Origin of the sequence: Rubripirellula tenax, assembly GCF_007860125.1 — a bacterium.
Classification (GTDB): Bacteria; Planctomycetota; Planctomycetia; order Pirellulales; family Pirellulaceae; genus Rubripirellula; species Rubripirellula tenax.
Genome location: NZ_SJPW01000001.1, coordinates 749,729 through 807,399 on the forward strand (window position 1 = coordinate 749,729; position 57,671 = coordinate 807,399).

Genomic DNA, 57,671 nt, shown 5'->3' on the forward strand with positions numbered 1-57,671 from the left:
GTTGGGATCGTCGGACCGGATGATCGTTCGCGTGAAGGCGAACGAAAACTCCGCGAAGTTGCCGAACGCGTTCGTGACGAGATATTGACGTTGCCGTCGGTGTCGTCGGCTTCGGTCATGGGGGCGCGGCCCTACCAAATTGACGTCGAAATCCCCGAAGCGACGCTGCGAAGTTACGGGCTCTCGCTGGAACGAGTCGCTGCGATTCTGCGCGCCCGGAATGTTGAACTTCCCGGCGGCAATCTGAAATCCGAAGGCCAAGAAATTCTGTTGCGGGCCAAAAACAAAGGCCGCATCGGCGAAGAAATTGGGCGTCTGCCCGTCGTGACCCAAGCCGGCGGCGTCGTGCTGACCGTGAACGATCTGGGCACCGTCAGCGACGATTTCCAAGACATCACCTCGGTCGGCGAAATCAACGGCGAACCTGCGATGGTGGTCAATGTCGAACGGACAAAGCAAGAGGACCTATTGAAAATGGTCGACGCCGTTCGCGCCTACGTGGCGACCGCCGGCTCGACGTTACCCGAAGGATATCGGTTCGAAGTTTGGGGCGACAGCAGTTCAGAAGTCCGCGGTCGATTGGATCTGTTGCTGCGAAACGGTGCACAGGGTTTGCTGCTGGTTTTCTTGGTGCTGACGTTGTTCTTGGAAATGCGGTTGGCGTTCTGGGTCGCGTTGGGGATTCCGATATCGATTCTCGGTGCCGGTGTCGTGTTGGCCTACGGCGATCAAACGCTGAACATGTTGTCGTTGTTTTCGTTCTTGGTCGCACTGGGGATCGTCGTCGATGACGCGATCGTGATTGGCGAGAACATTTACGCGCACATGCAGATGGGCAAGCCGTTGAAGGAGGCCGCAATCGATGGCACGATCGAAGTGATGGGAAGTGTCGCGGCATCGGTCACAACGACCGTGATCGCATTCTCGCCGATGTTTTTCGTATCGGGCGTGATGGGCAAATTCATGGCCGTGATCCCGTTCGCCGTGATCGCGATGTTGGTGATATCGCTTTGGGAAAGTGTTTTCGTTCTGCCGACTCACCTGGCCCACAAACACACGGGTTTCTTTCGATTGCTGTCCATCCTGACGTACCCGCTTCGTCCGTTGGGCATCGTCTTGAACTGGTTGTCGCTACGAGCGGGTTGGGGGATGGATTGGGCCGCGACTCGGGTTTACTTACCGACGCTCAAATTTTCGCTTCGTCATCCGTTGATTCCGGTCGCAGTTGCGATTTCGATGTTCATCTTTACCTTCGGATTGATCCGCGGAGGCGTGGTGCCGTCGATCTTGTTCCCCAAGACGGACAACAACAATCTGCAGGCGACGATCTCTTTCCCCGATGGCACGCCAGCCTCGGAAACCGACAAAGCAACAAGGCTGATGGAGGAATCGTTACGGCGAGTCAGCCAGCGAGTCGGGAAAGCGAGGGCCGATCGGCTGGGAGTCGAACCGTCTGAGATCTACAAATCCGACGAGAGCATCGGCACCGGCCCGGTTCGATTGACATACCGCGATGTCGGCACGATCACCAACACTCAAAACGCGGCCGGCGGTGGCGGCAGCGGTTCGCACGTCGGTCAAATCTTTGCCGAATTGTTTGACACCGAGATTCGCGAAGAGCACAGCGATGACCTGATCGCGATGTGGCGTGCCGAAGCCGGTGAGTTCCCCGGATCGGAACGGATCACGTTCGGCACGGTTGGCGTCGGTCCCGGTGGCAAAGCAATCGAGTTCAAGCTGCTGGCGCCCGGAAAGAGCGTTGATCAGCTATTGGCCGCTACCGAAGCGATCAAGAAACGATTGAGCGACTTTGCCGGCGTCTATGACATCGCCGATGACAATACGCCGGGCAAATGGGAATTCCAGTTCCGCGTCAAAGATCGGGCTCTAGCGACCGGCGTGACGCCGACGGACTTGGGCGAGACAGTGCGGAATGTTTACTTTGGCGCCGAAGTCATGCGACTGCAGCGCGGTCGTCACGAAGTCAAGTTGATGGTTCGCTATCCGGAAGACGAACGTCGTAGCTTGGTCGATTTTCGCGAGATACGAATTCAGACGCCCGATGGCAGCCAGCGCCCGATCACGGAACTGGCCGAAGTGAACTTGAACCGCGGTTTCTCGGAAATCAATCGCGTCGACCAAATGCGAAGTGTCACCATTTCCGCGGACTTGGATGAAACCAAGGCAAACGCCAATCTGATCATCGGCGAATTGCAGCAATCCTTTGTGCCGCAACTGCGTGCCCAATACCCCGACATCGCGATTCGTTGGGAAGGCCAACGTGAACAGAGTAACGAATCGGTATCCAGTTTGATGGTCGGTTTCGGCATCGCGATCGTTTCGATGTTCGTGTTGTTGGTTTTGCAGTTCCGCAGCTACATCCAGCCGCTGTTGATCCTGGCGATCGTGCCCTTTGGGATGATCGGCGCGGTGTGGGGCCACGCGCTGCTGGGACTCCCGTTGACGCTGTTCAGCATGTTCGGATTGGTGGCGCTCGCCGGCGTGGTGGTGAACGACTCGATCGTGCTGATCGACTTCATCAACGCGCGAGTTCGTGACGGCGTTCCGATTCGCGAAGCTCTTTTGGAAGCCGGGCAGCGTCGATTTCGTCCAATTATGTTGACCAGCATGACGACGATTGCAGGATTAGCGCCGTTGTTGACCGAGAAATCGTTCCAGGCCCAGTTGCTGATCCCGATGGCGGCCAGTTTGGCGTTCGGATTGCTGCTGGCGACGGCCCTGGTGTTGATCCTGGTCCCGGTGTTCTACTTGATGTACTTGAACACCATCGAATTCCTCGGATTTTCGCTCGTCGAAACCGACGAGTGATGGTGCGTCTCCCGCGAAGTCGCTTGCGGGAGTGATTGCTGTATGACGAATCCCCGCTAGCGGCGTTGCGGGGGATGAAGGGTTGTTTGTTTTTGTATGATTGGTCCCGACTCGCCTCTGATCGATCGATTCGGACGTGTTCACGATAGCGTGCGCATCAGCGTGACGGACCGCTGCAACATTCGTTGCTTCTATTGCATGCCTGAGTTCGATGCTCAATTCGTCGCCAAGGATCGCTTGCTGACGTTCGAAGAAATCCATCGGCTTTCCAAGTTGCTGGTTTCGCGAGCGGGGATCCGCGACATTCGGATCACCGGGGGCGAGCCGCTGGTCCGGCGTGAGTTGTCGTCGCTGATAGCGATGCTGTCGGCGATTGACGGCCTGGAAGACTTGTCGATGACCACAAACGGCATCCTGCTGGCCGACCAGGCCGCCGACTTGCGCGCCGCGGGCCTTCGACGGCTGAATATTTCGCTGGATACGCTTGATGCTGAAACGTTTCGCAAAATCGCTCGCCGCGACGGGCTGGACAAGACAATCGAAGGGATCGATGCTGCGATCGCAGCGGGATTCGATTCGGTAAAGCTCAATGCGCTAGCGATCGCGGGGATCACGGAATCGGAAGTCGGTCGATTGGTTCGATTCGCCATAGATCGTGGTGTGACGATGCGGTTTATCGAGTTCATGCCGTTGGATTCCGATAAAGCGTGGACGCACGAACGTGTTCTTTCGGGCGACCGGTTGCTGGCGATCCTTGAAAAAGAATTCGGAAGCGTGACGGAGTCGCCGAGAGCCAACGCGTCTCAACCGGCCGAGGACTTTACGGTCGGTGGTGGTGGGCGAGTCGGCATCATCCGATCGGTTACCGCGCCGTTTTGCGGTGCCTGCAATCGAATCCGTATCACAGCGGACGGATCGGTCCGCAATTGTTTGTTTGCGAATGACGAAACGCCCCTGCGAGATCGAATGAGGTCCGGAGCGACCGACGACGAACTGCTGGCGCAGGTGCAAGCGTCTGTCATGTCCAAGAAGGCTGCTCACGGTATCGACGAAGACGGTTTCCAACCGCCCGACCGGCCGATGTACGCCATCGGAGGATGACGATCGGCGGCGTTTCCGAGCCGACGGGCTGCTTGTACGACGTTAACCGCCGAATCCGATGATCGCACCGGTCGCATCGGTAGCGTGCTGGGTCATCTCGGCGACGGCTTCTTCGAAGTGCTTGTCGGCCAGCGAGACTTCATTTGCGTCCATGTCGCACTGCTCGGCTGCGATTTGGACGGCTCGATAGACCAGTTCTTCCAAGAACGCTTGGCTTGCGCCTTCGGTCATCTTGGCGACGTGAGCGATCGACAATTGATCGCATATGCGGTCTCGCAAGAATCGCTCGAGATAGCGAACCCGTAATTCGCAATTCGGTGGTCCCAGATAAACGCACTGCGACACTCGACCGGGCCGGTCCTTGATTGCCTGCTCCAATCGCTCGATGGCATTCGTGGTCATCAAGAACATGACACAGTCGTCTCGTTTGAAGGCGTCCAGTTCGTCCAGCATCTCGCCGAGCGCCGAACTGTAAAGATTGATTTCGCGCGACGCAAAGATCAGGTCGACGTCTTCGAGCAACAAGATTGCCGGTTGCAGCATCCGCGCGATCGCGCAAACCGAACGGACTTCGCCGAGCCCCTTGCCGGTGACGGTGATCATCGTGATCGGTTGAAGCTGAGTGTAAAGAAATTGCGATGTGAACGACTTGCCCGTACCCGGTGGGCCGTACAATAAGACGCCACGCTGGAGTGGCAAGCCCAATTCGCCCAGCGTTTTATGATTCTTCAAGAACGAAACGACGTTACGTTCCAAGACTCGTCGGATCGCGGGATCGAAAATGATGTCTTCTTCGTTGACCGACGGAGGTCGCTTGAACATCACGGACAAACCGTTGCTATGGCCGCCATACTCGTAGTCATCGGGGATGTGTTCCTGACCACCGATTTGCAAGAAGCCGTTTCGGTAAACGCTCAACTCTGTCGCCAAATCCAAAATCTCAGCGACTGATGGCGCCAGCAAGTCATCGGAACTCATGGCGACTTCCAAATTCGGCCCGGCGTGATCGAGCGACAACCGGATGATGCCTGCAGTCGACCGATCCGCCGACAAGAACGACCAGTATCGGCTGGACGAAAAAGCTTCTTTTTGATCGTGAGAGATCGCGCACAGTTGTGACCCGCTCTTGTTGATCATCCTCGCTTGCAAATTGCGAGTGTTCCCGTGGATGATCGATTCCAGCGACTCGTGATTTCGCGAATCGAACATGTCCTTGCGAATCCGGCGTTCCACGAACGCTTCCACGCCCCGATGAAGGTCAGCGAATCGATAGTAAGCGAAACGCTCGCTAATCACGGACATCTTCTTGGATCGAAACGGCTTGACGCTGTGAGCCAAGCGTCGGTCGATCAAGAACGAAAAAATCAACATTCTAAGATACTCCCCAATTGGCATCGTGCATGAGTTATTCTAGTCCCACACTCAGTCAGCCCCCTCATTTTCCATCAATGTTATGTCAACCACGAAAGTCTTGCTCGCAGCACTGCTTTTCGCCTCGCTCGGCTTTTCCTCGACCGCACGTGCCGCCGACGAAAAGCAGCCGAACGTTATCTTTATCCTATGCGATGACTTGGGTTGGGGGGACTTTGGTGTCTTCTATCAAAATGATTCGCCGCACGCGAAACGCCATCGAACTCCGCTGATCGACCAGATGGCGGCGGAAGGCATGCAGCTTCGCACTCACTATTGCCCGGCCCCGGTTTGCGCACCCAGTCGCAGTTCGCTGTTGACCGGGACACACCAAGGGCATGCCGAAGTTCGCGACAATCAGTTCGACAAGATGCTTGAAGACAATCACACGCTGGCAACCGTGATGAAGTCCGCCGGATACCGAACCGCGCTGGTCGGAAAGTACGGACTGCAAGGCAAGGGAAAGTCCGCTGCGGATTGGCCGGCCTATCCGACACGCCGTGGTTTCGATGACTTTTTTGGTTACGTCCGACACGTCGACGGACACGTTCACTATCCGGCCGATCATTGGCCGATCGGAAAAGGCGAGAATCACCAAACGCCCAAAGAAGTGTGGTCCAACGACGTCGAAGTGTCGGCCGGTTTGTCAAAGTGTTACACGACCGACCTGTTCACGGCGAAAAGCAAACACTGGATCCAGGATCACACGGCGAAGAACGTGGACCAACCGTTCTTTTTGTATCTTGCCTACGACACGCCCCATGCGGCATTGCAGGTACCGACGATGGAGTACCCCGCCGGTCGTGGCATCGACGGCGGAATTCAATGGACCGGTCAACCGGGACACATGATCAATACCGCCAACGGCGAGATCGATTCGTACAGGCATCCTGAATATATCGGCCACGGTTGGACCGATGTCGAGGAACGCTTCGCGACAATGGTCCGTCGTATTGATGACGCCATTGGCGACTTGTTGGAAACCTTGAAAGACTTGAACATTGCGGACAATACGATCGTCGTGATCAGCAGCGACAACGGGCCTCACCAAGAATCGTATTTGCAAAGTTCGGACTACCACCCGACATCTTTCCATTCCTATGGACCTATGGACGGCATCAAACGCGATCTGTGGGAAGGCGGTATCCGCATGCCAACGCTTGCGTGGTGGCCCGGCCACATTCCGGCGGGGAAAATCGACCATACCCCCAGCCAATTCCATGATTGGATGGCCACGTTCGCCGATGTTGCCGGGAAACCGGCGCCGGCTCGCTGTGACGGAGAATCGCTATTGCCGTTGCTGAAAGGGAAATCGATGCAGCGACGGGCGCCGATCTATATCGAATATATCAACGGCAGCAAGACGCCCGACTATCCAGACTTCGCCGAATCACGTCGCGGCAAAAGGCGAGGCCAACAACAGGCGATCTTCATGGACGGATTCAAAGGCATTCGCGTCGACATCGAAAAACCGAACGCGCCGTTTGCCATCTACGACGTCTTGAAGGATGCCGGCGAACGGAACAACTTGGCCGGTACGTCGCCGAAGTTCAAGAAACTGCAATCGAAGATGCAGGACCGAGTGTTGCAGATTCGTCGTCCCAATCAATCGGCGCCACGTCCCTATGACAACGTAGCGGTTCCTTCCATCGGCAAACTAGAAGCGATGACGGACAAGCCGAGACCAGGACTCGCTTGGTCTTTCTATCCTGGTGATTTCGCTTACACGCCTCAGGTGCAATCGCTAGCTATTTCATCAAGCGGCACGTCAGTAGCTTTCGATGTTCCGACACCGTCGTCGTCGGGTGCGATTCAGTGGACGGGGCTGGTCAATGTCGACGCCAACGGCGTTTTCGAATTCACGATGAAGTCGGACCAACCCGCATTCCTTCGCATTCATGATGCGTCGGTGATCGATAGCGACTTTGGTCATCAAGCGGGCCAAGCAAAATCGGCTTCGATCAAACTGGCGGCCGGTCTGCATCCGATTCGCGTGACCGTGTTGGCCAAGGACGGGCAGGCGCCGAAGGTCAACTTCGGTTGGTCGGGTAAGCAACCGATCGAGACGGCTTTGTTTCAAACGAAATGATCGCGAATCAATTACGCTGCTTTTGACGACAAGCCATGGCTGGTTCGCTGACGACCAGTGGATACCGTCTCGCGACGGATGCTGAGGTTTCGGTTGAGGTCTTCTTCGTTGGCGTAACCGCGGCCGTGGTCGAGGTGAAGCACGACCGTTTGGAACCGCACGTGCTTGCCTCGCACGCCGGCGTTTTCCAAGCGTTCGCCAAGTTCACGGTCTTGGCCGCCATATCGCATGCGTTCGTCATAGCCGCCCGCAGCGATCACGTCGGCAGTCCAGCCGGACGAGTTGTTGCCGTTCCATGTTGGACGGGTCGGCGTGATGCGGTTGAGCAACGTGCTAGCTCGTCCGCTGACCAACCGCAGCCAGCGGTGTGACGGAGGCAGACCGTTTCGTCGCAACCAACCCAGCGAAAATGCTCGGCCGCTGCGAATGTCGTCGGCTGTGATTCGCTGGCTCAACTCCATCGGCAATTTGTAGTATCCGCCCGACAAGAATCGCTCTGGTTCTAGCGCCGCGTAGTGCTGGGCTACGAAGTCGGATCGGGGAATGCAGTCGCCATCGGAAAACAGGACGTAGGAACCCGCGACGGCTTCGAGGGCACGGTTCAGAATCGTGCTCTTGCGAAAACCATCGTCCGCGTGCCACACGTGCTTGATCGTCATGCCTGTTTGATCGCGAAGACGTTTAACCATTTCGGACGTCGTGACTCGCGAGCCGTCATCGGCCAATACGATCTCGAATCGCCGGTGTTGTTGAACAGAGTAGCCCCACAGCACTTTTTCCAACCAAGCGGGCTGGTTGTACGTCGACAGGACAACGCTGATCAAATCGGGTTTGATCGAATCGGGTTTGGCGGTTGGCATAGTGCGAAACTAAAAGGGTTAGGCCGCGCGAGCGACTGTTGTCGCTGCGTCGACGAAGTTCTTGTTGTGAAACGGCAGACTGATTTCGCGTACACGCGTTTCGCGTTGGTCATCACGAAGGTTGCGTAGGAATCGCGCGCCGCACAATTGGTCGTCATAAAACGTCGCGGCAGCCGATCGCATTGTCGCGATCACGTCATCGGTCAACGCGTCGATCCGGCCGATCGCGTCGGCAAGACCGCCGGCGCCCGAAAAGCAAATCGCGTTGATGCCGTCGGACAGTTCAGGAGTCACTCGATCGCCGTATTCCAAAATCGGGATCGTTCCCACGCTCATCGCTTCGACCAAGTGATGGCACGTCGGTTGGGCGGATCCCGGACAACACAAAAAGAAGTCAGCCGACGCCAGCGCGGGCAACCAGTTCGACGCGGAAACAGGATCCGTCCGCGAATCGGACAGCACCATGTTTCGGGTCGCGTCGGCCAGATCCATACGATCGACGATTCGATCGGCCGCAGCGGCGCGAACGGTTTCCAGCACTTCCAATCGGTTCAAGATGCCGAAGTCGCGGCGAATCTTATCGTCGCCGTAGCGGGGTTTTTGGTTCCCTGCGAACAAGATCGAAATCCAGCGTCGATGATGACGTAGGTCTCGCAGCGTTGTCGGGCCGATACGCTTGAGTGTTGACGGGTGCATCGGGTACGGCATGACGGCGGCATCGCGATCAACGTCGCGCCCGATCTTTAAGTAGACGCCTTTCGCGTTGGATCTCGCTTCATGGGGATCATCGCACAGCAACAAAGCATCGTGCGGTAGCGCGGTCGAATCGTTGGCGTATTCGACGCCCGGCATCGCCAACATCGCGCGGCCGTACGGTTTGTGGGCGATCGCTGCCAATAATGTCTTCGGACATACGAGAGTCACCGGTGACCCTGCATCCATGGCATGATGGGCGATCGTCGCTAGGTGCCGTCCCGCGTCGATCAGCAATCGATCGGTTCGAAGTACCAGAGCAATGCGGCGTTCGTTCAATCCTTGTGGCATCGCGGGTTTCTCGCGAAGCGTTTGACGCGCCCGGCGTATGTCGGCGGGAAAGCGAACGAGCGATTTCCATTTCATAGCAAATGTGCCGATGTCCAGCGGGGCGGGAAACTGCGAAACGTTGCTCGTCAATACAAAACGTTCGCGGTCGACGTCTAGCTCGAAACTCTACGGTCCCGCCGGGGTTTCACGGCCGACTCAACTTTTCACACATCGAGATTACGATGCAAAAAATGATCCGCCGAAGCTACCTAGTTGACCTGTCTTTCCTGGTCGTCGGTTTTCTTGTGTTCAATTTCGCGACGCCGATCGCATCGGCCCAGAATTTTTTCTCGAAGATTTTGGGCGGACAGACGACCGACCAATACCCATCCGTTGGGATTGTGGGAAGCGTCGAAGGGGGAGGGTTCTGCACCGGCACGTTAATTTCTCCGACGGACGTTCTGACGGCCGCACATTGCGCCGAGGTGATCGAGTCGTCGGATTCGGGCACGTTCGAAGTCGGTGGCCAGGTCTATTTGACGTCGGCCATTTTTATTCATCCAGATTTCAACTCGCGGACCCTTGATAACGACATCGCGATCCTGCGACTTTCCGAGCCGGTCATCGACATCGAACCTTCACCGATCTTCCGTGGCACGCCCCTGGTTGGCGATGTGTTGTTCATCGTCGGATTCGGCGGCGGCGGGACGGCGGAAGATGGGAACGATGGAACGTTCGGTATCCAGCGCGTTGGAATGACCACCATCGACAGCGTTTCGGATTCGATCATCGAGTGGTTGTTTGACGATCCGGACGAAGCGAACACCGCCTCGGGTGATTCGGGTGGTCCAGGCTTTCTGTTCGTCGATGAGGTCGAGTCGGTGGCGTCGATCACATCAGGAGGATCGGTATTCGATTCGACACTTGGCGACGTCGCATTCAATACACGCGTCGACGCGTTCGCCTCGTGGATCGATGAGACTTTGTTGGCGGTCGTGCCCAGCGGCCCGACGACGGATCCGGGGCCAACCACGGATCCCGATCCCACCACCGACCCAGATCCCACCACCGACCCAGATCCCACCACCGACCCAGATCCCACCACCGACCCAGATCCCGAAGCCGAACCGGATGAAACGCCCACTGACATGGTGGCTTCATGTGAGAACTATTTGTCGAAACCTTTCCCGTTGCTCAGCTTTCTGATTGATCTGTTGACGGCGTTGTTGGAGTCGTTGATGGGATCGGGCAGCCCCACCGCGGCGTGATTGACCGAGACGTGATCGACCGAGACGGGGACTGACGAGACTGTTCGGGCCGCTAACATATAGCGGTCTGACCATTCATCCCGTTTCAAGTCCAGTTGTCACCATGCACCTTTCACGTTTCGTCGCTTGCGTTTTGTTCGCGGGTTGGGTTGTGCCCCACGTTGTTGCCCAAGAATGGAACCAGTGGCGTGGTCCCAGCCGAGATGCCCAGTGGGCGGGTTCGTCGTTCCCGACCAAGTTGACCGGCAACTTAAAACAGGTGTGGGAACAGCCGCATGCGCAATCGTACAGCGGTCCCGTCATTCGCGGCGATTTGGTTTACACGACGGAAACGGTCGACAAGACCGACGAACGCGTCACGGCGCACCGATTGGACACCGGCGATGTTGCTTGGACCGCCACGTGGCCCGGTGCGATGGCCGTTCCTTTTTTTGCGGCTTCGAACGGAGATTGGATCCGTGCGACGCCGATCTGCGACGCCGAACACTTGATCGTCCTGGGGATGCGCGACGTGTTGGTATCGCTTGACCCCACGACCGGCGACGAACAGTGGCGTGTGGATTTCCCCGCCCAGTTGGGGACTCCGTTGCCGTCCTTCGGCGCGGTCTGTTCGCCGCTGATCGACGAAGGGTTCGTCTATGTGCAAACGGGTGGCGCGTTGGTGAAGTTGTCGGTAACGGACGGTGCCGTTGTTTGGAAAACACTCGAGAATGCCGAAGGCATGATGAGCAGCGGTGCCTTCAGCAGCCCGACCATTGCGACGCTGGGGGGCCAGAAGCAGTTGGTCGTACAAACGCGCGAAGAACTCTGCGGCGTCGATCTGGCAACGGGTCAACCCTTGTGGCGTGAAAAGATCGAAGCATTCCGGGGCATGAACATCCTGACGCCAACGGTCATCGGTGATCGCATTTTCACATCCGCACACAGCGGCCGAGCCCAATTATTTTCCGTCTCGAAGGCCGCCGGCGGGGACTGGGTCGTCGACGAAATTTGGTCACAGAAGACTCAGGCTTACATGTCGTCGCCGGTCGTGATCGATGACACGATTTATTTGCACGCGAAAAATCAGCGGCTGATCGCGTTGTCAATTGAAGACGGTTCGATTCGATGGACGAGCGAACCGTTTGGCAAGTACTGGAGCATGATAGCGGCGGGCGATCGCATGCTTGCACTTGATGAAACGGGTGAATTGTTGCTGATTTCTGCGAATACCGAGAAGTTGGAAATCATTGACCGCACCCAGGTGGCTGATAACGCATGGGCCCATCTAGCTATCCACGGCAATCGATTGATCGTTCGCGATTTGTCGGCATTGAAAGTGTACGAGTTTGATGAGTAGTGATTGTCCCTCATCAAATGGTTTGAATCTCAAAAAGCTCTCCCAACGCAATCGAAGGATGCCATATACTCTCGGCGTCTTATCGAAATATTCGTTCTAAATCTTATCACGACTGTAAAGGGCGACTCACGATGCGTTGGAATGCCATTTTTGCCGCACTGTTGTTGCTAACATTCGTTTCATCGTCGCACGCTGCGTTGGTGATTGACCCTGCATTGCCGATCACACGGCGTGTCAGCGTTCAACCGATCATCGTCAGCAACGACAACGGTACAAACACGTCGGCTTATTTCGGTTCGGCGTCACAGCAAGAATCGATCATCGGTTTGATTGATTCAATATGGGCCCAAGCTGGTATCGATATCGAGTTCTTCACGCCAAACTTTTGGAACAACACATTTGCGAACGTGGGAAACGGAACATCAACGACTTCGCGTCCGACAAATGATTTGGGGACGATCGTCAACAATGGCGACACGGCGGGCGTGGGCAACGCCGATCCGAATGTGATCGATATGTACTTCGTCGAGATCGCCGCGGGTTTTAGCGACACGTCCGAAAACACGGCGAATGGTTTGGCATTCGTCGGCGGCAATGGAATCACGCAGCATGTTGGCGATAATTTGCCCGGCTTTCTTGGCGGACGCGAGGTCGTCGCTAGCGTTGTGGCTCACGAAATTGGCCACAATCTGGGCTTGCCCCACATCACCTCGGTCGAGAACTTGATGCAATCGGGTGGTTCACCCAACCAGGGTGAGCGTTTGTTGGCATCACAAATTACAACGGCAAGAAATAGCAGGTTTGCGAGGACAGTCACCGCTGTGCCGGAAACCAGCAGTTTCGCGGCTCTATTCGCGATTGCGGGTGGGATTGTAGTGATTCGCCGGCGGCGGAACTCATCGGGACTGTGATCCTAGACGGATCAAATGGTCATCGAGCCTGGGGTCCCGGGTTGGTATACTTCTGAGCGGCAAAGGCGTTCGATTTCTACCGACCGATGGCAGCTTCATTTTGAAACGCAACTTCCAAACATTGATCGCGGCCCGTCGGTTGTTCGCTGCGGCCGTCGTGGTGACTTTGGTGACCGGGGTGCGCCCCGGTGCATTCGCAGACGAATCGGCAAAATCTCAGGCCGAACAAACCAAGGTCGGTGAGGGTTCGATCGCTTATTGGGTGACGCAACTCTCCAGTGATCATTACCTGCGCCGCGAGACGGCGGCACAAAAGTTGGCCGAGGCAGGGACGGACGCGGTTGCTGACTTGATCAATGTGATTCGAACAGGCGATTTAGAAACGGTCGAACGCGCCAGCGATGTTGTCACCAAGATTGCGATGTCGGGGTCGCCATCAGACGATGGCGGCGCATGGAAGCATCTGAACGAGCTCTCCAAGAAAACTGTTGGGCGTGCAGCATCGCGAGCCGAATCGGCGGTTCAAGAAATTCGGAAACATCGGTCGAACCAGGCTCGAACGGAGTTGGCAGCGGCGGGTGTTTACGTGGGCATGGATGAGTTCGTGATTCAAGCGATCAGCCAACGGCGTTTGATCGTACAAGTCGATGACAAGTGGAATCGAAACGTGGAATCGCTGCAGTGGCTCGAGTGGCTTGACGGCGTCGAAAATGCGCGGGTCCAGGGCGCCGCCATCAATGCCGACGTACTCAAACGAATCGCGTTGGTTCCCGAACTGAAGTCGCTGGCCATTGTGGACGGCCTGATCAGCGATGAAACGCTTCAACCGTTGATGGAAATGAAGCCACTGAGCGATCTTGAATTCCGTTACGTCCATTTGACTGACGAACAAGGCGATCTTCTTGCCCACATGCCGGTGCGTGTTTCATTGAATTTGATGGGCACGGGCATCAGTGCCGACAAGGTCGAATCGATGCGTGCGGCCGCGCCCGGTTTACGAATCGAACACCGGCAAGGGGGTTTTCTTGGCGTGACCTGTCAAGACTCGTTCGACGTATGCCAAATCAGTGGCGTTGTTTCCAAGAGTGCGGCCGAGGATGCCGGTTTGATCCGCGGTGACGTCATCACACGATTGGACGACACGGTGGTAAGAAAGTTCAAGGACTTGCAGGACGCCATCAACGAACACTTACCCGGCGACACCGTCAAGATTACCTTTCGTCGCGCCGAAGCGGAGAGTACGGTTGAGTTAAAACTGCGGCGGTTCGAAGAATAGTGTTCGACCAAGTTTGGAACGATTCCAAGTGGCGCAGCCGTGTTCGATCGCGTTTGATGAAGTGGTTCGACGAACATGCACGCGTCTTGCCATGGCGAAGTGAGCCAACGCCGTATCGGGTTTGGATCAGCGAGATCATGCTGCAGCAGACCCAGGTCGCGACGGTGCTGCCGTACTTTGATCGGTTTCTGAAAACGTTTCCTGACGTTGCGTCGTTGGCTGGCGCTGACGAGCAACTTTTGATGAAGCACTGGGAAGGTCTGGGCTATTACCGCCGGGCCCGATCCATGCACGCGGCGGCGGCGAAAATCGTTGCGGATCACGACGGTAAGTTTCCGGAATCATTCGACGACGTGCTTGCGCTGCCCGGTATTGGACGCTACACCGCAGGCGCGATCTTGTCGATTTCTCGCGACCAACGTCTTCCGATCCTAGAAGGCAACACCGTCCGGGTATTCAGTCGCTGGATCGCACTGCGATCGCCGGTGAACGAAACGGCGTCAACGAAAGTGTTGTGGGAAGTTGCCGAGGCCATGTTGCCGGCGAAGTCGTCCAAGGTCCCACCCGGTCACTTCAATCAAGCGGCTATGGAACTGGGCGCGTTGGTGTGTACGCCAAAGTCGCCAAGCTGTGACACGTGCCCGGTACGGACTTGTTGCCGCGCCCACGCACTGGGACTGGAAACCACGATCCCAGGCAAAGTGAATTCGGTCAAATACGAAAGCCGATCGGAGTTTGCTTTCGTGATCGCTGATGAAAACCGCAAGCGGCATCAGGATTCGGCGCCTCGCTATCTGGTCCGACCACTTCCCGCAGGCGGTCGCTGGGCCGGACTTTGGGATTTTCCGCGAACGACCGAAATGTCGTTCGCATCCGTCGAGGCGGCCGCCAACGACTTGGCCGTTCCGCTAGGTGGTGTGATCCGTCCGACCGAAAAGCTAACCACGATCAAGCATGCGGTCACGAAGTATCGGATTTCCTTGGACGTTCATACTGCGGTTTGGGCCGACGGCAAGACGAGTCCGCCGAAACCATGGCGTTACGTGACGACCGATGAAATGGACGAATTGCCGATGAGTGTCACCGGCCGAAAAATCGCCAAGCTGTTGAAGTAGTCGATGTTCGTCATCCGGCGGACGTTGAAATTTCGTCACGTTAATTACAATCATTGTCTTGTTCGGATGGCCAATCGGGTCGCCGATTAATTCCATGCCTCTTGTTTTTGGACGAGTCGATCCCCATGTTGCGATGTGAAGAGCGTTTTCGAAATAGATTCTTGGTCGGCGGTATCGCAGCACTGACGTTGACTATCAGCCTGAATAGACTTTCGGTTGCTGCGACAAACAGTCAAACGAAACCAGCAAAGAGCGACTCCGTCACCCTGGGTGATCCGGAATTGACGCAAGGGATCCCCGGAGTGGCTCTGTTGACCGAAGATCAGATCGCGCAGTGGCTTGGCGATCCAGCCAATCACGTGCCGTTGAAGGTATCGTTGCCATCCGGATTGGACGCCGCAGCGGCGAACATCTACATCCCCGAAGACAACCCGATGACGCGGGCCAAGATCGAACTGGGGCGCCAACTTTATTTCGACGAACGTCTTTCGTCTGACAACACGGTTTCGTGTGCTTCGTGTCACGATCCGGCGCAAGGTTACGGCGCCGAGATGCAATTCGGTGTCGGCGTGCGTGGGCAACAGGGCGGGCGCAACTCACCCGTGTCGTTCAACCGAATTCTAAGCAAAGCCCAGTTTTGGGATGGGCGGGCCGCATCCTTGGAGGACCAAGCCGTCGGGCCGATTGCCAATGCGATCGAAATGGGCAACACGCACGATGCCAGCGTTGCGACCGTGAAATCGATTCCCGGCTACCGGATGCAGTTCGAAAAAATCTTTGATGACGGGTTGAACATCGAAAATGTCGGCAAGGCATTGGCGACGTTCGAGCGCGCGATCGTGACCGGACCGATGCCCTATGACGCATACGACCAAGTCGTGAAGTTCGAAAAAACGTTCGCCGACGATTTGGAGTATTTGGACGAAGAGCCCGAGTTGAAGGCGAAGTACACGGCGCTGAAGTCCGCGGCCGATGCCATGCCAATGAGCGATTCGGCCAAACGCGGGATGGCATTGTTCAGCGGCAAAGCGAACTGCACCGCTTGTCATGCCGGCGCGAATTTTACGGACGAACAGTACCACAACCTGGGCGTCGGAATGGACGCCGAAAAACCAGATCTGGGTCGCTTTGATCAGACCGGTGATGTCAAAGATCGAGGCGCGTTCAAGACGCCGACCCTGCGCAACGTCGCCTTCACGGCGCCCTACATGCACGACGGAAGCCAAGCCACGTTGGAAGAAGTCGTCGACTGGTACAACAAGGGCGGTCACCCCAATCCCCAGCTTAGCGACAAGATGAAACCGTTGAACTTGACGGCACAAGAACAAGCCGATGTTGTTGCGTTCATGGCCGAAGGACTGCAAGGCGACTTCCCCATCGTCAGCCAAGCACGGTTGCCCCAGTAAGGATCGATTTCAATTCGATCACAATTCGGGAAAGTCGATTCGCTAAATCAGATCGCGAATCGACTTCATGGCCAACGGTTCTTTCGTCGCGAATGGTTCGCCATAGCGACGGTTGATGATGCGGCCCCAGTTGGCCGCTTCGTGATGCAGTTGGTCGATCATCGTCGGTGGGTCGGTTGGTCGGCCCACGATGAATTGGCTGTGGTAGGCTTGGATCGAAGCCAGCTTGGCCGGCCAGTGATCGCTGATGTCGACGATCCAATCTGGATCGATCGCCAATCGCAAGTGGATGCAGAAGTAGTAGTAAATCCGCTCGGGATGAAACCGTTCGCCGGGCATGTCGGTTTTGCTGAGTTTGGCCCAGAACCGAGCCGCTTCGACGATCTCGGTCGCGGCGACGTGATCGGGGTGCGCGTCGGTCCAATAGGGTGCGAAGATCCAACGAGGTCGAAGCATCCGAAAATAGCTGGCAACCAGCGCGCGAGCTTCCAACGTGTGAACCAACATGCGATTGGGCAAGCCGGCATTGCCGCGCCAGGTCAATGCAAGGGCGTCCGTCGCGACGCAAGTTTCTTGGCGGCGAATCGATTCGCTGCCGTGCGGAGTGGGTTCGCCGGTCGTCAGGTCCAAAACGCCGACCCGCATTCCTTCGCTGATCATTTTGGCGATCGTTCCACCCATGCCAAGTTCGGCATCATCGGGATGCGGTGCAACGACCAAAATATCAAGCGGTTCGCAAGCGGGAAGTTCGGCGGGCGGACAAGTGTGAATGGGAATCGACATGGAGTGAAGTCTATGAGTACAGATTTCGAAGTTCAAGATTCAAGGCGGACACCGTTTTCGCACCAGCCCCTAGGGATGGTAGCGCGACGTGATGTCGACCATGGCATCGTGCAGGCGAGTGTTGCTGGCGACGACGCTCGATTTACCGATGGTCCTCGATTTACCGATGGTCCTCGATTTACCGATGGTCAGGGGCGCCCCTTTTCCGTCGGTGATTTTTCCGCCGGCCTCGCGTACGACCAACGCACCGGCGGCGAAGTCCCATGGCGACAACTGGTACTCAAAGAAACCACCGAACTGGCCGCACGCGACTTGGCACAGGTCCAGCGACGCGGTGCCAAAGCGACGAATGCCGTGAATGTCGTGACCAAAAAAATCTTCGATCGCGCGCAAGGTCGATCGCATCATCTCGCCGCGGTCATAGTAAAAACCGCATCCGACAAGCGTTTGGGCCAGCTTCGCAGATTCGCATACGCGGATCGGCTGGTCGCCAAAGTAAGCGCCGCCGCCACGCACTGCGGTGTACTGTTCATCACGAACCGGATTCAGCACGGCGCCGACGACGGCTTCGCCCCGATGGTAATACGCGATCGAAACGGCAAAGTGAGGTACGTGGTGGGCGAAATTGTTTGTACCGTCAAGCGGATCGATGATCCAAAGATGTTCTGCGTTGACGTCACCAAGTTGGCCCTCTTCGCCCAAGATTTCGTGATCGGGGAATTCGGTTTTCAGGTAGCGCGTGATTTCATTCTCGGATTCCACGTCCGCGTCGCTGACCAAGTCATACGTTTTTCCGCCGACGGCCGACTTGTCTCGCATCTCGACGCCGTCACGCCAATACTTCATCAAAATGTCGCCGCCCAGCTTGGCGGCGGTCTTGGCGACCATCAAAATTTCGTTGTCTGTTTTCATCGTCTGTCTTCAATGTGGTGTGAGTTCGTGTTGCGGCAATGGTGTCCACCTATCGTTCTTCCGACGTGTTCGACACCCATGGTTTTGCGGAAAGCGTACCGTCATCAATCCTTGCCGCTGTACCAGACGCCACGGTGCCAATGGTGTCGACGCAACTGCAACAACATGTCTTCGGACAGATCACGCAGTCGGCTGGTTCGTGTGTTTTGTTCGACTTGGGCGACCGATCGCATGCCGGCGATCACGGTGCTGACTTCCGGGCGAGCCAAAGCGAACTTGAGCGCGACGTCGGCCAGCGAATACTCTTGGTCGATTCCGAATGTCTTTGCGTCTTCGCGAATCTTGTCGACGCGATCCACGGTTCGCCGCATGCGATCACCCGCGAAATAGCGGCTGCGAAAATCGTCCTCGGGGAAGACATGGTCGGCCGCATACTTACCCGCTAACGCGCCTTCATCGAGGGCGACGCGGACAATCACGCCGGTTCCCGTTTCGGCCGCAACGGGCAAGATTTGCGCCACGGGTTCCTGCTGGAACAGGTTGTAGATGATTTGAATCACGTCGACCAATCCGTCACGCATCAATTGGATGACACTGGATTGATCCTGCTCGGGCGTGCTGACGCCGATCAGTCCGATCTTGCCTTCCTCTCGCATTTGACGAAGAACCAACAGCGGTTGCGGATCATCGTTCCAGGCACGCGTCCATGTATGAAGTTGCAAAAGATCCAAACGATCCGTCCCTAGATTGGTCAGCCGTTGATGGATGTTGTCACGGAGATAAGCGGCCGAATAGCGATCTTGCCACCGACAATACGGGCTGGGCGGCCAAGGTCCCGGTGCCGGCGGCGTTTTGGTGGCGACCATCACGGACTCTTTTCGCGTCTTGATGACTTCGGCGATCAGTCGCTCGCTGTGTCCGTCACCGTAACCCGCCGCCGTATCAATGAAGTTGACGCCGCGATCGATCGCTGTGTTGAGAGCTCGGATCGACGTTGTGTCATCTTGATCGCCCCAACCCCCGCCGATGGCCCAAGCACCGAACCCAATTTCGGAAACTTGTGGCCCGTCGGTGCCAAGCGGACGTGTGTGCATGATCAGGCTCTTGAAATGGGAATCGATGGCTCAAAGGGTGCCGCCGACATGGTAGGTCAGGCGTCCTTGCGGCAATATGGCCTTGCCGAATTCCTTTGCGGCTGTTTTGAGGCGACCCGTGAAACTGTCTGAGCGTCAAATTGTGCCGATTAGCGAACGGATTCAAAGGGACCTGTCCAAACTTCGTACCTTTCCTATTCGCGGGCACCGAAGGGTTAAATTCCATACCCTGCCGAATCCGAAAACTAACCTCGACGTCGTATTGCTCGACGTAAAGCTCGGCGAAACAGACGAAGAAAACAGTTCAGCCTCTTCTTGTGGATGGTTTTGGTGACGAAATACCCTCCGATCCCGCGATTGTCGATTGTCGTTCCCGTTGGTTGCGACGCTGCGGCATTCGAAGCGACGCTGGTCAGCGTGCTAGAGAATCAGCCCGACGGCAGCGAAGTCATCGTTTGCCATGACGGCGACTATGACGACCCTTTCTCGTTGGCAGGTGAAGTCCGTTTCGTAACGGCAGCATCGAACGACTTGGTCGATGCCGTATCGGCCGGAGCAACGGCGGCGCACGGCAGATTCGTACACGTCTTGGCGGACGGATTACGTGCGACAGACGGTTGGGCGGACTCAGCGCTCGAAAAGTTTGAACATCACGACGCAGGCGTTGTCGCGCCCGTCATCCGCAGCGGCCTTGATCAAGTCATTTTGGGCGCCGGATGGCACGATTCCGCCGACCGACTTTGCAAAGCCAATGCGTCAGGCAAACGAAAGGTCTCGGCCGGGCGAAAGAACATCGGCGCCTATTTGACCGCGTCTTTTTGGCGCCGCGATCTGCTGCGTTCTTTGGGCAAGTCGTGTGACCTTCGCGATGAACTCGAAGCCTGCTACGCCTACGAATGGATGTCACGTGACGCCGGTTGGCGTTGTGTGCTGGCCGATGAAAGCAACGTCATCAGCGACCACGACTCAATCAACGGCGATGAATCGTCATGGTCGCGTGGGACCCGTTTGCGGGCGATCCGTAGCAGCTTCCAAACCGGCGGTTGGTCCAAGGCTTGCAAGGCATCGATGATTGCTACGATCGCCAACGGGTTTCGCCCGTCTATGTTTGCCGAATCGATCGGTCAAGTGTTTGCACCCCTGTCGGAAGCCAGCATCACGAAATCGCTGCGTCCGCAGGACGTGGTCGCGTCTGACGACGGCGGGGCCGCGATGATTCACCGGATGCCGGAGCGGTCGTTCGACGTTTCACGTCGTGCTGCCTAGAATGCAATAGAACGGCACGAAAGCAATTGCTCCCGACGTTCTTACGTCGGTCAAGCGCTCTTGCGGAACTCGGTTCCGCAGAGGCTTTGATAGAAGCGGTTTCGCTTCAGTACGTCGCCATGTTGTCCTTCATCGGCAACAAGGCCGCCATCGATAACCACGATCCGATCAGCCATCGCTAGGCTGGTCGGTCGGTGAGTGATCATGACGCCGGTTCGGTCGATCAAGAACTTCGCAAGCGCTTGGTGAATCAGTTGCTCGGATTCTAAATCGATCTGGCTAGTGGCTTCGTCCAGAATCAAAATGTCGGGGTCGCGCAAGAACGCTCGAGCCAGCGCGATCCGCTGCATCTGACCTCCCGAGAGCCGCATTCCGCCGGCACCCAATACGGTTTGGTATCCGTCCGGCATTTTGCGATGGATAAAGTCGTCTGCGAACGCCAACTTCGCGGCCCGAACCACCGCGTGCGCGTCGGCGCCGGGGCATCCGTACCGAATGTTGTTCTCGATCGTATCGTCGAACAACACCGTCCGCTGCGTCACCAACGCAATGCGTTTGCGAAGATCGCGAGTCCGCATTTGGTCCAGCGGAACGTCGTCCATGAATACGGTTCCCGATTGTGGGTCGTCGAAACGGCACAAAAGATTGACGATCGTGCTCTTTCCGCTGCCGTTGGGACCGACGACTGCAATTGTTTCGCCATGCCGAATCGTCAAGTCGATACCGCGCAGCACGATCGGGCCCGAGGGGTATTGGTAAGCGATGTTTTCGAACACGATCTTTCCGTGCGGTCGCATTGGCTCGCGAGCGGATGTGGGTTCTTTGACCCGAACTTCCTTGTCGATGACGGTGAACACTCGGTCGGTCGCCGCGATGCCGCGTTGCAGTCCGCTCCATACGTCGGAAAGCTTCTTCGCCGGGTCCGAAGCCCCGATCAACATCGCAAAGAACGTCAGCACTTCGCCAACGCTTAGCGGATTGGTCGTCATGCGAATGCCAAGCAGATGCGTTTGTTGATTCACGACCAGATAGCCGCCCGCCAAAATCGCTAGCGAGACCGTACAGATTCCTAGCATCTCGCTGCTGCTTCGGGCCAACGTGTTGTAGAACGCCATCTTCATCGATTTGCGATACAACGATTGCGTTGCTTTGTTGAACCGCGCCCGTTCAAAACCTTGGGTCGTAAACGCTTTGACCACGCGGATGCCTGAAAACGAATCGTTCAGCATGCCGTACAGCGTGCTCATTTCTTCCATCAACTTTCGACTTGCTCGCCGAATCGCTTTGCTCAGGTAGTTCATCACTAGCGCTACCACGGGTGTCACCACCATAACTAGCAGCAACAGACGCGGGCAAACATACATGGCGCCCGCGAAGCAGACGGCCATCTTCAACGGTTCGCGAATCAGTCGTCCCAGCAAGACGGTCAAACCGGCGGTCACGTTGGAGATATCATTGGTCAAACGCGACGTCAAATCGGCTGAACCGTTTTCGCCGAACGAATCGAGATCGAGATGGAGCGCCTTGCGGAAAAACACCGCGCGCAATTCAAGGGAAACTTTCTCGGCAACGAACTGAACCAACATCAGGTTCACCGACAAAGCGGTCAGCTTCACCAACGTCCCGATGATCAGAAACCCCATCACCAGCAAAAGTGTTTGATAGGGACCGCGCGGCGCGTAACGATCGATGGTGGGCTTGAATTTCGCCAGGTAATAGACGCCATCGGCAGTCGCTTTCCGCTTGGCTTCGGCGGTGTCGCGGCGAACAATCAGCGGTGAAGACTTGTCAGCTTCGGCGCTTGCGATCTGTTCATCCAGCAGCACGATTTCGTCGTCGAACGCTTCGATTTGTTCGTTGGCGCTCGCAATCTTTTCAGCGGTGTAGGTCGGGAACGATTTGCCTTCGAAAACGACTTCGACAAGCGGATAGATCGCACCGATGTTGGCTCCCCAAAGCACGGCGACCAACAACGATGTTGCCAAAATACCGACCAACGACCACCGTCGTTTCGCCGCCATCGCAAGAACACGTCCAAAGTTTTTCATCGACTCGCCTGATCCGTATTTAAAAGGGCAGCCCGACTTGTACCGAAGCATCGATACCGAGGCCAGCCAGATTTGAACGTGATTGCGGGTCCGCGACGAGTCTTAGAAATTGCTATCAAAACCCGCGATTGAGGCAAGAGAATCAGGCTTCGCGTGATTCAAAGTGTAAATTCCGGCCGCGAACCGAGTCAGAACATTCGCGGCCCTTGGCGTGATTCGCGGGCAAACCATCGTGACAGATTGCCCGCCAATGACACCCATGAGGGAGAATGCTGTGTCACAGCGACTGGCGAAACATCAGGTCGCGCGACGACTATCCCGCGTTTCACATGGCTGCGATGTATGCGAAGTAGCGATTGCAATCCCGTCGGTAAGGGGCGTCGCTCGATGCGTTTAGCCGGCAATTGGCTGGTTGAAGTAAAAGCAAAGGCCATCGGGAGCAACGACAAAGAATACGTTGAATTTTTCACCGAGGTCGGTCAAAGGAAGCGAAAGAACGTCATCCTTGTACGGTGACGCGGAATGAAAGGTCGGCCGCGTGGTCATGTCTTGAGTCTGCAATTCGAGGAACGAGCGTCCATCCACATTCGCTGAAGCGGCAAGGATGCCGAAGGCCTAGCGTAAAAACCATGTTGGGCGGCACCTACGCGCCGATCAAGCGATCGTATTCGGCATGATTGCCAATCCAAAACCACAACAATCCGTCATCGGTCTCGACCGCGAGCGCACGGAAGTCGCGGCCCACGCGAGCAGACCGATAGCGACCGACCTTCTTGAAGTGAAGAGAAGGGTGACTCGGGTCATCCTTGAGCAGTAAGAAATTCTTGTCGGCCAAAGCACGGATGGTATCTGGAAGTTGTTTGTAGAACTCCCCGAAAGCGGGGCTTGCGGAATGACTCATAGCGGCGTGGATTTGCCAGCCGCGTGATCGCGAAGCGCTGAGTCAGCAAGTGCGTCCAATCGTCCATCACGTGCGTCAGTTTCGATGCGTTTGTCAAACTGTGCGGCGTCAAAGTCCAGAAACCACGCGCGAAACTTCGCGAGTTCATCTGGCGGCAGCTTTGCGATAGTGTTTTCGAGATCTTGAAGTGACATTGCGTTTTGCCTTTCGAGCGGTGCCGCCCAACGGAAGGTTTTTACGATACCGCACCAAACGAAGGAGAGGTGGCTTGAATTAGACTAGATTGTATAATGAAAGCGAGGTTGGCACTACGTCGAAGGTGTGCCCGAAGGGCCTCAGCGTAAAAACCATGTTGTGCGACCGAATCCTTCTGGATTGACCATGCAAGAAGAACTAAAGAAGATGTTGAAAACGAAGCCGTTCGTTCCCTTCACGATTGTGATGAGCGATGGCACGCACATCACTGTGAAGCATCCTGAAAACGCCCTGTTGATGAAACACTGGATATACGTTTCCACTGACGGTGGTGAAACTGCTGAGCACCTCTATCTACTACACGTTACGAGACTGCAACGCAGCCAGACAGAGGCGGCGTAAACTCGCATCGTGTTATGCTTGGTCGCCCAACGGAAGGTTTTTACGACACCGCCCTGAACGAAGCGAGCGACGTCTGAATTACGGAGATTGTACCAAAGCCCGCCCGCGTGGCCAAACATGGAAGGTGTGCCGAAGGCCTCAGCGTAAAAACAATGTTAGACGACCGTTGAATCGCCAGTAGAGTCGGCCAACACCAATCCGGCCGCAAGGAGATGTTTGCGAGCGAACCAAACAACGGAATCAACGCGATCATCGGGTACATCATCAATCATTAGTGTTGTGGCAGTGCCATCAGCCATAAGTTGAACCGTGTATTTGATGCCGCGCTCCATCAAGTAGTCGCGAATCACGACCGGCGCGGCAACAGCAGCATCCAACGCGGCGGGGTCAGCGGTGCGGCCAGCGAAACCGAACAGGACGTGGCCACTGGCGTCATGGGAGAACGCGGCGCGAACAACAGCATCGACATCGGCGGAGATCGAAATAGACGCAGCCATCAGTGAAATCTAGGTCGTCTAACGGAAGGTTTTTACGACACCGCCCTGAACGAAGCGCGCGATGTCTGAACTACGTGAGATTGTACCAATGCCGTGGCCCGTTGCCAAAGAGCCAAGGTGTGCCGTAGGCCTAGCGTAAAAACCATGTTAGCGGCCACGGCAACTTGCGTTTTGGCTTGACCGTGCCATAAACGCCTAAGTCTTCGAGTGGGATATCGGGCCATTCCATGGGTAAAGTTACCGAGGGCAATTCAGGGGAGATTTCGAGTGGTCGCTGGGTGAAGAAGAACTGTTCGGCCTGAGCGAAGTGTTTGCCGTTGTGAAAACGGTACAACATGGCGCGGAGTTGGAGATAGTAGATGCCGGGTTCACGTGCGATCGAAAACGGGATCAAGTCCGGAATGTCGATGGAGTCCGCATCTAGGTCGACGTGCTTGTACACCGTGTGGCAATCGGTGACTGCGTCGCCGGGCGGGTCGCCATCAAACGGCGGTGGCGTGTCAGCAGTCGGGACGCGAATGAATGCGACGTCCAGCGAGAGTCCGCGAGCGGTTGGCAAGTTCGAGTGCTCAACGGCACCATCAAAGGTCAAATCTGCCATTTAGGTAGTGGCCGCTAACGGAAGGTTTTTACGACACCGCCCTAAACGAAGCGGTGGAGTTTGAATCACAAGAAATTGTACCAATGCCAGCGCCCGTTGCCAAACGAGCGAAGGTGTGCCGAAGGCCTAGCGTAAAAACCATGTTGTCGGGCGATGGAGTGCCGAAACGGTGTCCATTTCAGTCAGGCCACTGGCTGCTCGTCCTTGGCGAACGTGTAGCCGTACATGTATGCATCCTCGAACATTGCACCATCAAATACGGCCCCCGTGAAGTCAGCAGCGCAGAGAGCGGAGCCACGGAAGTCGGCACCGGTCAGTTTTGCATTGACGAACGAGGAGCATTTGAGGTTCGCCTTCGTAAGCCGAGCGTTGCTGAGATCGGCATTGTCGAAAGACGCTTCGAGCCAGCATTCCGAGAAGTCCGCGCCGGACAAGTTGACGTCCGATAGGTCGATGCGGTCACCAATGTCAAGCTTGGTGAAGTCGCGACGGCCCGCAGCGTATTCAGCGATGAACTGCTCGCGTGTCATTGGTCTCGTCCCGACAACGGAAGGTTTTTACGACACCGCCCTAAACGAAGCGAACGATGTCTGAACTACCAGAAATTGTACCAACGGAGGGCGGCTTGAACAAACGACAGCGGTGTGCCGCAGGCCTAGCGTAAAAACCATGTTGTGCGGCAACCGAGCTAGGTTTCGGTGTCGTCATCGGGGACGCGAGCCTTGAATTCGGCGAGAATCGACTGGGCAGCCTCCGATTGGCCGTCGAATGTCTGCCACGAGTAGTCACCACTGGACGAAACGGAAATGTTGTTGCATTCAAAGCAGATCGCAGCCGTGTAGAAGACGCCAGCGCCGAAGTTGAGATGGATTGCATAGTGTGGCGTGTGACATCGCATCTGTTCCGCAGTCGGAAGCGCCGCAATCCGCTGCCAAAGCGAGATCGCAGCCTCAGGATATAGCATAACGCCACCATCGGTGCGAAAGTGTATGTCACGCGCGGTGCTGAAGCTGGTTGACGTAGGGTCATCAACGTAGGCGATGCGAAAGATGATGCCCTCGCGGAGTTTTTCAGCGTCCATTTCGTTTGATTGTTGCCGCACAACGGAAGGTTTTTACGACACCGCCCCAAACGAAGCGGTGGAGTTTGAATCACGAGAGATTGTACCAACGCCAACGCCCGTTGCCTACCAACGAAGGTGTGCCGAAGGCCTAGCGTAAAAACCATGTTACGCGACCGTTGGCCCGCGTTAACGGCCAACCATCGCGAGGAGTTTGCGGACCACGTCGTCCAGATGCGAGCATGGTGACGACAGCCCCATGCCAACAGTCTCGATGTGAGCAAGGCGTTGCCGAAGTTTGTAGCCGTCAGCGCCAGACAGAAGCAACGAGCAGACGCCGCCAACGTACGAGTCGTATTCGTCTTGGGCCTCAGGGCAATCGTTGACGCCGATTGGGTCCCAGTCCCGCCAGAGCGCTACGCGCACCATGGATGTGAGTTCGGCAGCAGATGGAGAGCGTCGATTCACGAATACCTGAGGTCGCCTAACATGAATCTATGCGACACACCCTACCGAAAGGGTGTGTTTGAGGTGTTGCATACTGAACTTCGATGTTAGCGACATTTTGTTGGGGCGGCAACATTTCTGGTCGGTTCCCATCTGAAATGGCGATGGATGGCCGGTCTTTGCCTTGCTTACAGTATTGGTCCGCGAATTCTGATGGCCTTCCAAAAACTGCTTCGCGCCACTGTGGGGCTGATTCCATCGGCTAGGGTTTGCGGCGGTCGAGATAGTTTTGCCACACCATTCGAGTCGCAACGCTTCGGTACGGTTGCCATGGTTCGGCGCGGCGGATGATCGAAGACTTGTCCGGGTAATCGATGCCGTCCAGTTCCGCGATTCCCTTGACGAGCGCGAGATCCCCGATCGGCAGAATGTCGGGGCGGCCCAACGCCATCATCATGAAAACATCGGCGGACCAGTCCCCCAGTCCGAGTCGCGCCGTGATGGCTTGGCGAACTTCGTCGTCAGTTGCGTGACGCAGCGATCTCAGGCGGATGCGTGTGGCGATCACGTCATCGGCCAGGGCGATCGCATAGCGTGCCTTTTGTCGACTGAAGCCGATCGATCGCAGGTCGTCATAGCCCAGCTCTTGGACTCGCGATGCCGTAACGCTGCCATCGCAAGCGGCCGCCAGCCGATCGAAAGTGCTCTTGGCCGACGCCAACGAGACTTGTTGTTCCAAGATGATTCGCACGAGAGTTGCGAACGTGGCGGGCCGTTTCCAGATCGGCGGTGGCCCGAGTCGTTCAAGTACGTCGGCGAGAACCGGATCGCGGCGGGCCAAGATTTTGGCCGCCGCGACGATCGAAGTCTTGTCGATTCGCTGAGGGGTTACAGCAATTGGTCGAGTTCTTCGGTCAAGGTTCGGAAGTGTTCCAGCGTTTTTGCGACCGGTTCGGGGCTGGTCATATCGACGCCGGCGTCGCGCAGCAGATCGAGCGGATCTTTGCTGCAACCGCCCTTCAAGAACGACAGGTAGTCGCTCAGTTCCGCCGGACCGCCTTCCAAGACCCGTCGTGAAAGGGCGACCGCGGCGCTCAGGCCCGTCGCATACTTGTAAACATAGAAAGCGCGATAGAAGTGTGGAATGCGGAAGCACTCCAGTTCCAATTCTTTGTCGATGACAAAGTCGGGACCGAAGTAGGCCTCAAGCAATTCGCGGTAAGCGGCGCGGAACGAGGCGACGGTCAGCGGTTCGCCCGCTTCGGCCATTTCGTGCGTCTTCTTTTCGAATTCGGCGAACATGGTTTGTCGAACCACCGTGGCTCGGATGCTGTCCAGTTCATTGTTAATCAAGTACGCCCGTTCGTTGTCGTCGGCTGCGTTCTTGATCAAGTGGTCGGTCAACAATTGTTCGTTGAACGTGCTGGCGACTTCGGCGACAAAGATCGTGTAGTTGTAGTACTGGAACGGTTGATTTCGCGACGAATACCAACTGTGCATCGAGTGACCGGCTTCGTGCGTCAACGTGAATACGTCGTTAAGCACTTCCGGCTTAAAATTCATCAGGATGTAGGGATCGCCCGCGAACGAACCACAACTGAATGCACCGGATTGCTTGCCGCGATTGGGATAGCGATCCGACCAGCGTCCGCGAAGTCCCTTTGCCAGGGTGGTCGTGTATTCTTCACCGAGTGGTTTTAGTGATTCAAGGACGACATCGACTGCTTGGTCCCAAGTGTGGTGCTTTTCAATGTTCGACAGGATCGGCACGTACGTGTCGTAGTGATGGATGTCTTTAAGACCCATCTTGCGGCGGCGAACGTCCAAGTAGTGATGGACGGCCGGCAGTGAACCGCGGACTGCCGAAATCAAGTTGTCGTACACGTCGACGGGAACGTTGTCGGGGAACAACGCGGATTGCAGGCTGCTGTCGTAGTTTCTTGCCTTGGCATAGTAGACGTCTCGCTGAACCGATCCGCACAACGTCGCGGCGAATGTGTTTTCGTGTTCGGCGAATTGCTTGTAGTACTGATGAAACGCACCACAACGGACCTTGCGTTCGGGGCTGATCAGCAACTGGCCGAACGTGGCGTGCGACAGTTCGACGGTTCGACCTTTGTGATCTTCAATTTCGCCGAAACGTAAATCGGCATCGTTGAGTTGGCGAAAGGCATTGCCGGCGGCCGAGGCCATTTCGCCTTGCATCGCTAACAAGCGTTCTTCGTTATCGGTAAGCGTGTGAGGTCGGAACCGGACCAGGCGTTCCAATTGCAGTTTGAACGGCGCGACGGCCGGGTCTTCGATCAACGTCGCCATCGCCGCGGCGTCGAGGGCAAGCAGTTCGGGGCGCATGTAGCTGGCGGCTTGTCCGGCCCGGACGGCCAAGTTTTGGAACCGCGACTTCATGCCCTGGTACTTGCTGTCACCCTGGTCCTCGGTCGTCTTCAGGAACGCATAAGTGCCAAGCCGTTCGGCGATCAGGTCGAATTCGTTGTCGAAATTCAGTGCCTCGGCTAACGTCGCCGCCGATTCGCCCAGTCGGCCACGGAACGTTTCGAACCTGGGAATCTTTGACTCCAAGAGATTGAAATCGCTCTCCCATCCCTCGTCGCCGGTAAACAGGCTGGAAAGGTCCCAACAATCTTGGGCCGGAACTTCACTTCGTGCGGGCAGCTTGGCAGGGGCGGCGGTACTCATCGCGTCGGGGTCGTCCTTGGAGAGAAAATGGGCTTATTTGGACCATGCGACCATGGCCAGTGCACGTCCAGAACGGCGGGCAATCGCCGGTTTCGGGGCAGCGCGGTCGCATTGTAGCGGTATGAGAGATCGATCGACACGGATCCCCCAGCGTAGCTAGTCGGCGTCAGTCGGCGTCAGTCGGCGTCCAAGCTTCCTCGGGTAACCCTACGTGGCACTGCGACTCCGCTCGCAGGGCGTACTTCCTGCTTTGAGGCTGCTTCGCAGCTGACGTCCCGCGAACGGAGTCGCGGGTCCACGTCGGTTGGCTCGTCATGTGCGAAAAATTCCGCGAATCGGTCGTGCTGGATCTATCAATTGAAAGCATTGAATTAGACTGGAGCGCGCATTGTGGGCCAAAAAAATGAAGTTTCCCGCCTCACACCCCCAGTTTTGTTGGACGGTTGTAGTGCGACCTTCCTCGAAGACGGCAATCGCCCGTCCCTTCGAGGGTCCGTCGCCCAACCCAAGCCGACTTTCGTCACCGCACCATGATACCCAGGTGTACCGAGTCGCTTTGATGCCCAAACACTCCGATCCGAAAGTCAGACGTACAACTGTGGTCCTTCCACTTGCAGCTCTGTCGCCGACCCACCTGGAACCCGTTGAAACGACGGCGGTGACGTCTGTGCATCCGATCGACAATCTTCAGCAACGAAGATCCAGCGACAAGCTGGAATCAAAAGTCGGCGACACCTTGGAGTCGGCCGATGTGGTGATGGCCAAGCACACGGCCACGAAATTGCACCATGGCTTGACTCGTTCGTTCATGGTCCAGTCGTTCGCCACAGGTTTGCCTTTGGCGATCGTCGATCTTTTCGTCACGGCAACGTCGTTGATCGGCGTTTCGTACCTGGTCAACCTGGCGCAGGGATTGCCGTTGAATCCGGGCGTATGGCGCCAACTGCCGGCGATGCTGATGCTGCAGCTCGGTTTGATATCGCTGCACCAGCTTTATCCCGGCGCAGGAATCAGCCCGGTTCACGAATTACGCGGCATCGTTCGATCAACCATCCTTGCCGTCCTGTTTTTGTCGGGCATGAACTTGATCTTCGGCGAGTTGCCTCGGATCGAATTTGTCTCGTTCGCTTGCACCGGACTGGTGGTGGCGGCCACTCTGCCGATCGCTCGATACCTCGCTCGTCACTGGTTGTCGCGAACATCGTGGTGGGGCGTGCGGACGGTTTTGATCGGTCTGCAGCACGACTGCGAACGACTGAGATCCCGAATGATGTCGCGAAGTTCATCTGGCTTGGTGATTGTCGGATCCGTCGACGTCAGCGAATCCGTGGCGAACAACCCAACGATTTCGGACGTGCGGTCGTCGATCGAAAATCCCGGCGACCATCGCGAGACCGATGAGGCTTGCCGAGTTGCGAGTCTGAAGAACGCACCCGTGGTGGCGATTGCATCGCGATCCTGTGTCGACCTGGCCGGGCGATTGGTGTTTCAGTTTCCAATGCTGATCAGCGTCGGTGACTCGGTATCGTGTGAAGACGAAAACCCGCTGTTCGAGATCTATACGACCCGGTCGAGCATGCCGTTCTTGCGATTGATTCCGCGACTTTGCAAGCGGACGCTTGATCTGGTGATTTGCATTCCGGCACTGATCGTGCTGGCGATTCCAATGGCGATCATCGCGATCGCGATCAAGCGAAAGTCGCCTGGACCCGTGTTTTACGGCCCCGAGCGAATCGGCCAGCACGGAAAGACGTATCGATGTTGGAAGTTTCGGTCGATGTTCGTCGACGCGAACAAGATGCTTCAGGAGAAACTCGAAAGCGACCCCGTGGCTCGCGCTGAATGGGATCGGGACACAAAACTGAAAGACGATCCGCGAGTCATTCCTGGCGTCGGAAACCTGATTCGGCGTTGGAGTCTGGACGAGCTGCCACAGCTTTGGAACGTATTTTTGGGGCAAATGAGCCTGATCGGCCCCCGCCCGATCGCGGACTATGAAGTCGTTCGGTACCAAAAGCACTACTACGAATACACACAGATGCTGCCCGGGATCACCGGTTTATGGCAGGTTTCCGGCCGTAATGACACCAGCTACGAGACTCGTGTTTTCTTAGTCCATTCCTACGCCGCCAACTGGTCGCTTTGGTTGGATGCCTGGATATTGATTAAAACCCCTGTAATCGTCCTAACCCGCCGTGGGGCGTACTGAGCCCGAAAAAAACTGACACTTTGCTATCTAAAGACTGGAAATGGTTCAAGTTCGAACCAAACTAGTGAAACCGTTAAATTCCTCCGCTCGAGACATCTCGTAATGAAAAACCTAAAAACCATCGGCGGCGCTCTGGCGTTGTCTTTCACTCTGGCGACAAGTTCGACTCAGGCAACTGCCGAAGAACTGACCGCACTTTCGATCGAACCGACTCGCGTCGAGTTGGTCGAAAACTTCAGTGACACCCTCCACGCGATTCGCGCTGATGCAGCGGCAAGCTTGGCGAATCCCGCCATGTTGGTTCGCGTCAACAAGTTGATCTCCGCGATCGATGCCGAACTGGCAACGGAACCCGCGAACGCCGAAGAACTGACCGAATTGCGGGAAAACGCGATTAAGGTTCGTAACCAATTGGGCAAAACCCTGGGACTGACCGGCACCGACTTGGTCATGCAAAACTGTGCCGATTGCGGTGGCAGCGTTTTGGATGCAGCCCCAATGGGCGGCTCCATCATCAGCGACACCGTCATCGGTGAACAAGTGATCGGATCGTCCACAATCAGCAGCGGATACTCGGGCGGCAGCTTCGGCGGCGGCGGCGGAGGAGGATTCTCTGGCGGTGGTGGCGGCGGCGGCGGACTTCTGCAAGGCGGCGGCGGAATGCTGAGCCTCGGCCTCGGTGCAGCAGCATTGGCTGTTGGAATCTCCAACGGCGACGATAGCAGCCCTGGCATCCCGGCTTCGCCATCGCGCTAGTCGAATTTCCCTGACGATCACGCCCTGTCGCGTGCAAGGAACGAAAACGGAACTTGAAAATCCGGGTCGCTTGAAAAAGCGACTCGGATTTTTTTTGCTAGCTAGTGTCTGTCCGGAAATCACTCCGAGTGCGATTTCCTCGGGGTGAGCTTACGAGTTTCAGTCGCGAAGATTCGGATTCCGAGTAGCGGGCGAAGTGATTTCCGGCTTCTCTACATGTTTTGCGAGCTCCTCGGTATTACCGACGCGGAATTCGAAATCGGGTTGCGTCAACGTTGTCGCGGGCAGGTTGTCGATGTCGACGATGACTCGGTTGAGTCCCTGTGAGTAATTGGTGTAGTTCGCCATCGATGCCGACGCACCAAGCCCGCGCAGCGCCGACTTGTTGGGGTCGATCATGCCTTCGCCATAAGTCGCCCCGGCGCCGCGGTAAGCGACACCGCGATTGACGACGCTCGCTGGCATGGCAACCGCTGAAAACGACAGCGTGTCAAAATTCAGAGCCAAGTTGGAACCCACCGCGGGATTCCCTTTGCCGATGAATCGAAGTTCGGATGCCATCACGATTCTGTCGGATCCCGCAGGGGAGAAGTTGTCGACGACCATGCGGATGTGCGTGATTCCGGCAACAACGCCGGGAAGCATGCGAATCTCTGGCCCGAACGGATCCGTAGAATCAGAGAGCTGTGTCCAGGTCAGCAAGTCGCTTCCGCTGAACGTCAGTCCGCCATCGGTTGAATAGGACAACAGCGTATTCTCGAAGCCTCGATCCGTCTGTCCAGTTTCGGTGCTGTTCCACAACGCCATGCCACTGATGTCGTACCGTCCGCCCAGATCGAAAGTGAGCGTACTCTGCTCGGCGGCATTTCGAATGCGTGCCACTCGACCACTGCTGTTGCCGGCAAGATGCTGTGGCCACACGGTAGGCACGAGCACATCAGATTCATTCACCGTCGTATCCGATAAGCCGGATCCGTTGAACCAGTTTTCTCCGTTGGCTCCGTAATCAAGATACCAACCGGTTGTCGAACCCGTCGGACTGGCATCCGCCAACACCGCGCCAACGGGTGCGACGACGATGTCTCGATTTGCCGCAAAGAATTCGATGCGGAAAACCCGATCGGAACCACCCCATGCCGTCAGATCAACTCCCGTGATCGCGAAACTGGTTCCCACGGTGGCTGCATCAGGAATCTCAACAAACCCAAGTTCGGTGAACGAAGTGGAAAACACATTCTCGGCAATCAGCACGCGAACGCCTTTTGCGGGATCTTGCAGAGAAAACGGGTTGACATTGACGTTAATGTCATACACGCCCGGAACCACATCGCGAGTGAATTCCAGCCATTCCCCATCGACCACGCTGCTGACAAGGATACTGCCACCATTGAGATCAACATCTTCGGTGCGACGTGCGGTATTGCCCGAACCCGAGTTGCCAGTGCTGGTGTCAAAATAGGCGACGCCTTGACCGCCCGTATCAAACTCTTCGGCCAGGACGGTCGTTCCGTCTTGCACGGTCTGATTGACGAACGGCATTTGAGCCGGCTCAATGACGGTAAAGTTGATCGTCACTGCAGTGCCCGCGGTACCGGACAGGCCGGCGCCGGAAAATGGCGTCACCACCAGCGTGTAGGAACCGGGCAACAAAGGTTCCGATTGGAAATCCCCGTCGGCATCTCCGAAAAGAGCGTAGGGTTCCACGCTTTCGGTTTTGGTAAAGGGAGACGGCCCAGTCAAATCAAAGCCGACACTGGCGGTATTGGAATTGGTCGCCGCGCGAACATTCAGATCCTTCGACGGCAAGGCGGTCAGATTGACCACCGTACCATTGGCCAACGCCGAAAGATCCTCGTCACTATTAGCATCAACAAGCACCAAGCCCGTAATCTCGGGCGTCGTCGGCTGCAGGACATCCGCGGGCCGGACACTGATCAACGTCCCCGATTGAAAGACTTTCATCCACAAATCACCGTCGGCCGGGTCGCGGAAATAGGCATTCGATGTTTGAGCGCGAAGCGATGTCAGGGAGGTTGTCTCGGTCCCGGAGGTCGGCTTGTAATTCGTTCCCACACCCTTGAAACGATAGATCGAGTAGTCGCCCGGTTCTGAACCGCGCATGACACGCATTGTAAATCTGAACCCGTCGTCAGGCACCGGCTCCGTGAACTCGAACGTGTAATCGCCCGCATTCAATTTCGTATAAAGACGTTGCTCGGTGATATTGCGACGATTGACACGAAACCGATGTCCGTCGCCGTTGAAAACATCAAAGTATGGAAAATTGCCAGCACCACTGACGGTATCAAGCCTCAGATAGCCGAATCGATCGTTGCTGATGTAGGCGTCCCAACCGGCCGGAGTGATATCCGTCGAATCGCGATAGAAGTCAATTTTGGGCGTCAGCACATAACCAGGGCCACCGCCAAATGGCCCCGTCAATGAACCGTCAACGTCCAACACAATTCCCGACAACGCATCCGGACGCCCCGCCGCATTGGCGGGCGATTTGTTGACAAAGTCTTGAACAATCCCGACCGCGACATGGCCAGTGGTTCCGTCGTTTTCGAACGTGATACCCGAGGCTCGCGTCATCGCGTGCTTGTGCGCGCCACCCGTGTTCACAAACGTATAAGCATTGGGTTCTGCAAACCCGGCAAAGTGAGCTTCGATAATCTGACCGGGGCCATCGTACAGCTTATAACCACCCACTTCCGCCGATAATGTCGCGTTGCCCTTGCTGTGACCGATAAACAGAATATTGCGTTCGATCTGGGAAAATGTATTGAACGAACCGGTTCGGACATCGGCAAACATGCTGCCGTCAAAGGTGACATTGTTCCCGCGATGGTAAACCGCCGTGCCATCGTGCTTGTAGCCGGTAAAGGCATTGAACGTCGCCGGAACCGTGGGCGTGTAACCCACGGCGCCGCCACCCCGGATATCAGATCCGCGATCAAACGTCAGACCGATCGGGGATGAGTGCGAGGTGTTGTTATCGAATATCCCTAGTGTCGCAGTGCTAGGATCCAGACCATTGTAAAGACCCGTGTCACGGGAGAGCCCAATCACGCGATCGGGCAGAATGAACCAAAAACCGGTTCCTTCGGATCCTGCCGAAATATTACCGACCCAGGTATTGTTCGGATTGGTGATCCAGTAAGCCGCCGAATGCAAGAAGCGGGTGGAAACTTGTTGCCCCGTATCATGCGACCCCTCGCCGTTCCCGTTTCTCGCCGCATCACCGTTGACCAAGCCGTTGGAGCCCCGCGTGATTCCCGGAACAATGAAGGGGTCGTTGAGGCTGCCTCCGCCGACCTTGTGAATGCCAAGCACGATGTTGCTGCGGAATTGGTTGTTGAATTCGGCAGCGTCCTCCATGAAGATTCCGTGTCCATGAATGTCATGCAGCACATTGCCTTCGATCAACAGCCCCTGTGTTCCGTGAACCGTCACGCCACGGTTGTTCGAATTGGTGACGCTGGAGTTTCGCAGGAGATCGCCGGCGCGATTCGCGCCCAAGTGCCAGTGAATCGGGTAGCGTCCGACAATTCCCGTTTGCCCCATCTTGTCGAATTGGACCGAATCAATGGCGATCAACCCAGAATTGGGCATGAACATCGCGTGCGCACCAATGCCAAGATTCCTTCCGGACGTCGTTCCGTATCTCGCGCGATTGCCAAAGTTACTGTCGGTGTCTTGAGTGCCCTGAATCCTGATGGATCGATTCAGCAGCGCCACTTCGGCCCGCATGTCGATACTCAGCTCGCCGTCTTTGTACGACTCGATGGCTCCGTAATGGCGATAGGAAAGTGGCTCGTTCAGCGTCAGCACCGTTCGGTTGCCCGAAGCACTGCTGACCGCAGTAATCGTTCGCACGTCCTCGTCGGCATAGTCGTACGAAGAACTGGCGATCACAATTTCGTCACCCACTTCCCATGCGCGCGATCCGGACAATGAACCATCCGATGCGGCTGAGGTCGTACCATCAAAATTGCGTTCGATGACATCCTCAACCGTGATCGTCGTCGCATTTTTGAATGCCGTTTGGGACAGCTTGGTGAAGCTTAGCTTTTCATCACCATAGAACTGTAAGCTGCCCCCCATCCCAGTCATCAAAAAACCATCATTATCGGCAATCGACATGGTGCCCATCGCCGTCTCGACGGTGAAGTCGGCCGTCGGATCGGTTCCGGTCAGGGTCAGCACAAAGTCATTGTTGTCATACCGATTGGTGGGGGTGCCAATCCTGAACGTGCCGTTGCTGTTAACGTGAATCCAGCGGGTGGTCAGCGAGCGGGTCGCCGAACCGGCCGAGCCTTCGGCAACGGTCAATGTCCCGTGAACGACAAGCTCTTTGACGGTCGTGTTCAAGCCATTGAGCGTGACCGTTTTTCCCGACGCGACAATCGCGCGGTCGGCAGCCGTCGGCACAACGCCGCCTTGCCACGTGCTGGCCGCCGTCCAGTCGCCCGAATTGATCGCCGTGATCGTCGCCAGCAATTGACGAGACTCAAGCGATTCGAATCCCAGCATCGACCGCAACGCATCGCGCGACGATGCCCGCTTGGCAAGTTTCGACGCGAACAGCTTCGGCAGTTTGGCGGCAAGCTGCGAATATCGTTCGCGAGCATGTCTGCGGAGCCTTTGCAGACTCTCACTGGATTGCGATGTCATTGAAAAGACGAACCCGGAAGCGATGAGAGATAAGGATGCGGCGGTGTTGCTAGCGTTGACCCGGCGTACCTGTTATTGGTCACGCCGGATATTCGCGATCCAAACAACGCATGCTAACCGAATCCGCCCTCCATTTATCCCTGCTCTGGCAAGCAAATTTGCGGTAAATCTCAGGAAAACGCGAAAAATCTCCGCGAATGGGCGTCATTGGCACTGTCCAATGAAATAAAGTGCGCAACTTCAAACGCCCGATTCTTCAGTGGCAGATCGGGTACGGCGTGCCTCGCTAAAGCGGAAGTCTGCGTCGGCCGCCCAGTGACATGATACCGACCCATACCGTTGCGACTGCCAACGCATAGCCCGACCATCCGTGCAGCGCAATGAGCGTCTCCATCGTGTGCGTCGACGCGATTGGCAACATGCAAACGAACATCGTTGCGGTAGTCAGCAATCCGAATAGCAGTAAGCATCGCAGCGCCGTTCGTTGGGCCGACGTATCAAGCGTGCCACGCGACGACGGCATCAACCGCGCGATCGCATACACCGGCAGCAACGCGACCACGACACCGCTGGCCATCATGTGTACTAGCAACCGGGTATCGGCCAGGTGGCCGCCCGCCAGCGTCGGCAGCGCCGTGACAACCAGCACGATCGTTGCCACGATGATGGCGATCAATGATCCGATTCGAATCAACGAAATCAGCTTCGATGAAAGTTTCATAGCGACTCCTTCGACGCCGGTCGGTTGGATGCGATGAAGGTCCCTAGCAGTGCGATTGCCATCATCGCCAGCGATGCCGCCGTCATCAGCTTGAACATCGCACGACCGGCGAACAGTTGGTTCCATTGCGAACGTTCGTCGTCTGATATCTGTTGAATCGACGACATCGCGATCGGCGACGCGACGACCGGTGCCGGGCCCGTCGGCGTGACCGTTGATGCAAAGATCAGTCCGTCATCGACGTGGCATTCCAAGCATCCGGTTGCCCCCAATGCCCAACCGGCCGGCCGCACGTTGTGAGCCATCGGCCACTGAACCATCTCAATCGCATCGACATTTTTGACTTCCACTTCGGTCAGCGAATCGTCTTGTTCGCCTCGCCCGTAGGCGGTCCCGGTCGAGACGTAGACGGCACGATCGACGGAAAACTCTTTCTCGATCGCTGCCAGCGCGGCAGAGACTTTCTCGTTAAACGTTTCACGCCCTTTTTCAGATACCTCAGCGACGAAATCTTTTCGTACACGCAAGGCTTTGCGAGTCGCCGAGTAGACGGCTTCTGGCGACAGCGGCGATACGACTCCGTCCTTCACGGATCCCCAATACGCCGGCCACATCGCGCGGGCGGTTGTGATGGGTGCTTCATTTGCATGCTTGGATTCGTCGCTTGCAAGTGGGGCCCAGGCTTGTGATCGCGCGAACAAGGGGCCACGGATGGACGGCAACTCTTGACCGCTGCGATGCAGCTTTTGGCCCAAGCCGTGCGACAGGGAAGTCAGAATGCCGTCGGCTTCTTGGTCCGGCGCGGGCCCACCGTGACAAGCCGTGCAGGTCAGTTTTTCGAAGTGAATCGGAGGTAACCCTTCGTGCTTGGGCAGCGGCGATCCGAGTCGGCCAGGTCGAGAGGAAATGGAGGCCACGGAATCGTCTTCACGCTCGATGCCCAAGTGACATCCCGCACAGCTAAGTGTCGTCGCCACGTTCCCCGAGGGGTGTTGTTCGCCGGGGAAGCCGCGGACGGTCTGGTGATCGATGCCGTTGCGATGGCAATCGACACAGTTCATTCCCGCGCGAAGGTGGACGTCTTCATCGTGAATCCATCGCGGTTCGAGTCCGTCTTCGGTAACCGTTCGTTGGCTGTGGCACTGGTAGCAGGCGTTGTTTTCAGGTTCGCGAACCAAGTCGAAAAAGACCGTGCCGTCGGGCGCGAAATTTTGAGCGCGGTATTTGACTTTGGGAAGCTTCGCTTGCACGGTTTCGTCGCTAGGATCCGAACCCGTTTTGATTCTTGAGACGGATCCCGCGACATCGCCCAAGCGCAAAGCGGCCGTGGGTGCCCAGGCAAAGTTTTCGGCTTCGATGGTTTCACGACGCACTTCAAAGTCGTAAACGCCGGAGGTCGCGTGACATGCCATGCAATCGATCTCTAGCGAACCGGTTAGCGCCCATCGTGATGAATCATCGTTGGCATCATCTTCTTGAACTCCGTCATCTTTTTCATCCTTGGAAGCTTCCTTGGCGGGCGTTGCCATGTTGCCGCCAGGAATGCGTGCGCCGAATTGGCGAGTCATTTCAAATGTGGACAAACCAATATCGGTCGGGTTGAAGCGGCCCAGCCAATCTCGATAGGAAAGCGGCAACTGAGTCCCCGTGCGGGCGTCCGTCCAGATCCAAGGTTCGCCGGGGCGGCCGTCGGATGCTGTCGCTTCGGCTTCCCCGGTTTCTGCCCGCCGCCGCGCATCGCTGGTAAATGCATTGAAGTGCCATCCGTGCGAGATGGTTGCATAATCGTGGCAGCGTCCACACGTCTTGAGCGTCGAATACGGCTGGTCCGAATCGGCGGTGATCTTTCGATTGTTGACATCGTAAAGATCAATGTGGTGCAGATACCGTTTGTTACTATCGCTGTGCGCGTACGACTCGCTGTCGGCTGCGAATGCTTGGTTGCCAACCAAAGTGCAGTAGGCCAGTGCGAGTATCCCGAACGGGCGATGAAACTTTGCATAACAAACCATGCCGCACACTAAGACTGCGAAAGAATAGAAAAGGTGAGCAAGAGTCTACACAAGTTCGGCGTTCTTTGCGGGCACCCGTCTAAGCCGGCTGAGGACTGGGGACAGCCCGCAGCGTCAGCAGCGAAAGCTCGGGGCGGCAATTGATTCGGATCAGGTGCGTGCCCGCCAACCCACGGGTGACGTGCATCGTTGTTGGTGCGCGATAAAAGTCGCCCGAAGCGTAACGGCTGCCGTGGAAGCTGGGGCTCAACAGCGGCCCCGCGATCGGTAGCCGACCTTGTCCGCCGTGGGTGTGGCCGGCCAGCATCAACGTCACGTTGTGTCGCCGCGCCCACTCGAATTGATCGGGGCTGTGGCTAAGCAGCAACCGAAACGGCTCGCCAGAATCCGGATCGATCGTCGGACGCTGGAACCACGGATGTTCGTTGCCAATGATCAGGGCCTCGACGCCGCCAAGCTTTCTTGAGAGTCCGCGGCTGCCCAGATCGGTCCAGCCGGCTCGGTCCATCGCTTCGCGGGTTTGCCATGAGTCGGCGATTCGGGTGTCGTGATTGCCCAAAACAAAGTAGCAACCGTCGCGGGCGCGGGCGGGTGCGAAGATTTGTCCCAGCCAATCGATGCACGGTTGCTTATCAATGATATCGCCGGTCAACGCCATCAGGTGCGGGGCCCACTGGGTCGCCCGCTGGACCACATAGCCGGCAAAATCCGGATGAATATCGCCGGTCAAATGGATGTCGGACAGGTGGGCGATCCGATATCCGTCAAGCGCCGGCGGCAAACCGACGACGGGCAGCTCGATCTGGTCGATCGACAATTCAAACACTTGATTGATCGGTAACCGCGACTCGAACTTGCATTTAGCCGTCAATGCCAATCGATGCGTTACCATCTGTTGCACCGGAACGATTTCGATTTGGCGTTTGACCTTGACGGATTCGATGCCAAGGATTGGGCGAAAATAGAGCCAAGGAATCCCCAGCAGCGGCCATGCCATCAAGCACAAGCCCGCGTAGATCGCCAGCGGAATCGGTATCGATCGCAAGTCGGCATTTCCACCAATCCAATCTGCAAAGAATCCTCGCCAAACGGCGATCGCGACGGGTGGTCCTATGACAGTGAACGCGAACATCACCTTGGTGCATCGCTTGATATTTTTACGAGGCCATCCGAATCCGTTGATCCGGTTATAGCTGGACAGCATCAAACCAAAATGTCCTGCCAAGACGGCCAGCGCGGCGATCCATGCGAGCGTCGGTGTCATCAAATCCCTCAAGGCCGTGTTTTAAAAAGGGGTCTGACCCAATTTGAGTCGACTCAGCCGCAACGGTGTTCGTTGAAGTCAAGCGTACTCGCACCACATCGATTGTTTCGGAAAGGGTCAGACCCCTTTTTAGAACGCCTACAACTGCTTGGGGCTCATGAAGTGAACTAGATCGGTGTCCGTATCGATCGATAATTCGCTCCAGTAGTCGACGTTCAATTGAAACACTGCAATGGCCGCCGTCGGCATCTCGATCGAACGATCCGCCATCATCGACGTCAATTGGCTGATTCCCGGATTGTGGGCCAACACCATCACGCATTCATGGTCGCCACCGTTGCTGGTCGCGGAACGCCAGAGGGTTTCGGGGCTGGCCAAGTACAACGATTCCATCGTCATGACATCGGTTTCGACGGGCCACCGTTCTTGCATCAGTCGGATCGTTTGACAGGTTCGCAGCGCCGACGAACAAAGAACTCGACCAGGGATGACACCCAGTCCGGTCAGCCACTTCGCCATCTCGGGCGCATCACGGTGTCCGCGACGATTCAGCGGCCGGTCGTGATCCGAAAGGCTGGAATCGCCCCAGTCGCTTTTGGCGTGACGCATCAAAATCAATGTTTTGGGCACGCAGGAATTCTCGGAAGGCGGATCTGATACTTCGGTGGTCATCTAAACGTTCGTCTTTCCCTATAATCGAATCGCCCCTCAATACCAAACCCCAAACCCGGCTCTGCCATGCTCTTGCGACGTCTTCACCGATTCCAATTTGTTTCGGCCCTCTATGTCACATGCTTGCTATCAACCATGGCTGGTGACGCCTTGGCGGACAATTGGCCGGGATGGATGGGGCCGACAAGGGATGGAGTGTACCGCGAAACAGGAATCATCGAAGAGGTGCCTGCCGAAGGTTTGAAAATCAAATGGCGGACACCGATCGCGGGCGGGTATGCCGGGCCTGCGGTCGCCGACGGTCGCGTCTTTGTTTTTGACTACGTCAAAACCGCAGGCGAAGCGTTCAACAATCCAGGCGAGCGAGCCAATTTGGACGGTCGAGAGCGGCTTACGGCTTTGAACGAAGAAACTGGAAAACCGATTTGGCAACACACCTACGATTGTCCCTACAGCATTTCGTATCCCGCCGGACCTCGCTGTACTCCCACGGTCGACGGCGAGTACGTGTATGTCCTTGGCAGCGAAGGGGATCTGCGTGCGTTGCGAGTCACCGACGGTGAACTGGTTTGGAAACGTAGCTTGAAAGAAGACTTTTCCGCCGAGGTCCCAATCTGGGGCTTCGCGGCCCATCCGTTGGTCGACGGCGATTCGTTGTACACGATGGTCGGCGGCGAAGGACAAGGGATCGTCGCGTTCGACAAGCTGACCGGCGAAGTGAAGTGGAAGGCACTCGATACGGCCGCCGGTTACTGTCCGCCATCGATCATCCAACATGGTGGCGTGCGCCAGTTGATCGCCTATACACCAACGTCGGTGTCCAGTCTGAATCCGGCAAGCGGCGAATCCTATTGGTCCGTCCCGATCGCACCGATGTACGACATGTCGATCTCACGCCCGATGGTGGACGGCAACTTGATGTACGCCAGCGGCATTCGTAGTGAAGCGTTGATGATCGAACTGTCCAGCGATTCCCCCGACGCAAACGAATTGTGGCGAGGCGAACCCAAAGAAGCCGTCCACAGCGCCAACGCGACGCCGATCTTTGCCGACGGCGTCGTCTATGGAACCGATTGTGATCAAGGCAGTTTGATCGCCGTGGACAGCAAAGACGGTTCGCGTTTGTGGGAAACGTTCGAAGCCACCAAGCCGGGCGAGAAACGTTTCATCAAACACGGTACCGCGTTTCTAACACGGATCGCCGACACCGATCGCTATTTGATCTTTAGCGAGACCGGCGACTTGCAAATGGCACGTTTGACGGCCAAGGGATACGAGGACCTTGGCCGGTCCCGCATCCTTGAACCGACCGCCGAGTGTTTCGGACGCAGCGTCGTGTGGAGTCACCCGGCCTACGCCAACCGGACCGCCTACGCTCGCAATGACAACGAAATTGTCGCGGTCGACCTGGTAAAGTGAGAAGCGGCCCATCACAGGGCAGATCACCTTTTTCAACAGGCTGCTAAAATACGTTGGATTACCGAGCAATCCACAACAATCCGAGCTTCCCAGCTTTTAAACGTGATCTGCACTGCGGGCCATCACACGATCGCTTGGACCTTCGATCGATTTAGATCGACGTACCCATGTGATCGCCTACCTTTGCGTACAGTTCTCGATGCTGCAGTGAATTGTCGACAAGGTCTTGGTCGAACTGAATGCGACCAGATTCAAAGATCATGATCGTCGACGAGCCTCCGAAGCGAAAGTATCCCTTTTCGCTTCCTTTGGTGGCCATGACGCCTTCGGCGTACGTTTGGCAGATACTGCCCACGCACGTCGCGCCGACTTCGATCATCAAAACGTTTCCAAACGATTCCGTTTGTACTTCGGTCACGCAGCGTTTGTTTTTTGCCAGGATGTGAATGTTCTGGCAGAGCGCGATCGGGTTCACCGAGTAGAGCGGACCATTGATCAATCTTGTCGCGCCGGGCACACCGGCAACCGGAAAGTGGAAACGGTGGTAGTCGACCGGACACAATCGCGAAAGCAGTAGACTGCCGTTCGCGTATCGGTCTGTGAGTCTCTGGTTATCCAGCAATGTGCCGAGGTTGAACATTTCGCCTTTGACGAACAGTCCGTCACACCGCGAAAGGTCTGGCACGCATAAATGGCGGCCGTCCGCGGGAAACACGACCGACGAAGCGGTCGGGTCAATCGGCCGCGCATCCGGTTTTAGTTCGCGAAAAAAGAACTCATTGAAGTTCGCGAAGTCATCGACGTCGCGTACGAACTCCGTCGCGTCGAGTTCAAATTCTTGAACGAAAGGCAAGATCTTCTTTCGCGTGTCAGCGCGATCCATCTTCCATCCATACCAATGCGAAAACAAAGCTCGTTTCACCAGCACGTTTAGAGAGATCCGTCCGCCAAGCGTTTGGTAAGTCCATCGCAGGGCTTTGTCGCCGTAAACTTTTTCAACGCACGCCTCGTCGCGATATCGGTCGTAGTAAACGATTTTGTCCATGATTCACTAAGATTGTTGAGAGGCGGCTTGCTGCGGTGCCCCAAAGAATAGCGGCGACGGGCCCTTTCGGGCAGCGGCGCAAAGTATGATCGCGGCGACGTATCGCCACAGTCAAAGAATCGCCCCAGTCAACGTCGCGGCGTGGTCGACGACGCATGTCGCTCGTAGTGAGCAACGTAGTCGATCATGAGAAGTTCGCGTTCTTGATCCTGGAGTGAGGAAATGAAGATGACTTCGTTCTTGATCGCCGTGGTTGTGTGACGCTGAATTCGTTGGGCTCAGCGAAAGGTGACGATATTCCAGATCAATCGCAGCCGGTCGATTCGCGGTTGATCAACACGCCACCGATGCCCGATCGCTCGGCCGAAAATTCTTGGATTCGATGCTCAGCCTGGAAGAAGATTGATCCAAGAAACGAATGGAACGACAAACTGGATTCCTCAAGTCACATTATCGAGAGCTGGAAACGGAGATCTGGGGAGCGGCGATCTCGACCAAGCGATTGACGTGTGAGATCAAATTTGAACGACCTCAGTTTCAGAGCGATTGCGATCGTTGAGCATGGCACCGTTTCAAAAACGGTAGAGCTGTCGTCGACGACACATCATTTTTTGCCGAAGATGGATGCCGAATCATCTTTCTTGCATGTAGACGAAACATGGACTGAACAACAGACGCACGATCACGTTTCCTCGCGTTCACAAATCCAGCACTTGATCCATCCACTTTGAAATACCCGTCAGTCGCTCGGCGTCACCGCCTTTGACTTCGGCCGATGCCCAGCCCGAGAAGCTGACGTCGGCGAGTTCCTTGCGAACGTTGGCCCAATGCACCTCGCCGCCATTCGTACCAATAGCCGCTTGCGACTTCAGCTTCGGGTCACCAAATTTCGTGTGCCCCCTGTCCTTGATGTCCACCTTGACAATCCGATGCCCCAGCACGTTTGCCCAGTGCTGGGCCGTTTGCCTCGTCCAGGTGATGGTGTTGCCGGTATCGAAGTACGCACCGACCGCGGGTGATTCTAATTCATCGATGAAGCGAGCCATTTCTTCAGCGGTCTTGAGAAACGAAGCACGCACGTTTTCAATCAACAAGCGAACATTCTGTTTTTCCGCACGTGGAATTGCCCTGCGGACGATGTCGAGTGATCGCGCGAAGTTCTCTGCATAGCTGAGCTCTTCAAATTCTTGGGCGATGACAAGAATAGTGTTTCCGCCCACCTGTTCACAAAGATCGATCGATGCCGAATATTCGTCGTCGGCCCCGTGGATCACACCATGCACTTCAATCTCAGTAGCGTCGATCGCGGCGCGGACCTCCTTGGGCGACAGTCCGTTACGCAGACTGATCTCGACGCCGTCGAACTGGGCCCGCTTGAGAAGCTGAAACTGCTGAACCAATGGAAGGCGTTCGTCAATCATCGAATACTTCAGCGACTTGCGAATCCTTCCCGTGAGCTGTCCGCCCAATGCTGGTGAAGCACACACGCCGACCGCACCAATCGCGATTCCGCATTCCAGGAACTTGCGCCGATTCATGCGTTGGATTCCTCGTAAGATCAAACTCGCGGCTCAGCAAATGTGGTGGAAACCAGTCGGCTAGTCACCCTGCAAATTTGGGTGCTCGTTACTGTACCACTGTGGAGTGCCGAACCAGTCATGCATTTCCTTTTCAAACGGAGCGACGATTTCTTGGGGCTCTGGGAAGACGCCCTGATCCTGTGTCTCGACCATCCATACCGAAAGTGCGCAGCGCATCTGAATGAGTGCTTCCCGATGCTCAGGATCACTCGACGTCGCCAGATTATTGATCTCGTGAGGATCGTTTTCGGTGTCAAACAACTGTTCTTCGGGAACCGTCGGCGACATCAATGCCGCGGGAATCGCGGACAACTTGCCCTCGGCCATTAGCTGACGCATCAGTGGCTTGATTGGAAAGCACTTTTCCTTGTAGCGGTTCAGTGATGTGAAGTGGCGATCGGGAAAGTAGTTGCGAAGGTAATGAAACTTCTTCCCGCGAACACTGCGGATGCGATTGACCGTCTCGTCAATTCGGTCGCGTGCTGAAAATGCGAATTGGCGTTCCGGACCCAGGTTGTTGCCCATGAAGATTCGCCCTTGCATTCCCAGCGGTCGATTGATGCCAGCAAACCCCAACGTTGTTGAAGTGATGTCAATCAAACTGATGACCTGGTCGCTGACAGAACCGGCTTTGTAGTTCGCAGGCGCAGCAAAATTCGCTGGCCAGTGAATGATCATCGGAACGTGCAATCCGGTGTCATAGCACCAGTGAATTCCTCGCGGTTCGATTCGCCCGTTGTCACCAAAGAACATGACGACCGTATCGTCGGCCAGGCCGTCGTCTTTCAATTGCGTCAGCACGCGGCCAATCGTTTTGTCCATTCCGGAAACGGAATTCAAATACCTGGCCCATTCTTTTCTGACCAACGGGTGATCCGGATAGTAGGGCGGTGGACTAACGTTATCGACCGTCGCTATTTGTTCATGCGTCCGTTCGCCCTTCCACTCAACACGTGGTTGTTTCCAAGTCTGCCGATCGTAGATGTCGTACTCGGCTTCCAGCGTGTTGATTTGAGCAAAGAATGGCTGGTTACCTTGCAGATCCTCCCACTCGCTGGTGTCGTACAGTTTTCCTTCTTCGACAAAGTTCAGGTCCAGCTTTCCAGACCCAACCGACTGGCCGCCCAGCGTTGCAATGTTCGCCGTAAAGTAGCCAACGTCTTTGAGGCGATGCGTAATCGGGCGAACGCCTTCGGGAAGTCGATAGCCATCGCTGCGGTGCGAACGCATGTTGTGCGTATCCGTCGTCGTTTGATACATGCCGACGAAAAAGGCACTGCGACTGGGAGCACATACAGGTGACGTTGAAAACACGTGAGTGTATCGCACTCCGTGTTCCGCTAACGCATCCAGCGCAGGCGTCTCGACGTTTGCGGCCCCGTAACAACCCAGGTCGAGCTTCAGATTCTCACCCACGATCCACAGAATGTTCGGTCGCTTTACATCTTTGGAATCGTCCGCGACACATTCCCAATTCACGAAGCACGTGGAAGCAAGCAGCAACCCGTTCGCGATCACGAACCGAACAGAAATGATGTTTCGATGCATAGTGGTGCTCATATTCGATGATTGCAGGCCTTAACGGTGCATTAAGGTTACCCAAATGAGAACTCTGTCGTTTGCACTAATTCGCGAAAGTACAATCAAAGCAACGGGTACGAAAAAATAGCAAGAGGCCAAGGCTTGATTCCTCGACCGCAGTTCGGACTTCAATTGCCGCAGAAGTGAACGCAACTGTTGCTACGGACCCGACTGCACCCTTTTCCGGTGAAGTCTATCGCGGAAGTCGAGCGATTGGAGGCGCTCTCGATAAAAACTATCGATGGATATGTGCCTGCAATTCTCTATCGAATTTCGAGAAAAGAGAATGATTAGTCCCGACGAAGCTAGACGGTCAGGCTCCTTGTTTGTCCGTTTGACGATTCGAGTCAGCTCGGCGAGGCGACGGTTTCTTCTTCGGGCGGGCCGACCATCGCGGCGACCGGGTCACCCCAATCCGCGGCGAACGGTTTTTCGCATGCCTTGCATGTGACTTCCGTTCCCAACATCGCGTCGTCGATGACTTCGGCGGCTCCGCAGTGGGTGCACTTGACCCGCACGTTGCCCTTTTCAGCCGCCATCGCGATCAGGTGGGCGTCGCTGACGCCGGCGACTTCGATGTCTTCGGCTTCCAGCGTCGTCAGCAAATCGCGGCTGATGTCCGACAGTTTTGACAATCGATTGGCCAACCGGCGAACGCTGCGTTCAAAACTGTTTCGCGAACAACGGCCATTGCCGAAGTGACGATCGCGTCCGATGTAAAGATACGTGAAGCCACGCAGCAGTCGTCGACGTGCCTCGGTCGGCAGGCTGTATTTTGCCTTCGACGCGATCAGTTCGAAAATGCGGCAAAGATCTTGTGGCGAATAATCGTCGAACGTCATCGTCGTGCCGACTCGCGAGCTGAGCCCGGGATTGCTGCGAATCATCGTTTGCATTTCGACCGGATAGCCGGCCAAGATGACGACCAGTCGTTCGCGTTGATCTTCCATTCGTTTCAGCAGCGTTTGAACGGCTTCGCGGCCGTATTGGTCTTGTCCACTTTCGTCGATCAGCGTGTAGGCTTCGTCGATGAACAGCACCCCGTCGAGCGCTTCGTCGACTTTGGCATTCGTCTTGGGTCCGGTTTGACCGGCGTACTCGGCAACCAATCCGCTGCGATCGGTTTCGACCAAGTGTCCTTTTTCCAAAATTCCCAGCGCGCCGTAGATGTCGGCGACGATCCGCGCCACGGTCGTTTTCCCGGTGCCGGGATTGCCGACGAACGACATGTGCAGGCTGGGCCGCGTCGTCGGCAAGCCTTGCTCTTCCCGCATGCGTTCCATCTTTAAGAAGTTGGTCAGCGTTTCGATTTGGTCCTTGATGCCATCCAGTCCGACCAATCGATTGAGCTTTGCGCGGGCTTCGGCCAGTCGTTGTTCGGGCGTTCGGTCGTCGGCGGGCTGGGGCGTGGGTTGGGTTGCCGGTTTGGGCGTGTTGGTCGAACCGCCGGGACCGGCCATCGGCGTCGGTTTCTCGGCGGCTGTGACACTGACTCCGTCGCGAAGCCGTTTCGCTTCGTCACGTAACCAGCTGATCGCATCGCGCGCGTTATTGGTATCGACTTCGTTGGCAAGCGTCTCCGGTGCAGCACCTTGCAGTGCGTCGAATTGGTTCTGCATCGCCGTGATGCTCTCGTTATCGGCAAGGTCGATATTGCCGTCGACGGACGCCAATAAATTGGCTTGTCGGATGGCGAGTGATTCGAGTTCGCCCCAGCGGTCGCGGATGGCGGGGATTTCGGCGAACGGCCGAACCAGTTCGCTCCACTGGAACCCATTCGACGCATCAATCAGCCAATCCACCGCTTCGTGCAGTTGGTTGCCCATCACGGACTTGCCCCAAATGTGTTCCAAAAGCGCGCGGCCGAGTTGGCGTTGTTCCATATTCTTGCTGCTGGCGTCGGGGACGACGGCGGCAAAGACTTTCATCAGGAAACCCTGATGCAAGTCGTCCATCTGGCCCGAAATCGATGCGGCGTCGGCGTGCTCGCCCCCCGAAAGCCAGCCGTACGATCCCCGAATCAACTCGCCCGCTTCGACATAAAGTGCTTGCGTTTGCTTGAGCGAATCGCGGTACAACCGGATCGATTCGATGATTTGGTCGTCGGGAAGTCGTGGCATGGATCGGGCACTCGTGGCATGAAGGGTGGGCGGGCGGGCGATTCGTGGGGCCCGGTTATCCGGCTCAGGAGCCCCTAAGATAACCTTTTGCGCCGTTCCCACTAGCGTTTGGTAACGGCCAATTCGTCCGTTAAACTAGAGTGAGTCGGGGAGAATTCCTCCCTGATCACGCTGTCCCGCCCCCATTCGCCCACCGAAGTCCATCATGCCGGATCGTTTTGTTCGCGTTTCCGCCACCATTGTGTTTTTGATCCTGGTCGGCGGTTCGGAAAATGCGGCAGCTAATGACGTCGATTTTGCTCGCGACATCCGTCCGATTTTGTCGGACCATTGTTTCGCGTGTCATGGACCGGACGAAGCCGAGCGGGCCGCCGATCTGCGATTGGACACGGCCGATGGATTGGCCGCGGTTGTAGATTCGGACGACGTCGACGCGAGCGAGATGTTGCGGCGGATCGTATCGGACGACGTCGACGAAGTGATGCCGCCGCCTGAGTATCACAAACCGCTGACCGAAGACCAGCGAACGATGTTGCGAACCTGGATCGTCGACGGTGCACAGTTCCAGTCGCACTGGGCGTTCGTTGCGCCGCAGGTTCCGAGCGAGACCAGTCAAACGATTGCCAGCGGGGCCAAGCAGATCGACGGTTTCATCGAAGCCGCGGTCGCCGAAGCAGGGCTGACGGTGAACGACCGGGCCGATCGTCGGACGCTGCTGCGGCGAGTCTGTTTGGACTTGACCGGATTGCCGCCGACTCGCGAGCAAATCGACGCGTTCGTCAATGACACGTCACCGGACGCGTATTCGAATTTGGTCGATCGACTGTTGCAGTCTCGCCACTTTGGTCAACACGTGGGTCGGTATTGGTTGGACTTGGTCCGCTACGGCGACACGCACGGTTTGCACTTAGACAACTTTCGCGAGATGTGGTCGTATCGCGATTGGGTCATCGACGCGATCAACGCTAACATGCCGTTCGACCAATTCATCACTCACCAATTGGCCGGCGACCTGTTGCCGGATGCGACGGACAAAGAACGCATTGCAAGCGGATTTAACCGTTTGAACGTCTCGACCAGCGAAGGCGGATCGATCTATGACGAAGTCTTCGCTCGCAACTGTATCGACCGAACCGATGCCTTTGGAACGATCTTCTTGGGGTTAACGACCGGGTGTGCGGTTTGCCATGACCACAAGTTCGATCCGATATCGCAGCGAGACTATTACTCGCTGCTTTCGTTCTTCAACAGTCTGGACGGTAAAGCGCTAGACGGCAACGCGAAAGACCATCCGCCATCGCTGAAGGTTCCCAGCCCCGAGCAAGTCACGATGCTTGCCGAGTACAAGGAACTGTTGACCAGCCTGGAGGCCGAAAAAGAAGGCCCCATCCCGTCGATCGATGAAGCCCAGGCCACCTGGGAGCAATCGTTGTCCAGTGACAAGGTTACCAAGTTCGAGTCGTTGCATCCGACCGAAGTCGTTTCGGAATCCGGTGCAACGATGAAGGCGTTACCGGACGGCACCGTCGAACTGGTCGGCGATCCGTCGGCGAAGGATGTGACGGTCATTGTCGCTTCGATTCCTTCGGGCATCCAATGGCAAACGATTTACTTGGAAGCCATCGTGGACGATCCCGAAGGCCGCGCCGGTGCGTCGACCAACGGCAACGCAGTGCTGTCCGAGATCACGGTCGAAACGACGGACGCGTCCGCATCTGGACAATGGATACAGGTTCCGATCGCTGGCGGTTTTGCCGATATCGAACAAGACGGCGATGGCTTTGCGTTTTCCAATGCGATCGACGGCAAGCTGGACGCGGACAAAGGTTGGGCCATCGCCGGTCACGAAAAGACGGGCGGTCGATCGGCGTGGCTGAGTGCTCCGTCGCTGATTGCCGATGGTGCGGATGCCAAGATCCGTGTCACGTTGAAGTATCAATCAAAGTTTGCCGGGCACCAGTTCCGCAAAGTGAGGCTGTCGCTCAGCGATGCTGCCGCGTCGGTTCCACCATCGCAGCAAGTCAAACGAGGTGGCATTCATGTCGTCGGACCCTTTCCGATCGAGACTCCGAATCCTGGATACAACAAGTCGTATGCGTCCCAGCAAAAAGCTTTCAACGCGGACGAGGTATTCGAATACGAAGAACGGAGTTATCGCTGGCAGCACCGTGGCGATCTGAACGAGGTCGAGGTCAACCCGCTACCGACGATCGATGATCGTTTGTCGGTGACGCTGATGCACCAGACGATCCAGTCGCCTCGCGACCAATCGATCACGCTGTTGATCGGCGCCGATGATGGGCACGTCGTTTATCTGGGCGATAAAGAGGTCGGACGCCGAAAGGGGGCTGGGAAACATGACCCCCTTCGACATGAGTACGAATTGCCGCTGAAGAAAGGCGACAACGATCTGTACATCAAGCTGGTTAACCACGCGGGCGAGAACGAATGGACCTATGCGTTTCGTTCGCCTGCGATTCGGGTGCCGGAACATCTGCGCCAGCTCGTGAAGACGCCGGTGGATCAACGCAGCGACGATGTTCGCACGTCGCTGGGCAAGTACTTCCGCAAGGTCGCGTGTTTGCATCCGGATTGGTTGGCCTTGATCGATCAAGAACGGGGCACGCGGTCCGCACTTGAAAAGCTGGAAGGCGAGATTCCGACGACCTTGGTTTGGAAGGAGCTTGCTGAGCCTCGCCAAGCACACTTGCTGCTGCGAGGTCAATACGACCAGCCCGGTGACGAGGTCCCTCGCGCGACGCCGTCCTTCCTGCCGCCGTTTCCCGACGACGCGCCGAAGGATCGTCTTGGGCTAGCAAAGTGGTTGACGCTTCCCGAACATCCGTTGACCGCTCGCGTGGCAGTCAATCGATTCTGGCAACAAGTGTTCGGCATCGGGTTGGTCAAAACCAGCGAAGACTTTGGCAGCCAAGGTCAGCCGCCCAGCCACCCCGAGCTTCTGAATTGGTTGGCCGTCGATTTTCAAGCCAACGGATGGGACGTTAAGCGACTATTGAAAACACTGGTGATGACGGACGCCTATCAGCGTTCGGCCAAAGTGGTCGATGGGATGTTGCGAATCGATCCCAACAATCGATTGCTCGCTCGCGGTCCACGTCACCGGTTGGATGCCGAAGTGCTGCGTGATCAGTCGCTGGCGCTGGCCGGATTGCTGGTCGACACCGAAGGCGGACCGAGTGTGAAACCGCCGCAACCGGCCGGCTTGTGGGAAGCGGTCGGATATTCGGGAAGCAATACGGTCAACTTCAAGGCGGACGAAGGCGAAAAAGTCAATCGTCGCAGCCTCTACATCTTTTGGAAGCGTACCAGTGCACCGCCGCAGATGTCGACGCTAGATGCGCCCAGTCGTGAGTCATGCACGGCGCGCCGCGAACGCACCAACACGCCGCTTCAGGCATTGCTGTTGATGAACGAAGAACAGTATCTAGCGTCGGCAAAAATGTTGGCGCGCCGCGCGATGACCGAACCCAAAGTCGACAATGAAGCCGACCGAATCCGATGGGCGTTCGAAACGGTGACCGCGCGCTTGCCCAGCACCGAAGAAGCGGATGAGATGTTGACGTTGGTCGAAGACATGGCTGCCTACTACGACCAGCATCCCGAGTTGGCCGTCAAGTTGACGGGACAGTCCGACGTGCGCGAAGCCGCATGGACGATCCTTGCCAGCACCCTGTTGAACCTCGACGAAACCGTAACCAAGTAGTTGAATCCATGAATCATCAAGAAGTACTCGACCGGTTGACTCGTCGCGCATTTTTTTCACAGACCTCCGCCGGTTTGGGCGCCGCGGCGCTGGCATCGTTGGACGCCACAGCGGCGACAGCCACGCCGGCATTGTCAGCCGATGTCGGAACACGCGTCGGTGGACTGCCGAGTTTGCCGCATCATGAACCCAAAGCCCGCCGAGCGATCTATCTGTTCATGTCGGGTGCGCCCAGCCAGATGGACATGTGGGATCACAAGCCGGCAATGGCCGATTGGTACGACAAGGATCTGCCCGAATCGATTCGCCAGGGGCAACGTTTGACGACCATGACCAGCGGCCAGTCGCGGTTTCCAATCGCGCCCAGCATCTATAAGTTTTCGCCTCACGGTGCAAACCAAACGATGGCCAGCGAACTGATTCCCCACATGGCCGGGAAGGTCGATGAGATTGCTTTGATCAAGTCGATGCACACCGAAGCGATCAATCATGATCCGGCGATTACTTATATCTGCACCGGAGACCAATTGCCGGGCAAAGCGAGTTTGGGTTCGTGGCTGAGCTACGGTCTGGGCACCGAGAACGAGAACTTGCCGGCGTTCATGGTCATGACCGCGTCATGGACGGGCCGGAAAGAAGCACAGGCTCTTTACAACCGACTGTGGGGCAGCGGTTTTTTGCCAAGCAAGTATCAAGGCGTTGCGCTGCGAAGTACCGGTGACAAGGTGCTTTATCTTTCGAACCCCGATGGCGTCGATCCAAGCATTCGGCGCCGGATGCTCGATTCGTTAGCCCGAATGAACGCGCGAACTGCATCGCAGATTGGTGATCCCGAGACGAACGCGCGGATTGCCCAGTACGAGATGGCGTTCCGGATGCAAACGAGCGTTCCCGATCTGGCGAATCTGAGCGACGAACCGCAGCACGTGCTCGATCTGTATGGGCCCGAAGTGACCAAGCCGGGCACGTTTGCGAATTGCTGTTTGATGGCGCGGCGGATGGCCGAACGTGGCGTACGGTTCACACAGATCTTTCATCGTGGCTGGGATCAACACGGAAAGTTGCCCAAGGACTTGCCCAACCAATGCCGCGACGTCGATCAACCGTCGGCGGGCTTGCTGACGGATCTTCGCCAGCGAGGAATGTTGGACGATACGTTGGTCGTTTGGGGCGGTGAGTTCGGACGCACGATCTATTGCCAAGGCGGGCTGACGAAGACCGATTATGGTCGCGACCACCACCCCAAGTGCTTTACCGTTTGGATGGCGGGCGGTGGCGTGAAGGGCGGCACTGTTCATGGTGAAACGGACGAGTTCAGTTACAACATCACCAAAGACCCCGTCCACATCCGTGATCTGAATGCAACGATCCTGAATCAGATGGGGATCGATAGCGAACGGTTTGTGTACCCGTTCCGCGGCCTCGACCAGCGTTTGACCGGCGTCGAGGAAAGCCGCGTCGTCAAAGAAATTTTGGCGTAGGGATTTTTGGCGTCATCTGTTCCGTTCCGCACTTCATCTTCACAAGGAATCGCCATGATGCGATATCTCTTGGCCTTCGTCGGCTTTCTCGTTGTTTCGTTGGCCAGCTTGCTGCACGCGGCCGATCGACCGAATGTTCTGTTCATTTATCTGGACGATTTCGGTTGGCGAGACTGTGGGTTCATGGGAACCGACTTTTACGAGACGCCCAACCTAGATGCGTTGGCCGCGTCGGGGATGGTGTTTACGAATGCTTATTCGTGCGCCGCCAATTGCGCCCCGGCTCGAGCGTGTTTATTGTCCGGGCAATACACGCCTAGGCACGAAGTCTATAACGTTGGGACGGGCCGTCGAGGCAAAGCCAAGTATGGAAGCTTGAAACACATTCCCGGTGTCGATGTTCTGTCACCAGACATTCGAACCTGGGCCGCACAGATTCACGACGCCGGCTATCGCACAGCGACCATCGGCAAGTGGCATTTAAGCGACGACCCGATTCCCTATGGTTTCGATTTCAATTTCGCCGGGACGCACGGTGGCAGTCCGCCGAAGGGGTACTTCCCGCCGCATCCGAAAGCTCCGGGTCTTGAAGATGCACCGGAGGACGAGTATCTGACCGATCGCCTGACCGACGAAGCGATCGGATTCATTGATCGCAACCAAGACGCGAATTGGTTGTTGTACTTGACCCACTTTGCGGTGCACACGCCGCTGCAGGGTCAGCCGGATCTGGTGGCAAAGTATGAAGCCAAGCCCAAGGGCGATCTGCATGACCATGCGGTGATGGCCGCGATGATCGAAAGCGTCGACCGCGGAATCGGGCGGATCGTTCGGCAGTTGGATTCGCTGGGGTTGCGGGAAAAAACGGCGATCGTCTTTACATCGGACAACGGCGGCTATGGTCCGGCAACTTCGATGGCGCCGTTGCAGGGATACAAGGGAACGTACTTTGAAGGTGGCATCCGCGAGCCTTTCTTTGTCGTCTGGCCGGGTAACGTGAAGCCAGGCACAAAATGTGAAACGCCCGTCATTCAAGTCGATCTGTATCCGACGCTGTGTGAGATGACCGGCGCGTCGTTGCCGACAGGACAAGTTCAAGACGGTCGCAGTTTGGTTCCGCTGCTCGTCGGCAGTGACGCTTGGAAGGAGCGAGCCATTTTTTGGCACTTTCCGGCGTACCTCGATTCTTATTCGCGCATCGATGGGCAACGAGATCCCATCTATCGATCGCGTCCGTGCAGCATCATTCGCCGCGGCGATTGGAAGCTTCACGAGTATTTCGAAGACGGGAAATTGTTGCTGTTCAATTTGAAAGACGACATCGGCGAATCGAACGATGTGTCGATCGCCAACGCGGACGTGACCAAGGCGATGCACGACGAGTTGTTGGCGTGGCGAGAAGCAACCGGCGCGCCGGTGCCGATCGAACCCAACCCCAAGTACGATGCGGCGGCCGAATCGCGAGCGATGAAAGGCAAAAAGAAAAAGTAGATCGCTGGCCCAACGTTTACGTGGGTGGATGTTCCAAGAAGCGAGTCGGAATGCCTCGCAGCAGTAAGAACAGCTTGGCGGTTTCTTCCAGTTCTTCCACCGATGCGATCGCTCCGGCCAGCGAGTTACCGGCAACGACCGGGCCGTGGTTGGCAAGCAGCATCGCCTTGGTCGTTTCGGCTTGTTTGCCCACCGCGTCTGCGAGCGCCATGTCGCCGGGTGCGTAAAACGGCACCAGCGGGCAACGGCCCACTCGCATCAATTGGTACGCCGTGATTGCCGGCAGCACGTTGTCGGGATCGATTTCGGCCATGCACGACACCGCGACGGAATACGTGCTGTGCAGATGCACGACGGCCGTTTCGTTTGGCCGCGACCGGTACATCGACAAGTGCAAGAACGCTTCTTTGGAAGGTTTGTCACCGGCCAGATGCTGTCCATCGAAGCCGACCTTGGCGATCCGATCCGGATCCAGGCTGCCCAGGGACGAATCCGTGGGTGTGATCAGGATGCCGTCGTGGATACGAACGCTGATGTTGCCGGTGCTGCCATGCGTGAACCGCCGCTCGAACAGGGATCGTCCGCGGTCGGCGATCTGTTCGCGAACTTCACGTTCGGACCATTCTTGGTTCGATGGCATCATCAGGCTCTCGAGTCGTAAGGCGGTTCTAGTTCTCGATCACGTTGGCAACCGCAGTGCAAAGTTCGCCCATGCGTTCTTCGTTCATGCCGGCCACATTGATTCGGCCGCTGCCGACGATGTAGATGCTGTACTTGTTGCGAAGCTCATCGACTTGCATCGGATTGAGCCCGCTGAACGAGAACATTCCATTTTGGTCTAACAGAAAACCAAAATCGTGTCCGGCGCCGGTCGTCTTCATCGTGTCAACAAACTGTCGACGCAGCGCTTTGATGCGAGTTCGCATTTCGGTTAGCTCGCCGTGCCACATCGCGGTCAGCTCGGAGTCGTCAAGAATCGTCGCGACGACGGCCGCACCATGGCGCGGCGGGTTGCTGTAGTTGCTGCGGACCAGTGACTTTAGCTGACTCTTAACGGCGGTCGTTGTGTCAGCGTCCGCCGACATGACCGATACCGCACCGACCCGTTCGCTATACAAGCCAAAGTTCTTCGAGAAAGAACTGCACACGATGGCTTCGGCGCAAACGCTGGTGATGGCTCGGACAGCGACCGTGTCTTCGTCCAATCCGTTCCCGAAACCTTGGTAAGCGAAGTCGATGATCGGTAACAGTTCACGCTGGGCTAAGACCGCGGCAATTTCGTTCCACTGCTGGGCAGTCGGGTCGACGCCGGTTGGGTTGTGGCAACACGCGTGCAACAAAACTGCATCGCCTGGCTTCGTCTTACCGGTCAAGTCTTCCAACATGCCG

General features: G+C 56.5%; 43 protein-coding genes (2 of these 43 running past the window's edge). 17 read left to right on the forward strand and 26 right to left on the reverse strand.

Translation table 11 applies throughout. From position 1 onward, the window contains the following. Positions 1-2,829: the 3' portion of an efflux RND transporter permease subunit gene (locus Poly51_RS02725; RefSeq protein WP_146455128.1), read on the forward strand. Its footprint begins 420 nt before the window's first position; the window shows 2,829 of its 3,249 coding nt (coding positions 421-3,249); its start codon lies off the left edge, out of view; the stop codon is at positions 2,827-2,829. Between the two features lie 96 nt (positions 2,830-2,925). Then, entirely contained in the window at positions 2,926-3,930 is a 1,005-nt protein-coding gene (gene moaA / locus Poly51_RS02730) for a GTP 3',8-cyclase MoaA (protein WP_146453970.1), read from the forward strand. A 42-nt stretch (positions 3,931-3,972) separates the two neighbouring features. Here the strand turns inward: moaA and Poly51_RS02735 are convergent, their stop codons facing one another. Then, entirely contained in the window at positions 3,973-5,301 is a 1,329-nt protein-coding gene (locus Poly51_RS02735) for an AAA family ATPase (RefSeq protein WP_186775300.1), read from the reverse strand. 82 nt (positions 5,302-5,383) lie between these two features. On the opposite strand from Poly51_RS02735, the gene Poly51_RS02740 reads away from it, so the two are divergent. After that, complete coding sequence (locus Poly51_RS02740; protein WP_146453974.1) at positions 5,384-7,429, forward strand: sulfatase-like hydrolase/transferase; 2,046 nt, start codon at positions 5,384-5,386, stop codon at positions 7,427-7,429. 11 nt (positions 7,430-7,440) lie between these two features. On the opposite strand, the gene Poly51_RS02745 is transcribed toward Poly51_RS02740, so the two are convergent. Both Poly51_RS02745 and Poly51_RS02750 read right to left on the reverse strand, forming a co-directional pair. Further along, positions 7,441-8,289, reverse strand: coding sequence for a glycosyltransferase (locus Poly51_RS02745; RefSeq protein WP_146453977.1), 849 nt, complete (start codon positions 8,287-8,289; stop codon positions 7,441-7,443). A gap of 18 nt (positions 8,290-8,307) precedes the next feature. Further along, positions 8,308-9,408 (reverse strand): hypothetical protein, encoded by a 1,101-nt coding sequence (locus tag Poly51_RS02750; RefSeq protein WP_146453979.1) that lies wholly within the window; start codon positions 9,406-9,408, stop codon positions 8,308-8,310. Positions 9,409-9,554: 146 nt separating this feature from the next. On the opposite strand from Poly51_RS02750, the gene Poly51_RS02755 reads away from it, so the two are divergent. The 6 genes from Poly51_RS02755 to Poly51_RS02780 all read left to right on the forward strand — a co-directional run bounded on the left by Poly51_RS02755 (position 9,555) and on the right by Poly51_RS02780 (position 16,627). Next, positions 9,555-10,580, forward strand: a complete 1,026-nt coding sequence (locus Poly51_RS02755) for a S1 family peptidase (RefSeq protein ID WP_186775301.1) — start codon at positions 9,555-9,557, stop codon at positions 10,578-10,580. A 103-nt stretch (positions 10,581-10,683) separates the two neighbouring features. Further along, positions 10,684-11,919, forward strand: a complete 1,236-nt coding sequence (locus Poly51_RS02760; protein ID WP_146453984.1) for an outer membrane protein assembly factor BamB family protein — start codon at positions 10,684-10,686, stop codon at positions 11,917-11,919. 131 nt (positions 11,920-12,050) lie between these two features. Continuing rightward, positions 12,051-12,830, forward strand: a complete 780-nt coding sequence (locus Poly51_RS02765; protein WP_146453986.1) for a reprolysin-like metallopeptidase — start codon at positions 12,051-12,053, stop codon at positions 12,828-12,830. Positions 12,831-12,930: 100 nt separating this feature from the next. Next, positions 12,931-14,106 (forward strand): PDZ domain-containing protein, encoded by a 1,176-nt coding sequence (locus tag Poly51_RS02770; RefSeq protein ID WP_146453988.1) that lies wholly within the window; start codon positions 12,931-12,933, stop codon positions 14,104-14,106. 56 nt (positions 14,107-14,162) lie between these two features. Next, complete coding sequence (locus Poly51_RS02775) at positions 14,163-15,221, forward strand: A/G-specific adenine glycosylase (RefSeq protein ID WP_146453989.1); 1,059 nt, start codon at positions 14,163-14,165, stop codon at positions 15,219-15,221. Positions 15,222-15,346: 125 nt separating this feature from the next. Then, positions 15,347-16,627 carry a cytochrome-c peroxidase gene (locus Poly51_RS02780; RefSeq protein ID WP_146453991.1) on the forward strand — a complete coding sequence of 427 codons (1,281 nt, stop codon included), beginning with the start codon at positions 15,347-15,349 and terminating at the stop codon, positions 16,625-16,627. A 42-nt stretch (positions 16,628-16,669) separates the two neighbouring features. Here Poly51_RS02780 and bshB1 read toward each other — a convergent pair whose 3' ends face one another. The 3 genes from bshB1 to Poly51_RS02795 all read right to left on the reverse strand — a co-directional run bounded on the left by bshB1 (position 16,670) and on the right by Poly51_RS02795 (position 19,416). Then, positions 16,670-17,410, reverse strand: a complete 741-nt coding sequence (gene bshB1 / locus Poly51_RS02785; protein WP_146453993.1) for a bacillithiol biosynthesis deacetylase BshB1 — start codon at positions 17,408-17,410, stop codon at positions 16,670-16,672. Positions 17,411-17,479: 69 nt separating this feature from the next. Next, complete coding sequence (locus Poly51_RS02790; protein WP_146453996.1) at positions 17,480-18,322, reverse strand: inositol monophosphatase family protein; 843 nt, start codon at positions 18,320-18,322, stop codon at positions 17,480-17,482. A 104-nt stretch (positions 18,323-18,426) separates the two neighbouring features. Then, on the reverse strand, positions 18,427-19,416 hold the full coding sequence (locus Poly51_RS02795) for an aldo/keto reductase (RefSeq protein ID WP_146453998.1): 990 nt from the start codon (positions 19,414-19,416) through the stop codon (positions 18,427-18,429). Positions 19,417-19,746: 330 nt separating this feature from the next. On the opposite strand from Poly51_RS02795, the gene Poly51_RS02800 reads away from it, so the two are divergent. Then, positions 19,747-20,682 carry a glycosyltransferase gene (locus Poly51_RS02800; protein ID WP_146454001.1) on the forward strand — a complete coding sequence of 312 codons (936 nt, stop codon included), beginning with the start codon at positions 19,747-19,749 and terminating at the stop codon, positions 20,680-20,682. Positions 20,683-20,732: 50 nt separating this feature from the next. Here Poly51_RS02800 and Poly51_RS02805 read toward each other — a convergent pair whose 3' ends face one another. From Poly51_RS02805 to Poly51_RS02815, 3 genes are all read right to left on the reverse strand, one after another. Then, positions 20,733-22,730: an ABC transporter ATP-binding protein gene (locus Poly51_RS02805; RefSeq protein WP_146454003.1), complete on the reverse strand. Its 1,998-nt coding sequence runs from the start codon at positions 22,728-22,730 to the stop codon at positions 20,733-20,735. Between the two features lie 643 nt (positions 22,731-23,373). Continuing rightward, positions 23,374-23,631, reverse strand: coding sequence for a hypothetical protein (locus tag Poly51_RS02810; protein WP_146454005.1), 258 nt, complete (start codon positions 23,629-23,631; stop codon positions 23,374-23,376). Beyond that, positions 23,628-23,825 (reverse strand): hypothetical protein, encoded by a 198-nt coding sequence (locus Poly51_RS02815; RefSeq protein ID WP_146454007.1) that lies wholly within the window; start codon positions 23,823-23,825, stop codon positions 23,628-23,630. The genes Poly51_RS02810 and Poly51_RS02815 overlap by 4 nt, the downstream gene beginning before the upstream one ends. Positions 23,826-24,012: 187 nt before the next feature. Between Poly51_RS02815 and Poly51_RS30265 the strand changes: the two genes are divergently transcribed. After that, positions 24,013-24,228 carry a hypothetical protein gene (locus Poly51_RS30265; RefSeq protein ID WP_186775302.1) on the forward strand — a complete coding sequence of 72 codons (216 nt, stop codon included), beginning with the start codon at positions 24,013-24,015 and terminating at the stop codon, positions 24,226-24,228. A 155-nt stretch (positions 24,229-24,383) separates the two neighbouring features. Here the strand turns inward: Poly51_RS30265 and Poly51_RS02820 are convergent, their stop codons facing one another. The 6 genes from Poly51_RS02820 to pepF form a co-directional block, all read right to left on the reverse strand. Next, positions 24,384-24,725: a hypothetical protein gene (locus tag Poly51_RS02820; RefSeq protein WP_146454010.1), complete on the reverse strand. Its 342-nt coding sequence runs from the start codon at positions 24,723-24,725 to the stop codon at positions 24,384-24,386. Between the two features lie 130 nt (positions 24,726-24,855). Next, positions 24,856-25,326, reverse strand: a complete 471-nt coding sequence (locus tag Poly51_RS02825) for a hypothetical protein (RefSeq protein WP_146454012.1) — start codon at positions 25,324-25,326, stop codon at positions 24,856-24,858. Positions 25,327-25,508: 182 nt separating this feature from the next. Beyond that, on the reverse strand, positions 25,509-25,856 hold the full coding sequence (locus Poly51_RS02830) for a pentapeptide repeat-containing protein (RefSeq protein WP_146454013.1): 348 nt from the start codon (positions 25,854-25,856) through the stop codon (positions 25,509-25,511). Positions 25,857-26,014: 158 nt separating this feature from the next. Beyond that, positions 26,015-26,407, reverse strand: coding sequence for a hypothetical protein (locus Poly51_RS02835; RefSeq protein ID WP_186775303.1), 393 nt, complete (start codon positions 26,405-26,407; stop codon positions 26,015-26,017). Positions 26,408-27,095: 688 nt separating this feature from the next. Then, complete coding sequence (locus Poly51_RS02845; protein WP_246114218.1) at positions 27,096-27,584, reverse strand: DNA-3-methyladenine glycosylase family protein; 489 nt, start codon at positions 27,582-27,584, stop codon at positions 27,096-27,098. Between the two features lie 137 nt (positions 27,585-27,721). Beyond that, the gene (pepF, locus tag Poly51_RS02850; RefSeq protein ID WP_146454021.1) at positions 27,722-29,530 is read right to left on the reverse strand and encodes an oligoendopeptidase F; all 1,809 of its coding nucleotides are present in this window, start codon (positions 29,528-29,530) and stop codon (positions 27,722-27,724) included. A gap of 598 nt (positions 29,531-30,128) precedes the next feature. Here pepF and Poly51_RS02855 point away from each other — a divergent pair. After that, positions 30,129-31,739 carry an exopolysaccharide biosynthesis polyprenyl glycosylphosphotransferase gene (locus Poly51_RS02855; RefSeq protein WP_186775304.1) on the forward strand — a complete coding sequence of 537 codons (1,611 nt, stop codon included), beginning with the start codon at positions 30,129-30,131 and terminating at the stop codon, positions 31,737-31,739. 102 nt (positions 31,740-31,841) lie between these two features. Next, on the forward strand, positions 31,842-32,495 hold the full coding sequence (locus Poly51_RS30270; RefSeq protein ID WP_186775305.1) for a hypothetical protein: 654 nt from the start codon (positions 31,842-31,844) through the stop codon (positions 32,493-32,495). A 159-nt stretch (positions 32,496-32,654) separates the two neighbouring features. Here Poly51_RS30270 and Poly51_RS02865 read toward each other — a convergent pair whose 3' ends face one another. From Poly51_RS02865 to Poly51_RS02885, 5 genes are all read right to left on the reverse strand, one after another. Then, positions 32,655-37,172 (reverse strand): G8 domain-containing protein, encoded by a 4,518-nt coding sequence (locus tag Poly51_RS02865; RefSeq protein WP_146454027.1) that lies wholly within the window; start codon positions 37,170-37,172, stop codon positions 32,655-32,657. A 286-nt stretch (positions 37,173-37,458) separates the two neighbouring features. Continuing rightward, a complete protein-coding gene (locus tag Poly51_RS02870; RefSeq protein ID WP_186775306.1) occupies positions 37,459-37,893 on the reverse strand; it encodes a hypothetical protein in 435 nt (144 codons plus the stop codon). Further along, positions 37,890-39,905, reverse strand: a complete 2,016-nt coding sequence (locus Poly51_RS02875) for a multiheme c-type cytochrome (RefSeq protein ID WP_146454029.1) — start codon at positions 39,903-39,905, stop codon at positions 37,890-37,892. The genes Poly51_RS02870 and Poly51_RS02875 overlap by 4 nt, the downstream gene beginning before the upstream one ends. A gap of 79 nt (positions 39,906-39,984) precedes the next feature. After that, entirely contained in the window at positions 39,985-41,169 is a 1,185-nt protein-coding gene (locus Poly51_RS02880) for a metallophosphoesterase (protein WP_146454031.1), read from the reverse strand. A gap of 138 nt (positions 41,170-41,307) precedes the next feature. Next, positions 41,308-41,778: a SixA phosphatase family protein gene (locus Poly51_RS02885; RefSeq protein WP_222435775.1), complete on the reverse strand. Its 471-nt coding sequence runs from the start codon at positions 41,776-41,778 to the stop codon at positions 41,308-41,310. A 198-nt stretch (positions 41,779-41,976) separates the two neighbouring features. On the opposite strand from Poly51_RS02885, the gene Poly51_RS02890 reads away from it, so the two are divergent. After that, positions 41,977-43,260 (forward strand): outer membrane protein assembly factor BamB family protein, encoded by a 1,284-nt coding sequence (locus tag Poly51_RS02890; RefSeq protein WP_246114219.1) that lies wholly within the window; start codon positions 41,977-41,979, stop codon positions 43,258-43,260. A gap of 151 nt (positions 43,261-43,411) precedes the next feature. Here Poly51_RS02890 and asd read toward each other — a convergent pair whose 3' ends face one another. From asd to Poly51_RS02910, 4 genes are all read right to left on the reverse strand, one after another. Continuing rightward, positions 43,412-44,305 (reverse strand): archaetidylserine decarboxylase, encoded by an 894-nt coding sequence (gene asd / locus Poly51_RS02895; RefSeq protein ID WP_146454038.1) that lies wholly within the window; start codon positions 44,303-44,305, stop codon positions 43,412-43,414. 698 nt (positions 44,306-45,003) lie between these two features. Further along, positions 45,004-45,843, reverse strand: a complete 840-nt coding sequence (locus tag Poly51_RS02900) for a sugar phosphate isomerase/epimerase family protein (protein ID WP_146454040.1) — start codon at positions 45,841-45,843, stop codon at positions 45,004-45,006. A 60-nt stretch (positions 45,844-45,903) separates the two neighbouring features. Next, a complete protein-coding gene (locus Poly51_RS02905) occupies positions 45,904-47,433 on the reverse strand; it encodes a sulfatase family protein (RefSeq protein WP_186775307.1) in 1,530 nt (509 codons plus the stop codon). Positions 47,434-47,813: 380 nt separating this feature from the next. After that, positions 47,814-49,586: an AAA family ATPase gene (locus Poly51_RS02910; protein WP_146454044.1), complete on the reverse strand. Its 1,773-nt coding sequence runs from the start codon at positions 49,584-49,586 to the stop codon at positions 47,814-47,816. A gap of 205 nt (positions 49,587-49,791) precedes the next feature. On the opposite strand from Poly51_RS02910, the gene Poly51_RS02915 reads away from it, so the two are divergent. The 3 genes from Poly51_RS02915 to Poly51_RS02925 are packed head-to-tail and all read left to right on the forward strand — an operon-like array spanning position 49,792 to position 56,282. Continuing rightward, entirely contained in the window at positions 49,792-53,310 is a 3,519-nt protein-coding gene (locus Poly51_RS02915; protein ID WP_146454046.1) for a PSD1 and planctomycete cytochrome C domain-containing protein, read from the forward strand. Positions 53,311-53,318: 8 nt separating this feature from the next. Next, complete coding sequence (locus Poly51_RS02920) at positions 53,319-54,791, forward strand: DUF1501 domain-containing protein (RefSeq protein ID WP_146454049.1); 1,473 nt, start codon at positions 53,319-53,321, stop codon at positions 54,789-54,791. A gap of 57 nt (positions 54,792-54,848) precedes the next feature. After that, positions 54,849-56,282, forward strand: coding sequence for a sulfatase (locus Poly51_RS02925; RefSeq protein WP_246114220.1), 1,434 nt, complete (start codon positions 54,849-54,851; stop codon positions 56,280-56,282). A 16-nt stretch (positions 56,283-56,298) separates the two neighbouring features. On the opposite strand, the gene otnC is transcribed toward Poly51_RS02925, so the two are convergent. Next, positions 56,299-56,925 carry a 3-oxo-tetronate 4-phosphate decarboxylase gene (otnC, locus tag Poly51_RS02930; protein ID WP_246114221.1) on the reverse strand — a complete coding sequence of 209 codons (627 nt, stop codon included), beginning with the start codon at positions 56,923-56,925 and terminating at the stop codon, positions 56,299-56,301. 25 nt (positions 56,926-56,950) lie between these two features. Next, a protein-coding gene (locus Poly51_RS02935; RefSeq protein WP_146454053.1) for an amino acid aminotransferase crosses the window boundary here: on the reverse strand, positions 56,951-57,671 show its 3' portion. 497 nt of this gene lie beyond the right edge of the window; 721 of the gene's 1,218 nt are visible here — the last part of the coding sequence; its start codon lies beyond the right edge, outside the window; it ends in the stop codon at positions 56,951-56,953.

Bases quoted from the DNA above. Each gene is read 5' to 3' on its own strand.
- Poly51_RS02735 (WP_186775300.1), bottom strand. From the start codon at position 5,301: ATGTTGATTTTTTCGTTCTTGATCGACCGACGCTTGGCTCACAGCGTC.
- Poly51_RS30270 (WP_186775305.1), top strand. From the start codon at position 31,842: ATGAAAAACCTAAAAACCATCGGCGGCGCTCTGGCGTTGTCTTTCACT.
- Poly51_RS02775 (WP_146453989.1), top strand. From the start codon at position 14,163: ATGAAGTGGTTCGACGAACATGCACGCGTCTTGCCATGGCGAAGTGAG.
- Poly51_RS02905 (WP_186775307.1), bottom strand. From the start codon at position 47,433: ATGCATCGAAACATCATTTCTGTTCGGTTCGTGATCGCGAACGGGTTG.
- Poly51_RS02870 (WP_186775306.1), bottom strand. From the start codon at position 37,893: ATGAAACTTTCATCGAAGCTGATTTCGTTGATTCGAATCGGATCATTG.
- Poly51_RS02765 (WP_146453986.1), top strand. From the start codon at position 12,051: ATGCGTTGGAATGCCATTTTTGCCGCACTGTTGTTGCTAACATTCGTT.
- Poly51_RS02760 (WP_146453984.1), top strand. From the start codon at position 10,684: ATGCACCTTTCACGTTTCGTCGCTTGCGTTTTGTTCGCGGGTTGGGTT.
- Poly51_RS02900 (WP_146454040.1), bottom strand. From the start codon at position 45,843: ATGAATCGGCGCAAGTTCCTGGAATGCGGAATCGCGATTGGTGCGGTC.
- Poly51_RS02790 (WP_146453996.1), bottom strand. From the start codon at position 18,322: ATGAAAACAGACAACGAAATTTTGATGGTCGCCAAGACCGCCGCCAAG.
- Poly51_RS02910 (WP_146454044.1), bottom strand. From the start codon at position 49,586: ATGCCACGACTTCCCGACGACCAAATCATCGAATCGATCCGGTTGTAC.
- Poly51_RS02750 (WP_146453979.1), bottom strand. From the start codon at position 9,408: ATGAAATGGAAATCGCTCGTTCGCTTTCCCGCCGACATACGCCGGGCG.
- Poly51_RS02740 (WP_146453974.1), top strand. From the start codon at position 5,384: ATGTCAACCACGAAAGTCTTGCTCGCAGCACTGCTTTTCGCCTCGCTC.
- Poly51_RS02920 (WP_146454049.1), top strand. From the start codon at position 53,319: ATGAATCATCAAGAAGTACTCGACCGGTTGACTCGTCGCGCATTTTTT.
- asd (WP_146454038.1), bottom strand. From the start codon at position 44,305: ATGGACAAAATCGTTTACTACGACCGATATCGCGACGAGGCGTGCGTT.
- otnC (WP_246114221.1), bottom strand. From the start codon at position 56,925: ATGATGCCATCGAACCAAGAATGGTCCGAACGTGAAGTTCGCGAACAG.
- Poly51_RS02925 (WP_246114220.1), top strand. From the start codon at position 54,849: ATGCGATATCTCTTGGCCTTCGTCGGCTTTCTCGTTGTTTCGTTGGCC.
- Poly51_RS02795 (WP_146453998.1), bottom strand. From the start codon at position 19,416: ATGCACACACGTCCGCTTGGCACCGACGGGCCACAAGTTTCCGAAATT.
- pepF (WP_146454021.1), bottom strand. From the start codon at position 29,530: ATGAGTACCGCCGCCCCTGCCAAGCTGCCCGCACGAAGTGAAGTTCCG.
- Poly51_RS02805 (WP_146454003.1), bottom strand. From the start codon at position 22,730: ATGAAAAACTTTGGACGTGTTCTTGCGATGGCGGCGAAACGACGGTGG.
- Poly51_RS02780 (WP_146453991.1), top strand. From the start codon at position 15,347: ATGTTGCGATGTGAAGAGCGTTTTCGAAATAGATTCTTGGTCGGCGGT.
- Poly51_RS02885 (WP_222435775.1), bottom strand. From the start codon at position 41,778: ATGCGTCACGCCAAAAGCGACTGGGGCGATTCCAGCCTTTCGGATCAC.
- Poly51_RS02830 (WP_146454013.1), bottom strand. From the start codon at position 25,856: ATGACACGCGAGCAGTTCATCGCTGAATACGCTGCGGGCCGTCGCGAC.
- Poly51_RS02890 (WP_246114219.1), top strand. From the start codon at position 41,977: ATGGCTGGTGACGCCTTGGCGGACAATTGGCCGGGATGGATGGGGCCG.
- Poly51_RS02880 (WP_146454031.1), bottom strand. From the start codon at position 41,169: ATGACACCGACGCTCGCATGGATCGCCGCGCTGGCCGTCTTGGCAGGA.
- Poly51_RS02755 (WP_186775301.1), top strand. From the start codon at position 9,555: ATGCAAAAAATGATCCGCCGAAGCTACCTAGTTGACCTGTCTTTCCTG.
- Poly51_RS02875 (WP_146454029.1), bottom strand. From the start codon at position 39,905: ATGGTTTGTTATGCAAAGTTTCATCGCCCGTTCGGGATACTCGCACTG.
- moaA (WP_146453970.1), top strand. From the start codon at position 2,926: ATGATTGGTCCCGACTCGCCTCTGATCGATCGATTCGGACGTGTTCAC.
- Poly51_RS02815 (WP_146454007.1), bottom strand. From the start codon at position 23,825: ATGTCACTTCAAGATCTCGAAAACACTATCGCAAAGCTGCCGCCAGAT.
- Poly51_RS02745 (WP_146453977.1), bottom strand. From the start codon at position 8,289: ATGCCAACCGCCAAACCCGATTCGATCAAACCCGATTTGATCAGCGTT.
- Poly51_RS30265 (WP_186775302.1), top strand. From the start codon at position 24,013: ATGCAAGAAGAACTAAAGAAGATGTTGAAAACGAAGCCGTTCGTTCCC.
- Poly51_RS02865 (WP_146454027.1), bottom strand. From the start codon at position 37,172: ATGACATCGCAATCCAGTGAGAGTCTGCAAAGGCTCCGCAGACATGCT.
- bshB1 (WP_146453993.1), bottom strand. From the start codon at position 17,410: ATGTCGATTCCCATTCACACTTGTCCGCCCGCCGAACTTCCCGCTTGC.
- Poly51_RS02810 (WP_146454005.1), bottom strand. From the start codon at position 23,631: ATGAGTCATTCCGCAAGCCCCGCTTTCGGGGAGTTCTACAAACAACTT.
- Poly51_RS02820 (WP_146454010.1), bottom strand. From the start codon at position 24,725: ATGGCTGCGTCTATTTCGATCTCCGCCGATGTCGATGCTGTTGTTCGC.
- Poly51_RS02825 (WP_146454012.1), bottom strand. From the start codon at position 25,326: ATGGCAGATTTGACCTTTGATGGTGCCGTTGAGCACTCGAACTTGCCA.
- Poly51_RS02835 (WP_186775303.1), bottom strand. From the start codon at position 26,407: ATGGACGCTGAAAAACTCCGCGAGGGCATCATCTTTCGCATCGCCTAC.
- Poly51_RS02915 (WP_146454046.1), top strand. From the start codon at position 49,792: ATGCCGGATCGTTTTGTTCGCGTTTCCGCCACCATTGTGTTTTTGATC.